At 41.8% G+C, this 44,282-nt stretch carries 37 protein-coding genes; 11 read left to right on the forward strand and 26 right to left on the reverse strand.

The genetic code is table 11. The features are described 5' to 3' along the window. Positions 1-263 precede the first annotated feature (263 nt). The 3 genes from Q0064_RS14520 to Q0064_RS14530 are packed head-to-tail and all read right to left on the reverse strand — an operon-like array spanning position 264 to position 5,155. Positions 264-1,664 (reverse strand): DUF5689 domain-containing protein, encoded by a 1,401-nt coding sequence (locus Q0064_RS14520; protein ID WP_298148942.1) that lies wholly within the window; start codon positions 1,662-1,664, stop codon positions 264-266. An 11-nt stretch (positions 1,665-1,675) separates the two neighbouring features. After that, the gene (locus Q0064_RS14525) at positions 1,676-2,287 is read right to left on the reverse strand and encodes a choice-of-anchor J domain-containing protein (protein WP_298148944.1); all 612 of its coding nucleotides are present in this window, start codon (positions 2,285-2,287) and stop codon (positions 1,676-1,678) included. A gap of 12 nt (positions 2,288-2,299) precedes the next feature. After that, entirely contained in the window at positions 2,300-5,155 is a 2,856-nt protein-coding gene (locus Q0064_RS14530) for a carboxypeptidase-like regulatory domain-containing protein (RefSeq protein ID WP_298148946.1), read from the reverse strand. 133 nt (positions 5,156-5,288) lie between these two features. Between Q0064_RS14530 and Q0064_RS14535 the strand changes: the two genes are divergently transcribed. Genes Q0064_RS14535 through Q0064_RS14545 form a run of 3 tightly spaced genes read left to right on the forward strand, consistent with a single transcriptional unit; the run spans position 5,289 to position 7,276 of the window. Continuing rightward, complete coding sequence (locus Q0064_RS14535) at positions 5,289-6,389, forward strand: endonuclease/exonuclease/phosphatase family protein (RefSeq protein WP_298148948.1); 1,101 nt, start codon at positions 5,289-5,291, stop codon at positions 6,387-6,389. Then, positions 6,389-6,745 (forward strand): hypothetical protein, encoded by a 357-nt coding sequence (locus Q0064_RS14540; RefSeq protein ID WP_298148950.1) that lies wholly within the window; start codon positions 6,389-6,391, stop codon positions 6,743-6,745. Before Q0064_RS14535 ends, Q0064_RS14540 begins: the two co-directional genes overlap by 1 nt. Then, positions 6,746-7,276: a 3-hydroxyanthranilate 3,4-dioxygenase gene (locus Q0064_RS14545; protein ID WP_298148952.1), complete on the forward strand. Its 531-nt coding sequence runs from the start codon at positions 6,746-6,748 to the stop codon at positions 7,274-7,276. It abuts the gene before it with no gap. Positions 7,277-7,322: 46 nt separating this feature from the next. On the opposite strand, the gene recJ is transcribed toward Q0064_RS14545, so the two are convergent. The 3 genes from recJ to Q0064_RS14560 all read right to left on the reverse strand — a co-directional run bounded on the left by recJ (position 7,323) and on the right by Q0064_RS14560 (position 10,782). Then, the gene (gene recJ / locus Q0064_RS14550; RefSeq protein ID WP_298148954.1) at positions 7,323-9,014 is read right to left on the reverse strand and encodes a single-stranded-DNA-specific exonuclease RecJ; all 1,692 of its coding nucleotides are present in this window, start codon (positions 9,012-9,014) and stop codon (positions 7,323-7,325) included. Positions 9,015-9,127: 113 nt separating this feature from the next. Beyond that, a complete protein-coding gene (gene rsmI, locus Q0064_RS14555) occupies positions 9,128-9,808 on the reverse strand; it encodes a 16S rRNA (cytidine(1402)-2'-O)-methyltransferase (RefSeq protein ID WP_298148955.1) in 681 nt (226 codons plus the stop codon). A gap of 2 nt (positions 9,809-9,810) precedes the next feature. Next, entirely contained in the window at positions 9,811-10,782 is a 972-nt protein-coding gene (locus Q0064_RS14560; RefSeq protein WP_298148957.1) for a hypothetical protein, read from the reverse strand. A gap of 184 nt (positions 10,783-10,966) precedes the next feature. On the opposite strand from Q0064_RS14560, the gene Q0064_RS14565 reads away from it, so the two are divergent. The 6 genes from Q0064_RS14565 (at position 10,967) to Q0064_RS14590 (ending at position 18,341) form a co-directional block, all read left to right on the forward strand. Beyond that, positions 10,967-11,584, forward strand: coding sequence for a thymidine kinase (locus Q0064_RS14565; protein ID WP_298148958.1), 618 nt, complete (start codon positions 10,967-10,969; stop codon positions 11,582-11,584). Continuing rightward, positions 11,584-14,007, forward strand: coding sequence for a bifunctional UDP-N-acetylmuramoyl-tripeptide:D-alanyl-D-alanine ligase/alanine racemase (locus Q0064_RS14570; RefSeq protein ID WP_298148960.1), 2,424 nt, complete (start codon positions 11,584-11,586; stop codon positions 14,005-14,007). The genes Q0064_RS14565 and Q0064_RS14570 overlap by 1 nt, the downstream gene beginning before the upstream one ends. Before the next feature lie 45 nt (positions 14,008-14,052). Further along, positions 14,053-14,436 (forward strand): large conductance mechanosensitive channel protein MscL, encoded by a 384-nt coding sequence (gene mscL / locus Q0064_RS14575; protein WP_298148962.1) that lies wholly within the window; start codon positions 14,053-14,055, stop codon positions 14,434-14,436. Between the two features lie 169 nt (positions 14,437-14,605). After that, positions 14,606-15,598, forward strand: a complete 993-nt coding sequence (locus Q0064_RS14580) for an aspartate-semialdehyde dehydrogenase (protein WP_298148964.1) — start codon at positions 14,606-14,608, stop codon at positions 15,596-15,598. A gap of 105 nt (positions 15,599-15,703) precedes the next feature. Continuing rightward, positions 15,704-16,063, forward strand: a complete 360-nt coding sequence (locus Q0064_RS14585) for a DoxX protein (protein ID WP_298148965.1) — start codon at positions 15,704-15,706, stop codon at positions 16,061-16,063. 169 nt (positions 16,064-16,232) lie between these two features. Beyond that, complete coding sequence (locus Q0064_RS14590) at positions 16,233-18,341, forward strand: prolyl oligopeptidase family serine peptidase (protein WP_298148967.1); 2,109 nt, start codon at positions 16,233-16,235, stop codon at positions 18,339-18,341. A 52-nt stretch (positions 18,342-18,393) separates the two neighbouring features. Here the strand turns inward: Q0064_RS14590 and Q0064_RS14595 are convergent, their stop codons facing one another. Further along, positions 18,394-19,059, reverse strand: coding sequence for a queuosine precursor transporter (locus Q0064_RS14595; protein ID WP_298148968.1), 666 nt, complete (start codon positions 19,057-19,059; stop codon positions 18,394-18,396). Positions 19,060-19,376: 317 nt separating this feature from the next. Here Q0064_RS14595 and Q0064_RS14600 point away from each other — a divergent pair, with 317 nt between their 5' ends. After that, a complete protein-coding gene (locus Q0064_RS14600) occupies positions 19,377-20,555 on the forward strand; it encodes an acyl-CoA dehydrogenase family protein (RefSeq protein WP_094486725.1) in 1,179 nt (392 codons plus the stop codon). 278 nt (positions 20,556-20,833) lie between these two features. Here Q0064_RS14600 and Q0064_RS14605 read toward each other — a convergent pair whose 3' ends face one another. From Q0064_RS14605 to Q0064_RS14695, 19 genes are all read right to left on the reverse strand, one after another. Further along, positions 20,834-21,166 (reverse strand): 2Fe-2S iron-sulfur cluster-binding protein, encoded by a 333-nt coding sequence (locus tag Q0064_RS14605; protein WP_298148970.1) that lies wholly within the window; start codon positions 21,164-21,166, stop codon positions 20,834-20,836. A 12-nt stretch (positions 21,167-21,178) separates the two neighbouring features. Next, complete coding sequence (locus Q0064_RS14610) at positions 21,179-22,231, reverse strand: NAD(P)/FAD-dependent oxidoreductase (RefSeq protein ID WP_298148972.1); 1,053 nt, start codon at positions 22,229-22,231, stop codon at positions 21,179-21,181. A gap of 184 nt (positions 22,232-22,415) precedes the next feature. After that, positions 22,416-22,670: a NifU family protein gene (locus Q0064_RS14615; protein ID WP_094486721.1), complete on the reverse strand. Its 255-nt coding sequence runs from the start codon at positions 22,668-22,670 to the stop codon at positions 22,416-22,418. An 11-nt stretch (positions 22,671-22,681) separates the two neighbouring features. Further along, positions 22,682-23,824 (reverse strand): Mrp/NBP35 family ATP-binding protein, encoded by a 1,143-nt coding sequence (locus Q0064_RS14620; RefSeq protein WP_298148976.1) that lies wholly within the window; start codon positions 23,822-23,824, stop codon positions 22,682-22,684. Between the two features lie 52 nt (positions 23,825-23,876). Beyond that, positions 23,877-24,122 carry a hypothetical protein gene (locus tag Q0064_RS14625; protein ID WP_298148978.1) on the reverse strand — a complete coding sequence of 82 codons (246 nt, stop codon included), beginning with the start codon at positions 24,120-24,122 and terminating at the stop codon, positions 23,877-23,879. Next, the gene (locus Q0064_RS14630; RefSeq protein ID WP_298148979.1) at positions 24,112-24,696 is read right to left on the reverse strand and encodes a DUF420 domain-containing protein; all 585 of its coding nucleotides are present in this window, start codon (positions 24,694-24,696) and stop codon (positions 24,112-24,114) included. The genes Q0064_RS14625 and Q0064_RS14630 overlap by 11 nt, the downstream gene beginning before the upstream one ends. A gap of 1 nt (position 24,697) precedes the next feature. Beyond that, a complete protein-coding gene (locus tag Q0064_RS14635) occupies positions 24,698-25,372 on the reverse strand; it encodes an SCO family protein (protein WP_298148981.1) in 675 nt (224 codons plus the stop codon). Further along, positions 25,372-26,010 carry a hypothetical protein gene (locus Q0064_RS14640; RefSeq protein ID WP_298148983.1) on the reverse strand — a complete coding sequence of 213 codons (639 nt, stop codon included), beginning with the start codon at positions 26,008-26,010 and terminating at the stop codon, positions 25,372-25,374. The genes Q0064_RS14635 and Q0064_RS14640 overlap by 1 nt, the downstream gene beginning before the upstream one ends. 77 nt (positions 26,011-26,087) lie before the next feature. Beyond that, positions 26,088-26,438, reverse strand: a complete 351-nt coding sequence (locus Q0064_RS14645) for a cytochrome C oxidase subunit IV family protein (RefSeq protein ID WP_094486715.1) — start codon at positions 26,436-26,438, stop codon at positions 26,088-26,090. Positions 26,439-26,450: 12 nt separating this feature from the next. Then, positions 26,451-27,482, reverse strand: a complete 1,032-nt coding sequence (locus tag Q0064_RS14650) for a cytochrome c oxidase subunit 3 (RefSeq protein WP_298148987.1) — start codon at positions 27,480-27,482, stop codon at positions 26,451-26,453. A gap of 43 nt (positions 27,483-27,525) precedes the next feature. Continuing rightward, a complete protein-coding gene (locus Q0064_RS14655) occupies positions 27,526-28,104 on the reverse strand; it encodes a cytochrome c oxidase subunit 3 (protein ID WP_298148989.1) in 579 nt (192 codons plus the stop codon). Further along, on the reverse strand, positions 28,104-29,027 hold the full coding sequence (gene cyoE / locus Q0064_RS14660) for a heme o synthase (protein ID WP_298148991.1): 924 nt from the start codon (positions 29,025-29,027) through the stop codon (positions 28,104-28,106). The genes Q0064_RS14655 and cyoE overlap by 1 nt, the downstream gene beginning before the upstream one ends. 258 nt (positions 29,028-29,285) lie before the next feature. Then, positions 29,286-31,385, reverse strand: coding sequence for a gliding motility protein RemB (locus Q0064_RS14665; protein WP_298148992.1), 2,100 nt, complete (start codon positions 31,383-31,385; stop codon positions 29,286-29,288). After that, a complete protein-coding gene (gene deoC, locus Q0064_RS14670; protein WP_298148994.1) occupies positions 31,385-32,134 on the reverse strand; it encodes a deoxyribose-phosphate aldolase in 750 nt (249 codons plus the stop codon). The genes Q0064_RS14665 and deoC overlap by 1 nt, the downstream gene beginning before the upstream one ends. Positions 32,135-32,201: 67 nt before the next feature. Beyond that, entirely contained in the window at positions 32,202-32,594 is a 393-nt protein-coding gene (locus tag Q0064_RS14675) for a VanZ family protein (protein WP_298148996.1), read from the reverse strand. Further along, positions 32,584-32,964, reverse strand: coding sequence for a glycine cleavage system protein GcvH (gene gcvH, locus Q0064_RS14680; RefSeq protein ID WP_298148997.1), 381 nt, complete (start codon positions 32,962-32,964; stop codon positions 32,584-32,586). Before gcvH ends, Q0064_RS14675 begins: the two co-directional genes overlap by 11 nt. A 48-nt stretch (positions 32,965-33,012) precedes the next feature. After that, the gene (gene sprA, locus Q0064_RS14685; protein WP_298149005.1) at positions 33,013-40,230 is read right to left on the reverse strand and encodes a cell surface protein SprA; all 7,218 of its coding nucleotides are present in this window, start codon (positions 40,228-40,230) and stop codon (positions 33,013-33,015) included. Positions 40,231-40,290: 60 nt separating this feature from the next. Further along, the gene (gene ruvA / locus Q0064_RS14690) at positions 40,291-40,875 is read right to left on the reverse strand and encodes a Holliday junction branch migration protein RuvA (RefSeq protein ID WP_298148999.1); all 585 of its coding nucleotides are present in this window, start codon (positions 40,873-40,875) and stop codon (positions 40,291-40,293) included. Between the two features lie 158 nt (positions 40,876-41,033). After that, positions 41,034-43,316, reverse strand: a complete 2,283-nt coding sequence (locus tag Q0064_RS14695; RefSeq protein WP_298149001.1) for an NADP-dependent malic enzyme — start codon at positions 43,314-43,316, stop codon at positions 41,034-41,036. A 356-nt stretch (positions 43,317-43,672) separates the two neighbouring features. On the opposite strand from Q0064_RS14695, the gene Q0064_RS14700 reads away from it, so the two are divergent. Then, on the forward strand, positions 43,673-44,125 hold the full coding sequence (locus Q0064_RS14700) for a 6-carboxytetrahydropterin synthase (RefSeq protein WP_298149003.1): 453 nt from the start codon (positions 43,673-43,675) through the stop codon (positions 44,123-44,125). The last annotated feature ends 157 nt before the right edge of the window (positions 44,126-44,282 follow it).

Here is a 44,282-nt window from a genome sequence, read left to right on the forward strand (position 1 = left end):
GGGTGAACTTAACCCTGGCGAGTTGCTCCTCAGCAGAGCTCGATTCCGTTTCAGTTCAAAACAAATTTCAAATCAAAAAACTATATTTACAAACTGTCGAAAAAGCCGACCACTTTCATGTCATATAACTTTGTTCTTTTCTACCGTCGTATTCGGTCACGAGAAGTGTTCCCAAATAGCTATATCACGTTTATCTCTGAAGTAACATGCAAAAAAGCCACTCTATTGAAAGAGTGGCTTTTAAAATGAAATAAATAAATATCTTAGTTAATAACGATATTATCTATCTGCATGGTTGTTGTAAGACCTGCTAAACCACTGCCTACATATTCGAAAACAAAGTAACCGTTTCCTGTAAGTGAGGCGGGTATTGCGTAGCTACCGCTGTTGGTAAAATTGGCTGGATAGCCACTTGTCAAACCGGCAGAAATAGTAAAGCTCGAAGTAATATCAACCAAGTTACTATTATTCACAATCGTGCCAGGAGTATAATTTTCAGCCGTTATATAATAAACTTTTAACACAGCGCCGTTCGTAAAACCTGCTTTAGACTGGAAAGAGAATGTGTTTGCTGTACCAAAATTAACCGGCACGTAAAATAGAGTTCTATTATCCTCTGGCGTTCCTCCAAAAGAAGACATTTGGATGTACTTGTTTCCTCCAAAAGTTCGAACTTCCCAGTATCTTGATCCTGCAAAAGGATCGTTAACATAGGCAGGAAAGGAACGGTTAGCTGGCGAAGTAGTTGTGTACGACTCGAAATTTTCGTTTAAGGTGTTCACAAAATTCAATTGACTTCCAACTAGTGTTGGCGCTAAATCAACTGCAAGTCGTGGTTGGTCTAACATAATATCGCGTGTAGTGCGAGCTAGAAATTGATAGTCACTACCGAATTTTGTTAAAATACCACGAACTTTTCCGCTGTTTTGAGTGGCAATATCGCCCGCAAAAGAGGCAAAACTTGATGTTCTGAAAATGATTCTATTGTTATTACGATCTTGTAAAAGATGATTAGTTGCGCCACCTAAGTCGTTTGCGGCTTCATAGAGAGATCTTCCAACAACTTCATCAACAAATTGCACGCCGTCAAGCTCGATCAATGTATTTAAGTTCGCATCGTTTAATGCTTGAGGAATTGTTAATGTGCGTACTAGTTCGCTTTCTGGCGCTGTAGTACACGATTTCACAACTACTTTCCCCACATTAAACATTGAAATTCTTCCTACCGCAAAATCTCCAGAGTCTAATTGGAACGCACTTCCGATACGCATAGATCCATTATAAATGTCGGTGTATTGGTCTTTCATTTTGATGTACACTTTCATACCCACCGGATAATTAGTGAAAGCACCAACGATATCTACGGGCACGCTAAATGCTACCGGCTGCTGTCCTACCGCTGGTTTAGTTTGCAGCGAAATACTTTTGTAGAAATTTCCACCTTCATCACTTGAAACTACGTAGGCTTCAATAACATCGTCTCCCGTGTAAGGGAAAGCTGGATCAACTACTGGAGGCACTTGATTAATAATTTCCTGAACAGTTTTAGTAACTGTCAAAACGTTGTCGGCACAATCAGCAGAAGGCTCGGCAAAATCGTCATTAACGCAGCTACTTACTGTAGCAGCAAACAAACCAAGTGTTATATATTTTAGTAATTTCATTTTCGTAATTATTAATTGTTGTAGTACACTCTAAACGAATCTATTTGGTATGATCCGTCCAAAGCACTGTTTGAACCGGAACCGGTGTATTTAAATGCAATTCGTACTTTCCCAGTAATGTCGTTTAAACTGATTTCCCCTGAATCTTGAAATTCAAAGAAGGTAGCGTCTGGAGTTGGTAAATTCGCTACGATAGGCGTCCAAGTAGCAGCAGCGACATTGGTACCGTCGTAATTCGTTGAGTAAAACACTTCCAATTTATTTTGCGAAGACGACACATAACTTTGTGAGCTTTGAAATCTTAAAATCTCACCTTCTTGCTTATCTAAATCAATCTCTGGGCTAATTAACCAACCAATAGTACTCGCATCAGTCGATTGGAATGGGCTAAATTCCGCGTAGCCATTCCCTTGATAAATTTGTTGTTTCCACAAAACAGTTCCAGCTGTTGCCACATTTTGCCAACCATCAATAGTTAATAACGTATTATCTGCTGAGTGCAAAAAGTCTTCAAAAGCAACCACCGGAGTGATATCTGGAATTGAAGTATCGTCTTCTTGTGTACAAGCGCCTGCCAGAATGCTTAATCCAGCGAATGCTAAAAATTTAAATGCTGTTTTCATATCTGAGACTACTTAAAAATTAATGTATAAATTTATGAAATACGTTCTTCCAAAGCCATAAAAATAACGGTTTCCGAATGCTGGGGTACCGCTAAGCACGTCTTGATTTAATAAACGGAAATTTGAGTTTCTCGGTTGCTCAAATCCACCTGTTTTATACGTTACATCAAACACGTTGTTTACAGATGCAAAAAACCCGAAAGTGTTGCCTTTAATTCTCCAAGATTTACCTCCTGTAAGATTAACTAAAGTATAAGGATCGAATTTTTCCTGCTTTAACAATTCTCGTGTGCGCTCTGGTGTAGCTTCTGGAAATGGTAAATTAAACGGATCTTGGAAGTTTGTAACGAAATCATTCGTTCTCAATAAAGGTGCAATATCAATGTACGTATCTGCTAAGTAGTTCACATTCGCACCAATCCACCAAAATTTCGGATCGCGGTATTCTAAGCCAAAGCTATAGGCCTGTTGTGGCATACCAGGCTGGCGGTAATTCTTCAATAAAGCTTGACCTCTAGACGATACCGGAGTAAGAATATCGGCATTTTCAGCTGCGGTGGAATCACTATTTAAGAAAAGATTCGGATTGCTATCGAAAATGTATTCGCCGTAAGATGCTGCAAGTGTTGCTTTTAACGTTGATGTAATTTGGTATTCCGAACCGAATTCAACCCCCATATTTCTTCTTGCCACACCGGTCATTGTTTGAGCAACGAATGCCGATTCTGCACCATCCTCTCCTCCTTCATCCAATACAGCATCAGCGAAGAAGAACGTGTTAGTAGTAGCATTTCTTACTCGAGTAAGGAACCCGGTAAGTTTAAGTTTGAATGTTGGTGTTCTTAGGATATAACTCAAATCCATACTTGAAACATTCTCACTTTGAATGTTATCAACTACGTTATTATTTAAACGAGTATTGAAAAAGGTGTTTCTCATTGTTGGTGCCTTAGTTAGGTGCGCACCATTGAAGTTAATGAAGTTTCTTCCCGTTAATTTCCAAGTGAATCCTCCTTTGAATGCAAAGTTTTCAAAATCAACATTTTCGCTTTTTCCAAAAGAATTGTTTGGATAAATTCCGTTTCTGTAAAGTCCTTCTCTTTGGTAGTTCGTTGCTGTAAACGATTGTGCCAAATAGAAATCTATTTTTCTATAATTGAATCGGAATTGTGTGAATGCGTCTAGTGTGTTTGCACGCAGAATGTAGTTGTAACCGTAACGATCTCCCACACCTACATTGCGGTTCGGATTGTTCAAATCGGGTTGCGCTGCATCTCCCGTAAAGAAAAAGTCGTAATCTGCAAAGTATGTTCCTCCTAAAAGGTCAAGTACATTTTGGAAATTTTCTGAATGTAGTGTTCTGTATGAAACACCAGCGTTCATTGCAATGTTATCGGATAATTGCGAACTCAAAATCGAATTGGCTACCCATAATTTATCGTCGGTACGATCTTCGTAAAGAATATAATTACTTCTTCCGTCTACACTGTTGCGGTTTGCGCGATAAATGGCATCCCAATTGATTTGACGGTTATTTAAAAACGTTTGTCGAGCTTGGTCGGCTAAAGCAACATTAGCTGGGTCATCTCCTTGGAAATCAGTGTAATCATCTAGGTTCCAAAGAGAAGTATAGTAGCTCGGTAAGTTTCTGTAATAGGTTGGTTCCCATAAAAATCCGATGCTGTTTCCATTGGCATCTATACCTGTAGCTTGTTCTGCGGCATCGATACGGCTGTTGCCAATCTTACCAAACTGATGCATTACGTTTGTAGTCAGTTTGTTTTTATCATTAATTTTCCAATAATGGCTCAACATAAAAACAGGTTCTTCTACCTCGCGAACGCGGCTGTTTCTGCGCTCGCCTTCCTGATATCCCCACCAAGAGTTGTATTTCACACCTGCTAAATCGGTAACTTCTTGAGTGTTTGCCGAGTTTCTACCACGCTTATTTTGCGCATATATCGCTGTAAAGTTCAAGCTGTGATTCTCACCAATTTTCTTTTCTACTGAAGCAAATAATGAGTTTGCATCGTAATCCGTGCCTTCAAAGTAACCTTGAGTTGCCCAACGACGACCTGCAGAAACAACATAAGCCCAGCCATCTTTATTCATCCCCGAAGCATGCGTACCCATAATGCGGTATGAGTAGTTGGTATTTGTTCCAGCGAAAGATACACGAGATCCTGGACGATAAATCGACGCACGCGTATTGATCTCCTGTGTTCCTAAAATTCCTCCAAAGTTATAATCCGACGGAGCCGTACCAAAGGTAAACTCTTGGTTACGTGTTGCATCGTTTAATCCACCCCAGTTACCCCATTGTGGGCGACCATCGAGGATTTTATTCATCACAACACCATTAATCATAGTTGTTCCGTACTCGTTATCAAGACCACGTATTCTAAAACGCGCCTGACCCCAGTTGAAAGCTGCTGCTTGCTGGTAAACGTCGCGAGTAGCTTGTAAAAGCCCTGCCGTGTTTTCTGAACCAGAGTTGTCGTCGCCCAAATCGTTTTCTACAATAGTGATTAAAGCTAATTGCTGTTCCTCAGTTTGGTCTTCTGCTAAAACAATTGTTCCCAAATCAAGGGTTTGCCCTTCTTCAATTTTAACATTCAGCAGTTGTCGATTAAATCCGGCACTTACAACGCTAACAATCTGATTGCCCGTTGGCGCCTTTTCAATCGTAAACTGACCTAATTCGTTAGTAAATGTTGTTAAAGCAGAGTTTTCAACGCTAACAACTACGCCTTGTAAAGGCTGTTTGGTTTTAGAATCAACTACAAGTCCGGTTACCTTAGATTCGGTCTGTGCCCAACCTACCAAAACCTGTAAAACAAGTAGTGTACTGATTACGAGTCTCTTCATATAAATATAAAAGTTAATAAAATGTCAAGATTAATTTTTTCTTAACGGGTGCAAAAGTATAGCATTAATTAATATTATCTACTTTTGTGACCGACTTTAAATCGATTCTTCATATTAATTTAATATTCTACTTATGCGAATTTCTAAATGGAATGCCATAATTGTTCTTTTTTTTGCAATTCAGGCCTCGTTTTCACAGGCTAAAAAGTATTATGTGCATACCGTTGCGTTTTACAACTTCGAAAATTTATTCGACACCATCAACAATCCAAATAATGATGAAGAATGGTTGCCTAACGGTGCTCAGAACTGGACATCCAAGAAATATAAGAAAAAATTAACAAATCTGTCGCGTGTTTTGTCTGAAATCGGAACTTCAGATCAGCAAAAAGAAATGCCGGTACTTATTGGTGGTGTGGAAATTGAAAATCGCGGAGTACTCGAAGATTTAGTGAAACAACCGAAACTGCTGCCGGGTAATTACGGTATCGTTCATTACGATTCGCCAGATAAACGCGGAATCGATGTGGCGTTGCTCTACCAAAAAAAGCATTTTAAGCCTACCAGCTACAAGAATATTCCACTCCTAATTTACAGAAACAACCAAAAAGTTAAGGAAAAGAAAGAGGACGAAGAAGTTTCTGACGATAAAATTGAAGTAGCTACCGACGACCGCGTGTACACCCGAGACATTTTATTAGTTACGGGCTTACTCGATGGCGAAGAAATTCACGTTTTAGTAAATCACTGGCCGTCGCGTTCGGGAGGTGAGAAAAAAAGTAGTCCGTTTAGAGAAGCAGCTGGAAAATTGAATCGCAAAATCATGGATTCGCTCTTTAAAATTAACCCAAAAGCGAAAATAATTACCATGGGCGATTACAACGACGGCTCGTACAACAAATCAATTAAGCTTGGAATTGGCGCTAAATTGAAGAAAGATGAAGTAAAAGAAGGCGACATCTACAACCCATTCGAACAAATGGCTAAAGAAGGACACGCAACACTCTTTTACCGAGATAGTGGCGATATTTTCGACCAGATTATGGTTTCGGAAGGACTAGTAAAAGGCGATTACAGTACCTTTAAATATTGGAAAGCAGGAATTTTTAATAAATCGTATCTCATCCAAACCGACGGTCAGTACAAAGGATATCCGCTGCGCCATTCTGCAAACGAAATCGGTTATAGCGACCACTTTCCCGTTTACATTTACCTGATTAAAGAAGGAAAATAATGAAAAAGCTTCTTGTTCTTTTGGCTTTCTTCGCTTTCGCGGAAACCTTCGCGCAGGACACAATTTCTACGAAAGTAATTACCAATTTTATCGGCAAAGACAAATTCGTAAAAGGAAAAGTGGTTGGCGTTCGTAAATCGACCGAAACGAATTTGATTACTCTCAATATCGACGCAGCATTTCCGAACAATATTTTTAGTGTAGTCGTTAGTGAGAAAATGCTTACTCGATTAAAAATTGATTACAACAAACTGAAAGACAAAAATGTCGTCGTAAAAGGAGTCATTGTTAACGGAAAGGAATCCGGCGGTTTGCCTTCTATAATCAATCCACAAAAGTTCGCAATCGTCAAATAGATGGAAGAACCATTTAACCTCTTTCAGTGGATTTCCGAAAACAAAGAGCTCCTAAAACCACCCGTTGGCAACAAACAACTTTTTGTAGAATCGGGCGATTACATCATCATGATTGTAGGTGGTCCGAACGCTCGAAAAGATTTCCACTATAACGAAACCGAAGAGTTCTTCTTTCAGCTGGAAGGCACAGTTGAATTAAAAATTCAAACAGAAAACGGTTTAGAAATTAAAAAACTTGGTCCGGGAGATGTGTATTTACATCCTGCGAAAACGCCACATTCGCCCGTTCGTTCGGCTAATTCGGTAGGTTTGGTTATCGAGAGAAAACGCGACAATCAAGGTTTTACCGATGGTTTGCTTTGGTATTGCGAAAATTGCAATCACAAACTTCACGAAGTTTATTTTGAGCTGAAGAATATCGAAACCGATTTCCTTCCGCATTTCAAAGCATTTTATGCCAACGAAGAATTAAGAACCTGTTCAGTATGTGGCACAAAGATGGATACCGATCCAAGATTCGTTAGCAACTAATTCAATACAAATCCTTCGATTACTGTAACCCGATTGCAGCGATGAGTTAAACCGATTTTCGAAAGTCAATCACAATTAATTGAAGCTTTCTAACGTCGCGAAATTCGTTATAGTTAATCGTGTAAACAACATCAACACTACCCGAAGCCTCGTCAACTCTAGAGCCTTGCTTAAAAGCTATCGCCGTAATTTTTCGCTGATCGTCGAGTTCCAATTCAAAACTCAAATGCGATTTATCTTTGCCAACTGTTCGCGCCGAGGCAGCAATTCGTACATTTTTGCTTAAAAATACAGGTTTCATGTGTGCGGGTCCAAAAGGCCCAAGCCTGCTGTAATTAGCTACCAGGTTATCCGACACACGTTGGATGTCGATTTCCATGTCGATTTCGATTTCAGGCTCGAGCGTTTCCGGCGCACGCAATTCCCGAACTACTGCATTAAAGGCTTTTTTAAATTCGGTATAGTTTTCAGGTAAAATCGTCATTCCTGCGGCAAAAGTATGTCCGCCAAATTGTACCAAGTGATGCTGGCAGGCTTCTAAAGCTTGGTACAAATCAAATCCAGCAACCGATCTTCCCGACGCGGCGTAAACTCCGTTACTTTTAGTGAAAACCAAAGTGGGTCGGTAATGCGTTTCAATTAGCCGCGAAGCTACGATCCCGATTACGCCCTTGTTCCAATGTGCGTTGAAAACGACTGTAGCCGGTGCCTCTTCCTCTTTGTTTTTACGAATCTGTTCCAAAGCTTCTAGCGTCGTTTTTTGATCAAATTCACGTCGCGTCTCATTGTACGATTCTATCGCATCGGCAAAAGATTGCGCTACTTGTTCGTCGGTTTCAATCATCAATTCTACCGCGTCACGTCCGAGATTAATACGTCCCGCTGCATTGATTCGTGGCGCAAACACAAAAACCAAATCTTCCAAATCGAGAACTTTCTTTTTCGATTTCTGCTTCAAAGCTTTTAATCCAACGCGGCAATCTCGATTAATCAACTCCAAGCCAAAATGCGCCAGAATCCGATTTTCGCCCGTCAACGGAACTATGTCTGCCGCTATGGCAATAGCTACAAAATCGAGCAAACTCCAAACAAAATCAGTGTCGTTTTCAAGTTTGCGTTCTACGGCCTGAACCAGCTTAAACCCAACGCCACAGCCGCAGAGCTCTTTGTACGGATACGCGCAATCGGCTCGCTTCGGATCCAAAACGGCTACTGCGTCAGGAATAATGGCACCGGGTAAATGATGATCGCAAATGATAAAATCAATTCCAAGTGTTTTTGCATACGCCACCAGCTCAACCGATTTAATTCCGCAATCTAGCGCAATGATCAAAGTAAAGTCGTTGTCGGCGGCAAAGTCGATTCCGCGTTTCGAAACGCCATAACCTTCGGTGTATCGATCGGGTATGTAATGAGATACCGAAGTTGTTTTTGTAGCTAAATAGGTGTACATCAACGAAACGGCCGTAGTTCCATCTACATCGTAATCACCAAAAACCAAAATGCGTTCGTTTTGATTAAGTGCTTGTAAAACACGATTCACGGCAACGTTCATGTCGCGCATTAAATACGGATCGTGAAGCGCACTTAAATCCGGATTGCAAAAATCGCGAGCAGCCTCAAAATCGCGAATATTTCGTTGCAAAAACAAGCTGGCCAAGATTTCGCTTTTTATTCCGGCATCTTGAAGGGCTTGTATTTCGTGAAGTTCGGGTAGTGGTTTTAATTTCCAGCGCATAAGTTTTCTGTATGGAATAGAGCTAACGAATGTAAATGCTTTTTCGGATATGGAATTACGGCTTTTCCGTAAAAAAGATAAATTTCAGTTGAAAAAAGTTCCCTGAATTAAAATTATTTCCGCAGCTTTCCAGCGATGCACACCACGAATTCTCCTTTTATCGCTTTCGCAGAAAAATGAGCGATCAATTCAATTGCGGTTCCGCGAACGTTTTCCTCGTGTAACTTCGAAAGTTCCCGACTACAACTAACTTGTCGATCTTCACCAAAATACGTTTTTATTTCCTCTAAAGTCTTTAACAATTTATGAGGAGAAACATACAAAACCACCGTTCGTACTTCTTCGGCGAGTTCAAGTAAACGCGTTTGCCGCCCTTTTTTTTCGGGGAGAAATCCTTCGAAAACGAAGCGATCTGATGGAAAGCCGCTGTTCACCAACGCAGGAACAAAAGCCGTTGCACCCGGCAAGGTTTCGACTGGTATGCCGTTCTCCACGCATGCACGAACCAATAAAAATCCGGGATCTGAAATTGCCGGAGTTCCCGCATCACTAATTAAAGCAAGTACATTTCCGTTTTGCAGTTTTTGAATTAAACCATTTACGGTTTGATGCTCGTTGTGCATGTGATAACTCGACATAGGCGAGGAAATCTCGAAGTGTTTGAGTAATTTCCCGCTATTTCGGGTGTCTTCCGCCAAAATTAAATCGGCTGCTTTTAGCACCTCAATAGCTCGGTAGGTCATGTCGCCCAGATTTCCAATCGGCGTTGGAACAACAAATAATTTACCCGTCATTATTACGAAAAGCGTCTTTTTATAATGTCTAAAAATCGCTCTACATATTCATCCTTTCCATTCCAATTATTGTAATCAGGACGCACCATTTCGTCAATAAATTCAGTGGCTTCTTCGTAAGAATTAAATGTGCTGAGCTGAGAAACAACACGATTCATGTCTTCTGCGCTTCCGCCGAAAAGATTGCGCTCAAATCCGATTCGGTCGTTTAGGCCAAACTGAAAACTGCGCAACCCATTTTCGGGCTGCGTTTCAAAAGAAACCGACTTAGTTTCCTCCACTTCGGTTGCTGTAGTGAAAGTCGGTTCAAACGATAAGTCAACCGCAGGAGTTTTTACTTCTTCAATGGGCAAATCAAAAGGCGTTTCAATGTTTTCAACTACATTCTCAGCTTCAATCCGTGTTTCAAGAATAATTTCTTCTTCTTCAGATTCCTCTATAACTTCTGCGGAAGCGGGCTCTTCACTTTGAGTTTCCTCAATTACAGGAACGGCATCTGAAACTTTGTCGAAAATAGGTTCGGTATAATCGCTACCCAATAAATCGGCGAAACTAATTTGTTTTGGTGCTTCACTGCGCGTTTCAAATGCGGGAACAGCTATAGGTTCGGGGGTTGGTTCCGGTTCGGGAATTTCTTCGACAACAGGCGCAGCCGTTACTTCTTCGACCAAGGAAATTTCAGAAACTTCCTCAACCACAGCATCAGAAATCGGGGTTTCTTTTTCTTCTGCGACAGCGGTTTCCAAAACAGTAGCTGCTGGCTTTTTGTAATGTTCGACAACTAAATCTTGAATCTCAGCCTTGCCAATGGTAGGCATGACGGAGCCAAATTGCGTTTCTACAAAAAGCAAAACACTTAATTTCTCGTACAAGTTTTTAGCTTCTTCATGCAAAACCCGAAGATCTGAGCTGTCTTTTAGTTTCAAAACACGGTGCGCAATGCTAATTAATTCGCCTTCTACTTTCTTTTTCATAAACACGAAGCGGTTGTAAATTTTCTTTTCTATTGATAAACAGTTGTTCTGCGAAGCCGAGATTCTACATTCACGTATAGAAAATTTGGCTACATTTGAAACGCTGAGCTGGGGTTAAAAATGATCGCACAACGGCTACAAAGTAATAAAATCTAATCAGTTTCAACTTCACAATTGCCGAAAAATGTTTCTTGAAAATACCGTTAATCACAAAGAGCAGTTTGGATGGATAGAAGTTATTTGCGGCTCCATGTTTTCGGGAAAAACGGAAGAGCTCATCCGACGACTCAAACGCGCGCAATTTGCCAAGCAAAAAGTTGAAATTTTTAAACCTGCAATCGACACACGCTACCACGATGAAATGGTGGTTTCGCACGATGCTAATGAAATTCGTTCCACTCCGGTTCCTGCTGCAGCTAATATTCGCTTGTTGGCACAAGGTTGCGATGTGGTTGGCATCGATGAGGCACAATTCTTTGATGATGAAATTATTACTGTTTGTAACGATTTGGCAAACAGCGGTATTCGCGTTATTGTTGCCGGTTTGGATATGGATTTTAAAGGAAATCCGTTTGGGCCCATGCCTGCCTTGATGGCCACCGCCGAGTACGTCACGAAAGTGCACGCCGTTTGTACCCGAACCGGAAATTTGGCTCACTACAGTTTCCGTAAAACCGATAACGACAAACTTGTTTTGCTCGGCGAAACCGAAGAATACGAACCCTTATCGCGTGCGGCTTACTACAACGCCATTCGCGAACAAGCCGAGAACAAGAGCGAACCTTCAAACGAATTATCGTAATGTTTTCGTGGAAAGAAATTTGTTCGTTACTGAATAAAACCGTAACACCAACGGACGATTTTCTCTTTACACATATTTCCACCGATTCGCGATCGGGTAACAACAATGAAAAAACAGTTTTCTTCGCTTTAAGCGGACCAAATTTTAACGGCGCCGATTTTATTGAAAAAGCCGTCGAACAAGGCGTTCGCTACTTTGTTAGCGAACAAGATTATCGCGGAAATGTATCCGGTATTCAGGTACTGCTCGTTCCTAATGTTTTGCAAGCCCTTCAAAAACTCGCCGCTTCGCACCGCGCAAAATTTGCCTTACCCGTAATTGCCATAACCGGCAGTAACGGCAAAACGGTAGTAAAAGAATGGCTGTACTACTTGCTTTCGCCGGATTATTATATTGCTAAAAGTCCGAAAAGTTATAATTCTCAAGTGGGCGTGGCGCTGTCTGTACTAACACTTGAACAACAACACAACTTAGGGATTTTTGAAGCAGGAATTTCGACCACCAACGAAATGCAGGCACTTGCCGACATGCTACAACCCGAAATAGCGGTTTTAACCAATATTTATTCGGCTCATGACGCGGGTTTCGAGAATCGGGCGCAGAAATTTTCAGAAAAAGCAAAACTCTACACGTCGGCTCGTTTGGTGATTGGTGAATACGAAACATTTGAGCAATTTACCACAATCGATCAGCATTTTTACGCGTGGAGTTTCTCGAATAAATCGGCTCGTGTTTTTATTCAGAAAGAAGTGCTCGAACACACAACAAGGCTTGAAATACAGACTAATTCAAAAACTTTTTCTTTAAGCTTGCCGTTTACCGACGGCGCTTCGATACAAAATGCAGCACATTGCATTACAACCATGCTGGCGCTGGAAATTGATTTTCAAACCATCGCAAATCGAATTAGTTCGTTGCCTCAAATCAACATGCGTTTGTCGATTAAAAACGGCGTGCGCAACTTACAAATCATAGACGATTCGTATAGTGCCGACTTACAATCGCTGCAAATAGCACTCGACTTTTTGAAAAATCAGTCTTCTGCACTGAAAAAGATACTGGTTTTGTCTGATTTTGCGGAATCGGATGCCCACACGCTAACAAAAATCGAGCAATTGCTGCATCAATATGATTTAGCCGAGATAGTCACTGTGGGGGAATGGTCTCGCGAAATTAAAGGCACAGCATTGCGGAAGCACTTTGAAACTACAGCCGATTTTTTACAAGACGAAACACTTCGCAGCTGGTCGAATGCTTCGGTTTTAATAAAAGGTGCTCGGAAATTTGAATTCGAGAAAATTCTAAAAATTCTCGAACAGCAAAAGCACGAAACCGTACTGGAAATTAACTTGAGTGCCTTAACGCATAATCTAAATCACTATAAATCGAAGCTGAAACCTGGCGTGAAACTCATGGTCATGGTAAAAGCTTTTGGCTACGGAAACGGCGGAGAAGAAATTGCGCGATTACTCGAATTTAACAAAGTTGATTATTTAGGAGTAGCGTTTGCCGACGAAGGGGTAAAACTCCGACAAGCGGGAATTACGGTTCCGATTATGGTTTTGAATCCAGAGTCGACAGCTTTCGATGAGATTATTCAATATCAATTGGAACCTGAAATTTACAGTTTTCGTGCCTTGAACGCTTTCGCGGAAGCAACACGAAAAGTTGGCACAACGGCATATCCGGTTCACGTAAAAATCGATACAGGCATGCACCGACTGGGTTTCGCTCCAGATTCTGTGGCCGATTTAGCGCAAGAACTTACAAACGTACCCGAGGTGGAAGTGAGATCGGTTTTATCGCACTTGGCCGCTAGCGACGATTTAAACGAACGTTCGTTTACGGAACAGCAAATCGAACGATTTTTAAAGGCAACTGAAGTTCTACAAAAGCAATTGTCGAAAAAGTTCTACAGACATATTTTAAACACGTCTGGACTCATAAATTATCCCGAAGCGCAATTTGAAATGGTACGTTTGGGAATCGGTTTATATGGATTGGCTTCTAGTGACGAAGAACAAAATCAGCTCGAAACAGTTGGAACACTAAAGTCGATAATCTCGCAAATTCATGAACTTCAAGCGGGCGAAACGGTAGGATATAATCGGCGATTCAAAGCAAAAGAAAAAACATCAATTGCAACAATACCAATAGGTTACGCGGATGGAATTCCCAGGTTTTGGGGCAACGAAAATGGTTATGTGATCATTCACGAACAGCCGGCACCGATAGTAGGTTCGGTTTGTATGGACATGCTGATGGTAGATGTTAGCGCAATTGCATGTCGCGAAGGCGACGCGGTAATCATCTTCGGAAAGCGTCCTACTGTTCAAGAAATTGCAAAAGCGGGAAGTACGATCAGCTACGAAATTCTAACTGGCATATCCCAGCGCGTGAAAAGAATTTTTTTCCGCGAATAAGGTTTTTAGTACTTTCACAATTATTAACCAAAAAAACCACAAAAAATGGGAATGATTTCTGAATTTAAAGCCTTTGCTATGCGAGGCAATGTCGTTGACCTGGCTATCGGGGTTATCATTGGAGCGGCATTTAGCAAAATTGTCACTTCTTTCATTGACGACGTGCTAACACCATTGCTTTTAAAACCTGCTCTCGAAGCAGCGAATTTGAGTAAACTCGAAGAGTTAACTATTTTCGGAACCGTAAAATACGGACTGTTTCTATCGGCTGTAATCAACTTTTTGATCGTGGCGTTTGTGTTGTTTCTTGTAATTAAAGGAATTAATGCGGCTCGTAAGAAAGAAGCTGAAGCGCCTGCAGCTCCGCCAGCACCAAGTAACGAAGAAAAGTTACTTATGGAAATTCGCGACGCACTAAAAAACAAATAAGAACTTTTTTACGTGCTCAGATTTTCTTGTAGGAATTGAAATTCATACCGCTCACTATATATTCTAACTTAAGCCATCCCACAAGGATGGTTTTTCTTTATTGTATCATAAAATTCTAGTTCGAATCGGAGTGTATTCGCTAATTTTGCGAAGCTTAAAAATTAACAAAATGAAAGTTGCAGTTGTTGGTGCCACCGGAATGGTTGGCGAAATCATGTTACAAGTTCTTGAAGAACGTAATTTTCCAGTTACCGAGCTAATACCGGTTGCTTCTGAGAAATCGGTTGGAAAGAAAATTTCGTTTAAAGGTCAGGAATATACCGTTGTTTCTCTCGAAACTGCTGTTGCCATGAAACCACAAATAGCACTTTTTTCAGCCGGTGGCGGAACCTCGCTCGAATGGGCGCCAAAGTTCGCAGAAGCGGGTACGACAGTAATCGACAATTCGTCGGCTTGGCGAATGGATCCGACCAAAAAGCTTGTTGTTCCTGAAATCAACGCACAAGTGCTAACCGCTGCCGATAAAATTATTGCCAATCCGAATTGTTCTACCATTCAAATGGTTATGGCTTTAGCGCCGTTGCACAAAAAGTACCAAGTTAAGCGAATCGTTGTGTCTACCTATCAGTCGATTACCGGAACGGGTGTTAAAGCTGTGAAACAACTCGAAAATGAATTCGCGGGAATAAGCGGTGAAATGGCTTACAAATACCAAATTCACAAAAATGCAATTCCGCAATGCGACGTCTTTGAAGATAACGGCTACACGAAAGAAGAAATGAAACTCGTTCGCGAAACACAGAAAATATTGAACGATAACAGTATTGCCGTAACTGCAACGGCCGTTCGCGTGCCTGTGGTAGGAGGTCATTCGGAGGCGGTGAACGTAGCGTTCGAAAATGATTTTGAATTGGCCGACGTTCGAAAAATGCTTGAAGAAACTCCGGGCGTAACTTTAGTCGATAATATTCAAGAATTTGAATATCCGATGCCGCTGTTTGCACAACATAAAGACGATGTTTTTGTAGGGCGTATTCGCCGCGATGAAAGCCAGCCAAACACATTAAATCTGTGGATTGTTGCCGACAACTTGCGCAAAGGAGCAGCTACAAACACGATTCAAATAGCCGAATATTTGGTAGCTAATAAAATCGGGTTTTAAGAATCCGACACTTATTTGTGAATTGAATTCGTAAATATTTAGTAATTTAGGAAACTATTAACCATTTTCCTATTACGTTAAGTTAAACGCTAAAATGTTTACGCTATGAATTCACAGTTTACCAAAATCGTTCGTATTTTTTTAGGCATCGTGTTGTTGTTCAGTGGAGCCAATAAATTTTTTGAGTTTTTGCCCAATCCCGAAGCCGACTTTCTGGATTCATTTGGCGAAGTTTCTTATCTGCTAACCTTTGTCGGCGCACTTGAAATCGTAATTGCAGGTTTCCTATTAGCAAAAAAGTGGGTTGCCTTCAGCCTAATTTTACTTGCGCCCATTTCAATCAACATTTTGTTGTTTCACTTGTACGTGCACCCAAGCACTATTGCTCCGGCGGTAGTTATTGGTTTGTTTAATGCGATTTTAATCTATAAGCATTGGCCACAATACCGTCCGCTATTTATGTAGTTAGTGGCATTCTATTTACTAGTGAAGCCATTTTTAATAGAATGGTCTGACGAACAATTTTCGGTCACGGCATTCTTCATTTTGGTTGAGCTGCGTGCTGAAAGTGATTTTTAATCTCATTCGAGTAAATACGTTTTCTTTACTAACTTGCCACTAAATTTTAAATCGTATGAAATTAGTGGCAATTTCTGTATTCTTGGGCCTTTCGTTCGCCTCGCTTGCGCAGAACAGAAGCGAATATCAATATCCTAACACACGCAGAGGATCGGAATCGGACGTGTATTTTGATTTAAAAGTCGATGATCCCTATCGATGGCTTGAAGACGATCGTTCGGCCGAAACCGCAGCTTGGGTAATCGCGCAAAACAAAACTACTGCCAAATATCTGGAGCGTGTTTCCTTTAGAGACGAAATCAGAAACGCGCTGGAAAAGAAAATGAACTACGAGAAAGTTTCGGCTCCTTTCGTTCGTGGAAACTACACCTACTATTATAAAAACAACGGATTGCAAAATCAATCGGTACTTTTTCAAATCGACAAAAACGGAAATGAAAAAGTTTTCCTCGATCCAAATACTTTCGCAAAAGACGGAACCACGTCCCTCGGAGATGTGTCTTTTTCTCCAGAAGGAAGCCTAGTAGCCTATTCTATTTCTGAAGGCGGCAGCGATTGGCGAAAAATCCGCGTTATAGATGTAGAAACAAGAAAACCAATTGGTAATGAATTAATAGACGTTAAATTTAGCGGCGTTTCTTGGTATAAAAACGAAGGCTTTTACTATTCGAGTTACGATAAACCAAAAGGAAGCGAACTTTCTGCAAAAACCGATCAACACAAGCTCTATTACCACAAACTAAAAGAACCTCAAAGTAAAGATAAATTGATTTTTGGCGAAGAAATCAAACGCCGATATGTAGGTGGTTATGTAACTGAAGATCAGCGTTATTTGTTTATTTCAGCGGCAAACTCTACTTCTGGAAATGAGTTGTATTTTATTGATATAAACAGCAAAGAGCGTACTATTGTTTCCCTTCAATCTGGCTTCGATTACGACCTCGATGTATTGGACACGGAAGGAAACTTTGCTATTGCCAGTACAAACAAAGATGCACCAACGGTTCGAGTAGTTCGAATCGATTTACAAAATCCAACGAAACCATGGAAAACAATTATCGAAGCAACCGAGAACGTACTGTCAGCATCAACCGGCGGAGGTTTTATTTTTGCGTCGTACCTAAAAGATGCCAATACCGCAGTCTTTAAATACGATTATTCGGGCAACTATATTGCAAACATAAAACTGCCTGGTTTAGGAACAGCGTCGGGGTTTTCTGCAAAAAAGAAAGAAACAACTTTGTATTATTCGTTCACAAATTACATTACACCGGGTGCAATTTATCAACTCGACATTAAAGAAGGAACATCACAGCTTTTTAAAGCTCCAAAAGTTGACTTCAATCCTGATAAATATGTTTCTGAACAAGTTTTCTATTTAGGCAAGGACGGAGAAAAAATTCCAATGACCATAACTTACCGCAAAGGATTAGTTAAAGACGGAAGCAATCCAACGATTTTATATGGTTACGGTGGTTTTAATATTAGCCTAACACCGCAATTTTCGCCAACCGTTGCTGTATGGCTCGAAATGGGAGGCATTTACGCAGTAGCCAATATTCGTGGCGGCGGCGAGTACGGTAAAAGATGGCACGACGGTGGCCGACAGTTCAAGAAACAAAACGTATTCGACGATTTTATTGCCGCAGCCGAGTACCTATCTAAAGAAAAATATACTTCCCCACAGCGATTGGCCTTGCGTGGTGGTTCTAACGGCGGATTACTCGTGGGTGCAGTAATGACACAGCGCCCAGATGTTGCCAAAGTCGCTATTCCAGCAGTTGGCGTACTCGACATGTTGCGTTATCACACCTTCACAGCGGGCGCCGGATGGGCGTACGATTACGGTACTGTTGCCGATAGCAAAGAAATGGCGTCCTATCTTTTCAAGTATTCGCCTGTACACAACGTACGTGCTGGCGTGCAATATCCTGCAACTATGATTCTAACCGGCGATCACGACGATCGCGTTGTGCCTGCACATAGTTTTAAATTTGCAGCCGAGTTGCAATCAAAGCAATCAGGGCAAAATCCAACCTTAATTCGTATTGCAACAAACGCAGGTCACGGAGCAGGAACACCACTTGCCAAAGTAATCGACGAAACAACCGATGTCTACGCATTTATTTTGTACAATTTTGGCTATCGCGGTATGCCACAGTAGGGAAATAGAAAGAACACGAATAACAAAACGCTACTCGATTGAGTAGCGTTTTTTATTGCGAAAGCCGCACCGGATCGTTCTTCAAATAATTACTTATCGCGTAGTGTCCGAGGTAAATCAGTGGTGTTAGCAAAATGGCCAACGAAAGTTTAAAGGTATAGCCTGTAAGCGCTGAGCTTATAAACGTATCAAAGTCGATTTTCCCAGGCAAGTAAAACGCGATTCCTAAAACTACAAACGAATCAATTAATTGGGAAATGACCGTCGAACCCGTACTGCGCAACCAAATTTTCGATCCGCCGGTTTTCGATTTTACGAAATTGAAAATCGTTACGTCTATGAGTTGCGACAATAAAAATGCAGCAATACTTCCCACAATAATCCACATACTTTGGCCAAATACCGCGGTAAAAGCCTCATCCGAAACCGGCGAAATTCCTTTGGCGGCCGGCACGCTGATGGCAACAAACAACAAGATAAAGGCATAAACAATTAAACCCGCCGTGATAAACGATAGCTTTTGAACACCTTGCTTGCCAAAATACTCATTGATTAAATCAGTAGTTAAAAAAACAATCGGCCAAGGAATAATTCCAATACTCATAACAAACGGCCCGATTTCAATAAGCTTCCCGCCAATCAATTCGGCCACAACGGCATTAGTTATGAAAATTCCGCACAGTATTACAAAAACTAAATCCTTTCTGGTTTTAAACATAAATGGGCTTTGTGTAAAGATATAATTAATTTAACAACCCTCCTTTTACGCAAGAAGGTTAGAGGTAAAGTCCTGTCAATCAGCGATAAATTAAAAAATCGAATACCTGTAAAAATCTAGCAACAAAGATTTTAAATCGAATTAAAGCGCGTTTTTTAAAAGATCAAAACCTCCTTAAATCCTATTTTTTTCGCCTTTAAAAAAACGAGAATGCGAATTTACATCTCTTCTGCTTAAACCATTCTAAAACAATTGTTATATCCTTACGAAATCGAGATAGTTTAGCTAAATTTGCAGCCGAATTATAATTCACTTCTATGAAACCAGATTTATTCCAAGCACCGGATTATTATTTGTTAGATGATTTATTGACCGAAGAACACAAACTCGTGCGCGATGCCGCTCGTGCTTGGGTTAAACGCGAAGTTTCGCCCATCATCGAAGATTATGCACAAAGAGCCGAATTCCCAAAGCAAATCATTAAAGGTCTTGCCGAAATCGGCGGCTTCGGTCCGTATATCCCAGAAGAATATGGCGGCGCTGGTTTGGATCAGATTTCATACGGACTCATCATGCAGGAAATCGAACGCGGCGATTCAGGCGTACGTTCTACCTCTTCCGTGCAATCGTCGCTCGTCATGTATCCGATCTGGAAGTACGGAAACGAAGAACAACGCCAAAAATACCTTCCAAAATTAGCTAGTGGCGAAATGATGGGCTGTTTCGGATTAACCGAACCCGATTTTGGTTCGAATCCAGGCGGTATGGTCACCAATTTCAAAGATATGGGCGATCATTACCTGCTAAACGGCGCAAAACTATGGATCTCTAACGCTCCGTTTGCCGACATCGCTGTTGTTTGGGCTAAAAACGAAGAAGGTCGTATTCACGGCTTAATCGTAGAGCGCGGTATGGAAGGCTTCTCAACGCCAGAAACACACAACAAATGGTCGTTACGAGCTTCGGCTACGGGCGAGCTCATTTTTGCAGATGTAAAAGTTCCAAAAGAGAATTTATTGCCAAATAAAAGTGGCTTGGGCGCACCACTAGGATGTCTCGACTCAGCGCGCTACGGAATTGCTTGGGGTGCTATCGGCGCCGCTATGGATTGCTACGACACGGCCTTACGTTATGCTAAAGAACGTGTTCAGTTCGACAAACCTATCGCGGCCACGCAATTGCAACAAAAGAAATTAGCCGAAATGATTACCGAAATCACCAAAGCGCAGTTGTTAACGTGGCGTTTAGGCGTATTGCGTAACGAAGGGCGCGCTACAACAGCTCAAATTTCGATGGCAAAACGCAACAACGTCGAAATGGCGTTAAACATCGCTCGCGAAGCACGTCAAATCCTTGGCGGAATGGGAATCACCGGCGAATACAGCATCATGCGCCATATGATGAACCTCGAATCTGTGGTAACTTACGAAGGTACGCACGACATTCATTTGCTCATCACCGGAATGGACATCACAGGCCACTCGGCTTTCAAATAATAGAAATTCAAATTTCAAGTAAGAACGCGCTTTTTATAGGCGCGTTTTTTTATGGTTGTCGGTTTTATTTGGGCGTATCGGCGGGTAATTTTTCGCAACAAACGAAACGTCCTTACGCCCGCCGCCGCGCTTTCCGTTCCAAAAAAAGGCGGCGCCTGCCTATTTTTCAATATTTAAAAATCGGCTTCTTTCAGTCGCCCATTTTTAAAAACAAAATTGGGCAGGCGCCGCATTTTGTTTTCACTACAATCGCTTACGCAGAAAATATGTTTAAACAATCATTCTTCGGGCGCAAGTGCAACAGCCAAACCTTCAATCTCGGGCGTAATATGAATTTGGCAACCTAAACGGCTGTTGTCTTTTACAAAATTCGCTTCGCTGAGCATCGCTTCTTCTTCATCCGACTTTTCGGGAAGTGCAACATCGTTTAGTACATAACATTGACACGAAGCGCACATGGCCATACCGCCGCAAATACCAATAGTTCCTTCGGGAGCTAATTCGTACGCACGAACTACTTCCATCAAATTCATATTCATATCGGTCGGAACAGCAAGCGTGTGCGTAACGCCCTCGCGATCGGTAATGTGTAAGGTAATTTCGTTTTCCATGCTCGTTCGAATTTAGTCGATGGCTTTTACAACAGCTTTTTCCGCTTCTTTTCGGCTGCCGTCAAAGCCGTCGATTCCTGAAACGGTCGTGTATTTCATTACGTATTTCTTCCCCGGATTGAGTATTTGATACACACTTTGACACATTAACGTAGCTTCATGAAAACCGCACAAAATCAGTTTCAATTTGCCCGGATAGGTGTTTACATCGCCAATAGCATAAATACCTTTGATGTTGGTTTGGTAGTCGAGTGCATTGTTCACTTTTATCGCGTTCTTTTCAATTTCCAACCCCCAATTTGCTATGGGTCCGAGTTTGGGAGTGAGTCCAAACAACGGAATGAGGTAGTCACAAACAATGTTGCGTTTACTTCCGTTTTCGTCTATGGTAATCGATTCTAAGGCATCCGAACCCTGTAATTGCGCAACTTCGGCTGGCGTTATGAGTTTAATTTTACCTAAGTTTTTTAACTCTTGAACTTTCTCTACACTGTCGAGTGCACCGCGAAATTCGTTACGTCGGTGAATAAGCGTTACTTCTTCGGCAACGTTTGCAAGAAAGATACTCCAATCCAAGGCCGAATCGCCACCTCCGGCAATAACTACTTTTTTATCGCGAAATTTCTCTGGATTTTTCACGAAGTATTCGACACCTTTATTTTCGTAAAATTCGAGGTTTTCGAGTACGGGTTTGCGCGGTTCGAAACTACCCAAACCGCCAGCAATAGCAATGGCCTTGGCGTGGTGTTGGGTTCCGGCATCGGTGGTAACGATAAACGATCCGTCTTCCAACTTTTCGATGTGTTCGGCTTTTTCGCCTAGGGTAAAACCAGGTTGAAATTGCTTGATTTGCTCCATGAGGTTGGTCACCAAATCGCCCGCCAATACTTCGGGATAACCCGGAATATCGAAGATGGGTTTTTTGGGATACAACTCCGAAAGCTGCCCGCCAATCTGCGGCAAGGCATCGATGAGGTGGCATTTTATTTTAAGCAAACCGGCTTCGAACACGGCGAATAAACCTGTGGGGCCGGCTCCGATGATAAGCAAATCCGTTTGAATCATTTTTCTTTTAAGCTACGTTATTTGGTTACGTATTTCGGTAACGTATTTGGGTGAGGGATTACCTTCGGTCAGTTCGGCTGAAGCCTCGGGTGAAGCGTAAATCCTGCTACGACGCAAGAAGTAGCAGATTGCAGCGGAAAGCCCGACCGCCCGGAGGTACGGAGGGTGGGCACCCCCAAAAAAATCAAGCACTAATATTAACAACCGTTTCAATCTGCGGCGCCCACTTTTTAATTGTGGTTTCCACACCAGCTTTCAGTGTCATTTGGTTTACACTGCAATGCGTGCAAGCCCCTTCGAGCTTTACGGTTACGTGCTTGTCATCGTCAATGGAGATGAGTTTTATGTCGCCACCGTCGGAATTCAAAAAAGGTCTGATTTCCGCGAGTGCGCTTTCCACGCTGTTTTTAAGTTCTTCTGAGTTTTGTATAGCTGTCATGTTTGTGTTCTTTAAGAAGTTTTCTTAACCGCCGAGCAGCCTGCCATCGTTGTGATTTTAACGGCTTCAGTGGGTGGTAAATTTTCGTTTCTAAGAACGGTTTCTTCAACTACATTCTTAGTAATTTCTTCGTAAATGTACTCGACATGCGAGTCGGTTTGCAAAGCTGCGGGGCGACCGTAATCGCCGGCTTCGCGAATGCTTTGAATCAACGGTACTTCTCCGAGGAAACGCACGTCGAGATCGGCGGCTAAATTGCGCGCACCATCTTGTCCAAAGATATAGTATTTATTTTCAGGCAGTTCTGCTGGCGTAAAGTATGCCATGTTCTCAATAATTCCAAGAACGGGTACTTTAATGGCATCCGACAGGAACATGGAAACACCTTTTTTGGCATCGGCAAGCGCCACGGCCTGTGGTGTACTTACGACCACGGCACCTGTGATTGGCAGCGCTTGTAAAATGGAAAGGTGAATATCGCCGGTTCCCGGAGGCAAATCGATTAATAAGAAATCGAGTTCGCCCCAATTGGCATCAAAAATCATTTGGTTTAAGGCTTTGGAAGCCATTGGTCCGCGCCAAATAACGGCTTGCGAGGGCGAGGTAAAGAAACCAATCGACAATAATTTTACGCCGTAGGCTTCAATGGGTTTCATTTTCGAACGTCCATCTACGTCTATCGAAATAGGTTTTTCATGTTCAACATCGAACATAATGGGCATGGATGGTCCGTAAATGTCGGCGTCAAGAACTCCAACACGGAATCCCATCTTTGCCAAGGTTACTGCTAAGTTTGCCGTTACGGTCGATTTTCCAACACCACCTTTTCCGCTGGCAACGGCAACGATGTTTGAAATACCCGGCAACTCGTTTCCTTTTATCGGAGCTTGTGTTGGCTTTTCGGGCTGAACTACTTTGGTATTTACTTTTACGATTAGTTCTTCACCAAAGCGTTCGGTAAGAATTTTCTTGATGTCGTCCTCGGCGCGTTTACGGATATGCAGGGCGGGCGAGGCAAGGGTTACATCGACAACCACTTCGTTGCCGAAAGTGAGCACGTTAGTTATGGCACCACTTTCTACCATGTTTTTTCCTTCTCCGGCAATGGTGATGGTTTCGAGTACGTTGAGTATTTCTTTTCTATCTAGTTTCATAAAGCGTTGAACCGCACAAAGATACTTGTGCTTAAGGATTTAAACCAATTTGTTATTGAATTTCGTGGTGCTGCATTTTTCGTTGCGCAGCACTTTTTTGTCGATTTTTATAAATGATGTATCCGATGGCTCCGACCAAAATGTAAGGAAATGCCATTAGATATACGATTCCGTCGTTAACAGCTGCTGCTTTTTCGGCGCCGTCTTCGGTTTCTAATACCGCGCGGCACATAGCGCATTGTGCCTGAGCACTTAGCGTTGACAACAACAAGGCAGCAAAAAGTAATTTAGCTCGCATAATACGGTGAAATCATGAGGTAAATAATCACTCCAGTAACGGCAACATACAACCACATTGGGAAAGTAATTTTAGCTAAAGCTTTGTGTCGTGCGAAATTATTACTGATTGCTCTCACATAAGTTAGTAGTACAAATGGGATGATAATTACAGATAAGGAAATATGGGTGAACAAAATGAAATAGTACACATAACGCACAAAACCTACGGCTTGAATTTCAGCTTCCGACAGTATTTGGTCGTGGTTGGTATCCCCAAAATTCGTGTTTTCGGCGCTACTGTGATAGGCTACATACATACCTAGAAAGGCTACGGAACACGCGATAGCCGTTTTCATAAGGCGTTCGTGTAAAGCGCGGTTTCCGTTCTTAATTGCAAAAACGGCGGTAACGAGTAGCACGGCAGTTAGTCCGTTAATTGCGGCGTAGATAGGCGGCAGAAACGAGAAAGGTTTCACGTGTATGCCAAAATCGCTGAGTTTTACACTAAATAAAACAGCAACCGCAACGGGTATAGCTATCGATAATACGGCAATCCAAATGTTGTATTTTTTCTCTGCAGAGGTATTTTCCATGTTAGTTTAGAAGCGTTTTGATGTCGGTTATTAGTTCAGTAACTGCTTTTGCGGAAAGTCCGTCGTAATAAACAATCGGGTTTCCAAAATCGTCGGTACGGCTTTTTATGTTTCCGTTTTTGTCTACGAGCGCAAAAAGCCCGGAATGTTCAAAACCGCCGGCAACCTTGTTGTTTTGACCCGCATAGAGGTTAAAACCGCGGGTAGCAACTTCGAAGGTATATGCTTTATCGGCACGAACAAAGTTCCAGTTTTCCGAAGCACCGAGCTTTTCCGCGTGCTTTTTCAATACTTCGAAGGTGTCGTTTTCCGGATCGATGCTCACCGAAACAATCTGGAAATCTTTTCTATTGGCAAACGTACTGTCGATCTGACGCATGTTTTTGTTCATTACAGGGCAAATCGTTGGACATTTAGTGAAGAAAAATTCGACGAGGTATATTTTACCTTCGAGCGATTTGTTATCTATTATTTGTTCGTTTTGGTTTTTGAAGCTAAACTCTGGTGCAGGTCCGATTTTCAAAATACTGGCCGTTTCGCGATCAATATTAGCTACGTTAAGTCGGTCGTTTTTAACAATATCGCTATTTTGGTAACGGTCGACAATCTTCGGCACGGCCCAAATCCCAAAAATGAGAATCACGAAAGCAATTCCGATGTATGATTTGTTCTTCATTAGATTTGACGTTTAGGCAAGTTCTTTTTAAGTGCCGCGCGATACTCGTAGATTAGAATTTTAAAATCGTCGAGCATTTCGTTACTCAATTCCGATGGGTAAAAGGTTGAATAACCTTCCTTGTATTCATCGTCGTCTTTTCTTCCGCGGAGGTTGCGATCTTTATCAATCAAGAACACTTTATCGGTTCCGGCATACGAATCTAACTTTTCTGTAATTCCGTACGATTCGAAATAACGTTTAATTTCTTCCTGCGAAGCAAATACCGTCTTGTAGCCGGAAAGGTTGGTGGTAGGTTTTAACGCTGTGAAAATAGCAGCAACTTCGTCTTGAGTCTCGGTAGGGCAAACGTATACGAACTGCAAATCTTTAAATTCGAAATAGCGTCGGTAGATTTTCTCATTTAGATTAAAAAAATTACCTCGATGTTTGAGTAACTGCGCGCCGGGAAAAGCAATCACAGTAATTTTCCCTGTAAGCTTTACTGGTTGTTTGGCAGTTGTTTTCCAATCGGGGAGCTCTGCTACAGCTGTTTTTAAAGTGGGTAATTTAGTAAAGCTGTTCACTCCCGATGCAAAAAACAGGTATGCTACAATGGGCAAGACAAACAGAACAAAAAGAACTATATTTTTCTTCATTTTACGCGAAGCTCAGATGGATACAAAAATAAAAAAGGTATGCCAAAGCATACCTTTTCACATGATATAATATGTTGTTAAAAATTCCATTTAATGGTCGAATCTCTGAAGATTTCAAAGATATAATTCGCTTCCACCAAAAGGATGAATAACAAATAGAGAACAAGGAAAATTACGGGTGCAACAACCGACCAGCGCAAGCTAGCTTTTTCACCTTCGATGTGCATAAACGCCCAAACGATGTAGTACGCTTTTACGATTGTTAAGATATAGAAAACCCAGTTTAGCAAATTCATGCCTAAGGCGTTGGTGTGCAATAAACTTTCTGGTTTAATGATACCCAAGATAACTTCTACGGTTGTTACCACAGATAAAAGTGCGAAAACAAACCAAATTCTTTTTGTATTTGAAACGTGCTCGTGTGCCATTTTCTAATGTTTTTAAACCAAGTAAAATACTGTAAATACGAATACCCAAACCAAATCAACGAAGTGCCAGTAAAGTCCAACTTTTTCTACCATTTCGTAAGTTCCTCTGCGCTCGTAAGTGCCCAACAATACATTAAAGAAAATAATGATATTGATAATCACACCTGAGAATACGTGGAAACCGTGGAATCCAGTGATGAAGAAGAAGAAGTCTGCAAATAGTTTGCTTCCGTATTCGTTGCGAACCAAATTAGCGCCTTCTACTACGTACTGTGCATTAGCAAGCATTTTCTCTGACTCTGCACGAGTTAAGATTTTCTTGTGTTTCGCTTTTTGTAGTCCAGGTTGTAAAGTTTTATCTGCTCTGTTTGCAGGGGTGTCATGATAGATAACTTCAGTTCGGATTAAAATATTTGGATTTGCAGCGAATCCAGCTTGAACTTCTGCTACAGAATACGTAGGAAGTTCAGCCTCTTCCAAAAACCACACTCCTTTGTTGCGTGTTAATGTTTCACGCTCTTTTGGCAACGATTGTGCCACTTCAGCCAACGATAAACGCTTTCCGGTGTTGTCGACAAACTGCAACAAACTACCGCCTTTTGTTTCTACCGCTCCGTATTCTCCCTTGATGAAGTTTTTCCACTCCCAAGCTTGAGAACCCACGAAGATTAACCCACCAATAATGGTAAGAAACATGTAGAACGTCACTTTCTTCTTATTCATTTGATGACCTGCATCAACTGCCAGTACCATAGTTACCGACGAGAAGATAAGAATAAACGTCATTAACGCTACATAGTACATCGGTGCTGTTACGCCGTGTAGAAACGGAAAGTGCGTAAACACCTCGTCTGCTAAAGGCCAAGTCTCAATAAATTTAAATCTGGAAAAACCGTAAGCTGCAAGGAATCCAGAAAAAGTTAACGCATCCGAAACGATGAAAAACCACATCATCAATTTCCCGTAACTTGCAGACATTGGCTCGTTACCGCCGCCCCAAGTTTTCTGACCCACACTACCTGGTGTAGTTACTGTCGCATCCATATAAGAGTGTTAGTTAAAAAGTTCCCAAATGTACGGTTTTTTCTTATTTGACGAAATACAAAAAGAAAAACAGATAAAGCCAAAGAAAGTCGAGAAAGTGCCAAAACATTGAACTTAACTCTATTCCCAAGTAATTGCCAGCGCTATATTTCCCACGTAGCTGATTTACAAGGGTAACCACCAACGAAAGCAAGCCTCCAGCCAAGTGCGCCAAGTGCACCATAACAAAAGCATACAGGAATTGTGAGGTTATATTACTCGTCGGACCCGTTAAAAACTGCCCGTTAGCCACCATTTCATTAAATCCTTCAAACTGCTGCGTCACAAATAAAACGCCTAAAACAAGCGTAACGACCAAAAAGACAGTAGTTTTTTGCAATTGATTCGCCGCTATGCTCTTCTTCGCAAACCAAAAAGTAAGCGAACTAACTACCATAATTATGGTACTATACACAAAATGTACCGGCAATTCTACCGGCTTCCAATCGGGCCGCGATTTACTCACTATAAATCCACTCGTTAATCCGGCAAAAACCATCACCATACTAATGATAGCAAACCACAAGAGTAGCTTTTTCGATCTGGCCGATTTTTCATCGTAAGTCAAATCTGCTTTTTCCATTATCTCAAAAATTTATCGATGACATAAACAAATTGCAATAGTGTAATATAACCCACACTTACCAGCATCAATTTCTTTGCTGTTTGCGCCGTGCGAAGTTTGTACAAATTAATAGCCGCCATAAGCATCCAGCCGCCCAGCAACAGCGTAATCACAGCTGCCGGAATACTTAGATACAACTTCGAAAGCGGAGCCACATAAGGTAAAACTGCCGGTAATAAACTCGCAACAATCAACCAAATGGTGTATAATATCGTTTGTGTGGCGGTCGACTGGTCTCGTTTTCCACTCGGCAACATAAAACAGCCCGCCTTCTCGTAATCGTCATATAAAAACCAGCCAATTGCCCAAAAGTGAGGAAATTGCCAGAAAAATTGAATTAAAAACAAGGTTCCTGCTTCAATGCCAAAATGCCCGGTCGCGGCAACCCATCCCAACATAAACGGAATAGCACCCGGAAAAGCTCCCACAAAAACCGAAAGCGGAGTAATGGTTTTTAAAGGCGTATACGCACAGGTGTACAAGAAAATTGAAATCGCACCAAACATGGCCGTTTGCTCGTTAATCGAATACAAGATCACCAGCCCAAGTAGCGTCATCAGCGTGGCCACAATAAACGCTTTGGTAACCGACATGCGGCCAGACGGGATTGGTCTGTTCTTTGTCCGTTCCATCAACGCATCCAAATCTTTTTCAATAATTTGGTTAAACGCATTACTGGCTCCAACCATGCAGTAGCCGCCAATAGCCAACAAAATTAAGGTGTAAAAGGTCTGTAAATTAACGGTTTCAATTCCTAATAAGAATCCGGCAACACTCGAAAAAACAACACTTACAGCCAAACCGGCTTTGGTAATTTCTTTAAAATCGAAGAAAAGCGCTTTAACTGTAAAAATGTTTTGTTTCTCTGCCTGTGTTTGCATGATGGCTATCTAGACCGCTACGGGTGCGCAAAGATAAGTCAGCATTTTCAATTTAACCGAATAACAATTCGAAATAGTTCGTTAATAAGGGGTTCTATTTTTTGGGCGCACCGGCAAAACAACTCCCGAAAGTACTTCCTTACGGTTTTGCCGTCCTGCTTTCGCTCATAGTCCTCGCATCGTAGCTCGTGTCCTCGCCACGTGCTGCGGGCTAATCCGCTCAATCAGTTGCGCAACAGCCGTCCGTACGATAAAAGTCTAATAATCGAAATACATATTAAATAAGTCGGCACGAATTCCTAACGAAAACCAAGTAGTTTGCAAAGATTTTACCGTAAGCGTCTCCGTTTCCGGACTAAAGTTGCGTACCATCAAATGTGCAAATGCTTTCAAATTTGTTACCGGATTTACAATATAACCAACCTGTAATTCACCGATAAACAAATCGGTTTTGTTTCCTTGTCCAACCAGTACATTGGAATCAAATGGACGGTCGGTGTTGTAATTCTTATACGGATCGCCGCCGTAGTTAAAATTGTCGGTGTCGGTTTCAAAATCCAAACCACGAATACCGAAATTGAGTTTCGCTTCGCCAAAATAACGGCCTTTTTGGTAACGCCCAATAAGCACTAATTCTTCTAAATTCGCACCCCATTGGTGCCCCAAAGCTTGATTGTTATGTCCGTAGTTTGTTAACGGATCGCTGTGTTGATACACATACGGACGCAATCGGTTGTACTCAGCTTGTAAATTCAAACCTTTAATTTTAAACGCATCGAAATACTTCACGCCTAATTGATAACCGTATTTATTGCGCCAACTTTTATTCTGTTCCTGAATATCGCCCAAAGCAAATTCGTCTAAAATAAATTGCCCGTAACCCGTAACTGCATTGTTGAATTTGTATTTGGCCGTTAAGCCCAAAACGGCATTTCCGCTGCGTGCAGACGAGGTAAACTCCACCGAACGGTAAAAAATTATCGGATTTATAAAATTCGAATCAAATCCGCGCCCGTTCGAATTCGTCCAAACAACCGATTCAAAGAATCCCAAATTGAGGCGGTTTGATACGTTCCAACTCAAATAATGGTTGGCCATGTACTTACTGGCGTAGGTGCGTTCTTGGGTAACTTCTGGCCGCACATCTTTCAGAAACAAATACGTATTGGTGTACTTTATTTTCCAAAAGCGCGTATTCACTTTGATGAACGGATAGGGTGAGGCGCCGTCGGACAGTAATAACGATCGGTAACCATCGCCTAAGAAATTTCTGCCGTAACCCAATTGCAAGTCGATAAAATCCGAGGGAGTAACGGTAATAATCGCCTCAGCCGAAGGAAAGTCGTATGAGTCGGTTTTAAAACGTTTGGCAATGCCAACGCCGGGAATAATTGCCGGATCTCCTCCGGAAGGCGCGATCGATTCTGCGTAAGCGTTGTAAAAACCTGCAAACCGACCCTGACTCTCATAGATCGATGTGGTAAAAACAATCGCTTTCCCCAAACCACCTTGAAGCTGCACGCCACGGGTATTTTGAAAAGTCGAATTGTTGTCGAAATCGTTTGTTCGGCCCATGCGTAAATCCACAAACGGATTGAGTGTAAACCAATAATCTTTACCTTGAAACTCAAAGAAATTTTCGTTCCAGAATTTGCGTCCCCACCAACCTTTGCGATCTTTTTTCATCGCTACCGTAGCCGCCTGAATGTCGAAATACTTGGAAACTTCTGCGTAAGTGTACGGCTTCGAACCCGTGTGATTGTTGGTGCCCATTTGGTTTAACGATTTGTCGAACCAACTGTAATAAAAGTGTGAGAACGGAATATTTAGTTTGCTGGTAAACTGCGGATTGTTAAAAGGTAGCGACTTAATACTGTCGAGTTCGTTCGATTTTTTTTGCAGGTCCAGTCGAAACGAACGGTCAATTCCTTCCTTTGTTTCCTCTGGGGTAACTTCATTTAACGGAATGCGAATTTTATAGGTAAATTTTTGATATGCCGGTTTTCCGTTGTTAACGCCCGGTTTTAGCGTGGGCAACATTCCTATCACTCGTTTAGCTTCTTGAATGAGTTCGGGATAAACGGCGTCGGCAAAAAGAAATTGCGCTTTTCCTTCGGTATCTACAGCAAACAATACGGTAACAGTTCCTCGGTATCCGGAGGTTTTAATGGCCTCTGGAATTTGAAAATTATCGCTTACAAAAGTTTGCAAGGTTTGATTGAAACAATTTTTTTGTTCGGCTAGCTCTAAGTTCTCACAAGATGGAAACAACGGAACGCGATCGCGATCTTGCGCAGTTACAAATTGAAAACTCAAGCAAAATATGGTAATAAAAACAATCGAGTAATACTTTCTCATCAGTAATCAGAAGTAATTTTTTCTTGGTTAACCAACTGCAAAGCAGCGGAAGTTCCTATGCGTTTAACACCCATTTTAATGTATTGCTGTGCTTGTTCAAAAGTACGAATTCCGCCGGAGGCTTTCACCGGAAGTGGAAATCCGTTTTCTAATAAAATGGCTACCGTTTCTCGAGTTGCACCAGTGCTAGCAGTCGCGACCGCTTGATAAAATCCTGTCGATGTTTTCAGAAAAATTCGGTGCAAATCGTTTTCATGATAGCGATCCACGCAGTACTGTTTGATCTTTGAAACTACTTTTATCAGCGTAGCAGGATCGATAGCTGCGGTCTCTAATATAATCTTACTCGTCTTTCCTGCTACATGCACCAAGTCGATTACTTGAAAAATATCTGAATAAAAAGCAGCCGTTTCGCCTTCGTGTAGTAAATGGTAATTGCATACCACATCAACTTCTTCCGCGCCAAGCGAAAATGCTTCGCGACAAGCATTCAATTTATCTTGCGTACTGCTATTGCCAAGTGGAAAATCGATAACAGTCGCGAAAATCGGGCGGTTCGTATCTTTAGAAAAGTACTTTATGGTGGTTGTAAGTTCGTTTGTATACACCACAACGGCTTTTACGCTCGCTTGTTTAGATTCTTCTAGAAATGTAGTAAACGCAGATCGGTAGGCAACTTCATCGGAAAAGTCGCTCGGTCTTTTAAGAAAAGTCGCATCCAAAAACGATGCGAATTGAGTTTCGTTCATGTGTACAGAAGCGTTTTCGCGTGTCGTTGCTAAAGGTACTAAATCATTTTTTGAGATCGGTCTTTGCTTAAGAGGCGGTTTGCTTTCGTTGTTTTAAGCGCCGAAGTATGTTATAACAAAGAATAAAAGCAATTGTTCCGAAGCTGTTTCCCACAACATCACGCCAGTCGCCTTGTCTGCCTACAGTGCAATAGTGTTGTAAAAACTCAATAATAACGCCGTAGCTAAACGATAATAGTGCAGCGTTTATTAAATGACTACCCTTAGATTTTTCCGGTTTCCATTCTGCGAAAGCGAAAAACCAAAGCGCAGTAAATATGAAATGAAAAGTGAAGTGCGATAGTTTGTCGAAATCGTCAATACCAACAGTTGGCAGTCCGCTAATGTCGGTTAAACAGAGATACAAAACTATGGCACTCCACAATAAAGCGGGTACACTTTTTATGATTTTAGGCGCCAATCAATGCTTTATAATCGGTGTCGCTGAGTAGTGTTTCAAAGTCGGCCGGATTCTCAACTTTAATTTTAATCATCCAACCATCGCCGTACGGATCGGTATTAACGAGTTCTGGATCCGATTCCAGTTTGTCATTAAATGCAATAATTTCTCCAGAAATAGGAAGGAACAAATCCGAAACTGTTTTTACAGCTTCCACAGTTCCGAAAACTTCGTCTTTAGCCAAAGTTTGGTCGAGGGTTTCAACTTCTACGTAAACAATATCACCGAGTTCTTTTTGAGCAAAGTCGGTAATTCCTACAGTAACGATGTCGCCATCAATACTTGCCCATTCGTGATCTTTCGTGTAACGTAAATTAGAAGGTATGTTCATGAGGTGTTGTTTTAATTTCTACAAAAGTATCAAATCTGCGGATGTTTTCTAATTTCCGAAGTTATATCTGAGTGTAAATCCGGAACGAATGTTTGTAATAGGGAACGCAGTAGAGATAACTGCTTTCGAAAACGAGTGATCGTAGAAGAAAATCGCAGTGAAATTTTTGCTAAACGAATAGTCGGCGGTTAATTTTAGGTTCCAAAGATTTTGCCCGCCACCGAGTTGGTTGTTGTCGTAATCGAGATAGCGAACGATTGTTTTGTTATTTCTCAAGGTGAAATCGGCACGTAAATTTATATCGGATTTGATTACACCTGTCGGGTTGTTCGCCAAAGCCGAGTTAAAAATCACGTCTTTGATACGATAACCAAGTCCGATGATGTATTCCAAACCTTGTACTTCGGTTAGCAAATTGTTGTCGAAACTTAACGAAAGCGCTCGATCTTTCTTCATTTCAGCTGTAATTTTCATGGAATTTTGCATTTCCATATCAATTTTTATCAGCGGATTGAACTGCTCTACGAGGTTAATGTTTGAAATAATTGTCTTTGAGAAGAAATTTCCTCCAGCATCTAAACCGTTCGGGTTGTTATCGTATTCGAAGTTAGAACGGAAGGCGTTAATGGTGTACGAAGCGCGGTAACCATGCTGCAAGCTAAATCGTTTAAAGCGATCTTTAAAGAATTGGTAACGCATTAAACCGCTGTATTTGATGTTCCAGTTAGGAATAGGGAAATCTCTAAACGGACTTAACGACACGTCTCTAGCGTCTTGTCCGACATAAGCAGCCATGAAAGCCGGTAAGAGTACTTGTTGGCTATTTTTTCCGTATCCGTTTGGATAACCTTCTGCATCCACATCCGTTGGGTCGAGTCCGCGTTGTGCTGCTAAACGTTGTGCGATTACTAAACGGTTTTCTCTAAATTCATCGAATGCTGCCGAGCTTGTTTCGTCGCTTTTCGAAAAAGCTGTGCGAATAAGGTTTGTAGAAATCGAGAAATTTCCGAAATCATAAGGAGCGCGCGGGTTGTAATTGCCGTCGGTGACGTCGAATTGTTCACTTTCGTTATTCACGTAGGTGCGGTTTGCTACTAAATCAATTTTAAAGTCTGGGAATAAATCGATGTTAGCGGTAGCATCTATTGTTTTTGACAGTACTTGCGAGTAATTTCCGTTAAAATCTGGGTAATTGGTTAACCATCCGTTTTTAGCCGCTTCGTAGCGAACATCGGCTTGACTTCCAAATACGAAACCTAAGCTTGGTTTGCTACTTCCGAAAAATCCTAAACCAGGCAAGTAGCCGGGTAATATCGTACCTGCTGTTTCGGTGTAGTTTACTTGCACATTTTTAACGCTTGTAAGTACCCCTATTAGTCCGGTCATGAAAACTCCACGCTCATTTTGAACGGTTGTTTTTTGTGCCACAACTTTCTCTCCGGGTTTTGGCGCTGCTGCAGGTTTAGTGGGCTGCTTGGCTTTTTTACCAGTAAGACCAATGTAACGGTAAAACAAGTCCATGTTTAGTGTCGTATTTAAACGATGCGCACTATTGTTCTGAATGGTGTTCCCTAAATTGTATGTAATGCCGTTTACGTCGGTGAAAGCTTGCAGCGCTTCAGATGCACGTTGCCATTGGTAATCTCCGGTATAGGTGTACGACGATTTCAAAAAGCTTAGGAATGGCAATTTGCTTAGCGGCAATTCGTAATTCACGGTCAACTGACGGTTGTGTGTATTGGCTTCACCCACGTTCAAGAAATCTTGCCAGATGGAGAAGTTTTCAATAGGTGTACCGTCGGCTTGAAGGAAGTTCTGAACCAAATTACTGTTCGAAGCCTGATAGTTAACTTTAAGATTTTTAGTGATGTTGTAGTTGAAGCCGTACTGGTAATTGAACAAGAAATTTCTTCGGAAAAGCGGATCTAAGCCAATTCCTTGCACATCTACTTGTCTAAACTGCTGTCGGTTGTATTGTCGAAGAACTGTTGAACTGAAGTTAATGTTTGTCGGCAAGTAGTTGAAGTTAAAGTCGCTCAATAACTTCCAATAACTGCTTTTCGACATGAATTTAGTTTTCTTGAAGGGTTCAACGGGTTTAGATTGGAAACTATACGCATAATCTGCGGTAGTTCGAACTTGTTGATCAAGGAAATCTTCAATCTCGTAATCGTGTCGTTTCGTTTCGTTAAATGAATAACCAAGCGTCAGGTTTTCAACATCGTAAATACGTTGTTTTTGTTCGGGTGCACGTTCTTTCTTAACTCCAATAAAGTTAATGCTCTTAGTTTTCGTGTACTCGATGGCACGTTGACGAATATTTTCGCGTTCTGCTTGATCGGCTGTTGCATCGATCAACTGGTCTAGTTTAATATCCTGATTAAACGGATCGTATTCTGGTGTAATTATTTCTTCACCAACGCCGTAGTTAAACGGAATGTTTACGCCCCAGTTTTTCGGAAGTAGTTTTCCTACATTGATATTGGTAACAATGTTGTATTGTTTAATGTCTTCTCGACTGCGTTCATTCGGGCCGTCTTCAAGCGAGCCAAACCCTATGGTCGACATACGTCCGGTTGCAGATATGGTAGCAAAATCGGCTAGATTTCCATCCAAACTGGCAACAGCAGCCATACCTCCTTGATTATCCATTTCGGCTAAACGCAATTCGTTAAACCAAACTTCACCAACAATTTCGTTACCGGCCACAGCAACTACTTCGGGGTTGTTTTTTACTCCAACCATCAAGGTACGTACCAAACCGAAATTAGGATTTCCTTTTACACTGATACGTAATTCATTAATTTTCCCTGCCAGAGAAGGGTCTAGCTCCGATTCTGTTCGCGTATATACGCCATCCACTGCACCACTCGGATCTTGTAACGCTAAAACTTTAAGTTTTGTCAATAAACTTAAATTTAAGTCCACTTCGTTTTCTTCCGGCCAAACTAATTCGGCAGCTAAGTTTCCGCTCGGATTTTCTGGTACCGAAACTTTTAGTGGCAATTCAACTTGATAGTAGTTTTGCGTAAAGTCGTTACCAAATCGAATAAAACCAATCATTTTTCGATCAGGAAGTGCCTTATAATCGGGCGATTCGATTGGCAAAGCTTCAGCATGCAAGAACATTTTCAGTTTTTTGAACTGTCGCATATCTACGCTAACGTTCTTGAATACTGCCCGAGAATCGTTTTCTTCCAATCCATTGCCATAAACACGCAACGCTAACGATTGCTCATTCTGACGCACTACAGTGTTGTTGTTAAACAGCTGTTCTCTGCTTACACCTGGAGGAGTTACGTAGTTGATTGGTTTTTTATCTCCATTTTCCTGAACGTTAACGGCTTGAACATCGAAATTTGTTTGGTCGTTGTCGGGGTTATCATCTAAAGGATCTAAAGTTGCGGTGTAGCGTCGCCATTCACCTCGTACAAGGTCCAGAGTTGCTAATCGTATAGTTACATCTTCGGTAAATCCTGTGAGGAACATTCGCATAAAACGAATGGCTCTGAAGTCTTCTATCGGTCCAACTTTAATGGTATTCGCACCTTGATCAATAGGAATTTTGAATTGAATCCATCGTACGGGAATTGTACCCGATTGTGTTCCTTGTGGGATGCGTCCTACAGTAATTCGTTCATCGGTTATATATCCTTCTCCGACAGGCATATTAGGACGAATATCGACTGCATATTGAAAATATGCATCGATGGTGTTCATAGTATTGTCGCGGTTTATGTCCTCAACATCAGGAATCGTCGTATTTCCTCGGTTGGTGTCCGACACAGATACAGGCGAGTTACCGTCTATTCCATTATAATTTTTATAGCGTTCAAGAACGTCTCCGTCGGCACTTAAGTAGAATTGGTAATTATCGGCAGCTGCGTCGCCGGTGTTTGCAAAACTGGGATAACGCACGTTTTCGTCTTTGTCTTCAAGTCCGTCATATCCTACATCTTGAACAGCGCGGTTCGCTTCATTGGTATCGAATGCGTAAATTAAAGATTGTGAAGCTGGTAAGCGTCCCCACGCCGACGGAATGGTGTTTTGAGTACTGCCGCTCTCTGGCAGTCCATTTTCGTACTGTTTTCTGCCATCGCGAAGAACGTCTTCAGAAATTTCACCTAAATTGAAAAACAACTTTCCAGTATTAAGTGGATTTTCACTGTCGAAATCGGGTGGTGCTCCGCTGCCGCGATAGTAAGGGTCCATCATCCAAAACTGAATGTACTCGACATTGCTTTGTTCAAAATTGGTTGAAGTAATGGCGCGGGTGATACCCCCGAAATTTTGCTCCGGATTAGGAAGTGTATTAGAGCCGTTTGCAGCTGGATTGTAGTTGTAGGGTCCGCGTTCAGTTGGATAATATGTTAAATCCAACGTATTAATTACCGTTTGCTGACCATCAGCTACATCAACTTCTGGAAAAACTTCGTCGATATAAACGCGGCGTGTTTTATTAAGAGATAAATCGGCATCTGTTAAGCCTCCGGGACGTTGGCTTGTGAAAAATATCGGGTCGATAGTATACCAAGAAAGCTTAGCGCGCTTATAACCATACTCTAAATTGTCACTTAATTCTCCGTTGAAATCGAACGGATTATTTGGATCCGTACTGTTTTGTGGAACGCTGGAAAGTGACCATGCGAGCGGTCCCTTCATGTCGATTGTGGTTTGCGAGCCTTCGAAATCGTCGACATATAAAGTTGCCTGTCCTTCAAATTGATCGGCTTTTGGCGTATCTGGTTTTAAATATGCAAATTCTCCACGGAACGATATATTCGAAGGCGCATCGGTATCCATGTTTGGCAATTTGTTTACCAAGCGCGTTAAGAAAGGTACTTCAGTGGCATAGTTTACGTTTGCTCCGTAGATGGAATTGTTAACCGATTCTTGTCCGTAATTGGATTTTTGTGTGAACGGACGTTCGGTCATTTTTAAGAAAGTAGCTCCAACAAGGAATTTATCGCTGAATTTGTGTTCAACGTTAATTCCCATAAATCGGCGCGTTTGCTGCCCAAATACGGAATTGTTTTCAACGGAGATTTGTATCGGCGTGTTCGCTGCCGCTAAAGACGGATCTAAAATCTGAACTCGCCCTAATTGATAATTCACCGAATAATCTATCCCTTCTTGCAAGACACGACCACCTGCTGTTACGACAACAGAGCCTCTCGGTACGTTGTAGGCGCCAATGGCAATACCGTCGCCAGCAGTCGATTTATATCGGCCACGTAGTTCGTACTTGTTTTTGTCACTATCCTGTAGCGCTCTTGCTTGAGTGCTTCGATACATGGTTCTGAAAACGTACTTTGCCTGATTGCTGTTATAGGTAGCAGGATCGTTATAATTTTCAGCTCCTGTGGCACTAGAAAGTTTATTGAATAAAAATTCTCCAAAAGGCTCTACCGTTGTAAAAATGATTCGTCCATTTTGTGTATCAACAGTCAATCCTGGTATAAAGTCGAAAAATCCGTCACCTCCAACCTGTGGGTCATTCGTTACGTTCAGTCGATCAACATTAAATACTTTAAGTAAAGGAGTGCGTTCTACATCTTCGGGTAGCGGTAAGGTTCCTGCGGCTGTGATATAGTTTAATGGTGAAGGATCCGAATACAAGATGTTGAAGCGGAAATCTTCTTGCTCTAATTGACCTCCTGGCGCAATTTGATAGATGTTTTTCATCATCAAATTCCATACAGGAGCGGTTAATCGTTGCCCATTTTGCAACTCGTTTTCCACATTAGTGAGGTTGCTTTTCAGCATCTTTAAAACCAAACTTTGAGTAGAAACTACTTGTGTTTCTGGATTCTGCCCGTCGACAACCGTTGATTCTACACCGCCGTTTGCGAATTCTCCAACCTGAAAAACTTCTCCACCGCTGGTAAATTCATACGCTACAGCTAAGACTTCGTCGTTGTTCAATCGCTGTTGTAAGGAAATATAACCCAACTGCGGATGAAAGGTGTATTCGTTTGAAGTCAATTTTCGTGCATTTTCCAGCTTTGCATAATCCTGACCTTCAGCAACTACAACGCCTGGAATGTTAAAAGCTTGATTCGGACTTGTGGTGCTTATTTCCCGAATGGCATCTGTAAGATAACCGCCAGATCCGATTAAAGCCGGATCGAAACGGTTGTTGTTGTTGTCTGGTGGGGTGTTTGGTGCAGCGGTGAAAAATCCAGCGGGAAGCGGATCGAGATAAACGACTTCATTATCTTGCAGACCGCTTAATTGCGCTTCACCTAAATCTTGAAGCGCAACGATGTTTCGCAAGTTGTTCTCGGTTGAACTTACTCGGTTTTGTCGATTGGTCACCCAAACTTCGATACGCGTAATTTGAATACGTGTATCTAAAACCGGATAATTTCGCATCGCAGCATCATAGCGATTTCTAAAATACTGAGACAAGAAGAAGTGTCGATCGTTATCGTAATCTAAAGCAAACAAATCGAAGTCTTGCAAGGTTCCTCCGCCTTGAGCGGTGACTTGCCTCGTTTGCGATTTTTGTTCAGAGAAAACTCCCGTAACTGTCGTTCTACCAAATTGCAATTGTGCTTTAACACCAAATAAGCTTTGAGCTCCTTTGATCAGCGAAGTATTTAGCGGCAGGTTTACGTTACCTACTTCGATTTTCTGTAAAATATCGTCTTCGGTTGGTGTGTACTCGAGCTTGATTAAGTTCTGAAACGCGAAAGTGGATTGCGTATCGTAATTTGCATTCACGTTAAGACGGGTACCTACTTTACCATTAAGGGCCATGCTTATGCGTTGCTGAAAATCAAAAGCAGTCGCTTGCCTATTTCTAGGTGAGAAAGCGGGATTATCTTGTCGTGTAAAACGCACACCTATATCCATTTCTACCGAACCCGTAGGCTTTACGTCGATGGTATTACTTCCAAAAATTGTTTCAAAAAAACTTGAATTGACGTAGTAAGTTGGCAGCAAATTTTTCTTTTCATCTTCGCTACCCGGACGATCTTCTAATGCTTTTCCTTTCTCTTGAAAGTACTTTTTCATAGACTCTTTCAAAACGCGATCTTCGTATTCTTTGGGAGTTAACACCAAAGGCAACGTAACATCAAAACCGCTTACAGTATTTGTGTACACATACCGATCAGTTTTTGGATCGTAAGTATACAATTCTACTACACTCGGTGGTCGTCCTAAATCTATTTTACCGGAATTGTATCCTACAGTGTCGCGCACTTGCTGATCTTCCTCCTCGTCAACCTGCGCTAGAGTAGTTTGAGTAGAGAAAAATATTGCCAGTAAAAGCAATAGTTTATATAGGTATTCTGATTTTTTCAGAAATTTCTTTTCCAACTAAGATAATATTTTTAAAGCCTGTTTGATATAAGTCTCCACATTTGCCTCGGGCTGTTCAAAAACAATCTTTTCGAGTGCCTTTTCTGCCAACTTTTTGTTAAAGCCCAAAACTTCCAAAGCTGATAACGCTTCATCTCGTTTTGTATTGTTTTGCGAAACGGAAACTTCGTCGATATCGTATAATTTTAACACCTTATCGCGCAAATCAATGATTACACGTTGAGCTGTTTTCACCCCAATTCCTTTTATGCGCTGAATCGTAGCCACATCGCCCGAGCCTATAGCTTCGATAATTCGTTTCGGCTCGATCGACGAAAGCATCGTTCGTGCAATTCCGGCACCAATTCCGTTGACCGATATCAACATTTTGAAAATCTCGCGTTCCGATTTTTCGAAAAAACCAAACAAAGTATGCGCATCTTCCTTTATCTGAAGATGTGTATAAAGCTTAATGTACTCGGAATCTTGAATCAAGGAATAGGTGTGAAGCGATATATTAACCTGATAACCAACACCATTACAGTCGATAACCACTTCGGTTGGCAGCTTTTCAATCAGTTTCCCTTGTATTTGAGCAATCATGGTGTCAGAGTCAGCGCCCAAATGTAGCAAAAATCTTAAAAAAGGCTTAAAATCGAAGGTCGAATTGCGTATTTAACCGACACACAATGCCATTTTATACAAGCAACAGCAAATAAGGAACTTTTCAGACTTGTTATCTGAGCGAAGAAATCCAGAAATTAGCGCTTTTTGCGTTTTTCTTTTTCCTGCGCATCCACTACAGCAACAGCAGCCATATTTACCATTTCCTCAACGCTGGCACCCAACTGAAAAATGTGTACCGGCTTGTCCATCCCTAAAATTATTGGACCCACCGAATCAACATCGTACAACTCTTTTAATAGCTTGTAAGTGATGTTAGCCGACTCCAAATTCGGGAAAATCAAGGTATTTACTTTCTTTCCAGCGAGCTTTGAAAACGGAAACTTCTTTTCTAACATTTCCGAATTCAAAGCAAAGTCTGTTTGAATTTCGCCATCAATAAGCAAATCCGGATAGTAATTATGCAGATACGCCACGGCCTCGCGAACTTTAGCAGCGCTTCCGTGAGCCGAAGAACCAAAATTCGAAAACGAAATCATCGCTATAACCGGCTCCATACCAAACATGCGAACAGTACGAGCCGTCATCAAAGCAATTTTCGCCAAATCGTCGGCACTTGGGTTCGGATTAATTGCCGTATCCGACAAAAACATCGGCCCGCGATTAGTCATCATCATATTCGCAGTAGCAATTAACGAAATACCAGGCGCCTTGTCAATCAGTTGCATCATCGGCTTGATAACCGACGGATAGCTGCGCGAATAACCAGTTACTAAAGCATCGGCATCGCCTTCATTCACCATCATCGCCGCAAAGTAATTGCGCTCCCGCATCCATTTTTGCGCATCGAGTAATTGTATGCCTCTACGTTGGCGCGACTTCCAATAAATATCTGCATAACGTAAACGGCGCACATCTTCTTCCTTTGTTTTCGGATCGTAAATCGGCACATCGGCATCAAATCCAATTTCCGATTTCAATTCCAAAATAACTTCTTTGTTACCAAGCAATATGGGATGTCCGATCTTCTCTTCGTAAACAATCTGTGCCGCTTTCAAAACGTCCAAATGATCGGCTTCCGCAAAAACAATACGTTTCGGATCCATTTTTGCGCGGTTCATCAACAAACGAACCATCTTATTGTCGCTACCCAAACGCTCTAAAAGCTCGTCTTCGTAGCGTTGCCAATCGGTAATCGGATGTGTTGCCACGCCCGATTCCATCGCCGCACGCGCTACTGCCGGAGCTACTTTTGCAATCAATCGCGGATCAAACGGCTTCGGAATGATGTAATCTCTTCCGAAATTTAGCTTCGTTTCGCCATAAGCAATGTTCACCTGTTCCGGAACGGGTTCTTTCGCTAAGGCTGCTAACGCACGTACTGCCGCCATTTTCATAGCCTCGTTTATCTTAGTCGCTCGAACGTCTAAAGCGCCACGAAATATGTATGGAAATCCTAAAACATTATTCACTTGATTCGGATTGTCGCTTCGCCCCGTTGCCATAATAATGTCTTCACGGGTTGCAATCGCCAAATCATAGTCGATTTCAGGAACCGGATTCGCCATCGCAAATACAATCGGATCCGCAGCCATGCTCAATAACATTTCTGGCGTAAGCAAATTCCCGGCTGATAAACCCAAGAATACGTCGGCATCAACCATCGCGTCTTTCAAAGTAGTTCCTGGAGTCGCCGAAGCGTATCTTTTTTGCAAATCCGATAAATCAGTACGTGCCGAACTTAAAACGCCGTCTTTGTCGAACATAATGATGTTTTCAGGATTCACGCCCAACAACACATATAAATTTGCACATGCCAAGGCAGCAGAACCAGCACCGGAAACCACCAATTTGATTTCCGAAATGTTTTTATCTGCAAATTCCAAAGCATTCAAAAGTGCTGCCGACGAGATGATGGCCGTTCCGTGCTGGTCGTCGTGCATCACCGGAATGTTGAGTTCTTCCACCAAGCGGCGTTCAATTTCAAACGACTCCGGTGCTTTGATGTCCTCCAAATTAATACCGCCAAATGTGGGTGCTATGTTTTTAACGGTATTGATAAACTCGTCGATATTTTTTGTGTCGATTTCAATATCAAATACGTCGATGTCCGCAAAAATTTTAAATAACAAGGCTTTGCCTTCCATAACGGGTTTAGAGGCTTGCGGACCGATATCGCCCAATCCCAAAACCGCAGTACCGTTTGTAATTACGGCAACTAAATTGCCTTTCGCAGTGTATTTATATACATTGTCTATATCTTTTGCAATCTCCAAACACGGCTCCGCAACGCCCGGCGAATAGGCTAAAGAAAGATCGCGTTGTGTAGCGTATTTTTTGGTGGGTACCACTGCAATTTTGCCCGGTTTTGGTTTTGCATGATATAATAGAGCGGCTCGACGTTTGCTGTAATCAGACATAAGAAAACGATATAGTTCAGCGCAAAGGTAAGGGCTCAAACGAAACATCAAAGTTAAAAGGATTGATTTTTAAAAAATGTTCGTATTTCCTTTCTTTTTATTTGGGCGCCCCGCTCCCCAGCCTTTCCCAAGCAGCGGCCCGGCTATTCGTTACAAGTCCTCAACACCCGTTTTGCTCCGCTACAATAGGTGTTTCCGGGCTTTCCACTGCTATCCGTGGCGCGGGCATCCGTTTCCACCAAAGTGCGCAAAAATAAAATGTCTTGTTCTCCAAAACAGCATCGCAAAACCTTTGTGAGTTCACGTGAAATTGTCGACTGTAGATTAACTACTTTTGCAAAATCAGATTTCCATTCATGTCAAAAATTAGAATTACCAAACAATTTAACTTCGAAACCGGTCATGCGCTATATGGTTACGACGGAAAATGCAAGAACGTGCACGGGCACAGCTACAAACTTTCGGTAACCGTGATCGGAGTTCCCATTGCCGATCCAAATAACGTGAAGTTTGGCATGGTCATCGATTTTTCGGATTTAAAACGCATCGTAAAAGAAGAAATCGTCGATCAGTTCGATCATGCAACCGTTTTCAATAAAAATACACCACACGTTGAACTTGCGGCGGAATTAATTCAACGGCAACACCACGTTTTGTTGGTCGATTATCAACCCACGAGTGAAAATATGGTGATCGATTTTGCGGCTCGTATTAAAGCGCGATTGCCCCAAAACATTGAACTGCATTCGTTAAAATTGCAAGAAACCGGCACTTCTTTCGCCGAATGGCACGCTGCCGATCAAGCATAAAAAAACCGACTAATCGTCGGTTTTTTTATTCGGTCAAATTCCCCTTACTTCTTCACGATCAGGAATTCGCTACGTCTGTTTATGGCGTATTGTTCTTCGGTGCAGTTTTCTTTGCAATCGATTTTGGGTTCGCTTTCTCCGAATCCTTTTCCGGCGA

The sequence above is a fragment of the Flavobacterium sp. genome (assembly GCF_027490375.1).
Classification (GTDB): domain Bacteria; phylum Bacteroidota; class Bacteroidia; order Flavobacteriales; family Flavobacteriaceae; genus Flavobacterium.

What these genes read in the sequence shown, in the direction of transcription:
- Q0064_RS14585 (WP_298148965.1), top strand. Translation starts at nt 15,704, where the DNA reads ATGAATTCACAGTTTACCAAAATCGTTCGTATTTTTTTAGGCATCGTG.
- Q0064_RS14535 (WP_298148948.1), top strand. Translation starts at nt 5,289, where the DNA reads ATGCGAATTTCTAAATGGAATGCCATAATTGTTCTTTTTTTTGCAATT.
- deoC (WP_298148994.1), bottom strand. Translation starts at nt 32,134, where the DNA reads ATGAACGAAACTCAATTCGCATCGTTTTTGGATGCGACTTTTCTTAAA.
- Q0064_RS14665 (WP_298148992.1), bottom strand. Translation starts at nt 31,385, where the DNA reads ATGAGAAAGTATTACTCGATTGTTTTTATTACCATATTTTGCTTGAGT.
- Q0064_RS14605 (WP_298148970.1), bottom strand. Translation starts at nt 21,166, where the DNA reads ATGGAAAACGAAATTACCTTACACATTACCGATCGCGAGGGCGTTACG.
- Q0064_RS14640 (WP_298148983.1), bottom strand. Translation starts at nt 26,010, where the DNA reads ATGAAGAAAAATATAGTTCTTTTTGTTCTGTTTGTCTTGCCCATTGTA.
- Q0064_RS14635 (WP_298148981.1), bottom strand. Translation starts at nt 25,372, where the DNA reads ATGAAGAACAAATCATACATCGGAATTGCTTTCGTGATTCTCATTTTT.
- Q0064_RS14655 (WP_298148989.1), bottom strand. Translation starts at nt 28,104, where the DNA reads ATGGAAAAAGCAGATTTGACTTACGATGAAAAATCGGCCAGATCGAAA.
- Q0064_RS14545 (WP_298148952.1), top strand. Translation starts at nt 6,746, where the DNA reads ATGGAAGAACCATTTAACCTCTTTCAGTGGATTTCCGAAAACAAAGAG.
- Q0064_RS14600 (WP_094486725.1), top strand. Translation starts at nt 19,377, where the DNA reads ATGAAACCAGATTTATTCCAAGCACCGGATTATTATTTGTTAGATGAT.
- Q0064_RS14590 (WP_298148967.1), top strand. Translation starts at nt 16,233, where the DNA reads ATGAAATTAGTGGCAATTTCTGTATTCTTGGGCCTTTCGTTCGCCTCG.
- Q0064_RS14620 (WP_298148976.1), bottom strand. Translation starts at nt 23,824, where the DNA reads ATGAAACTAGATAGAAAAGAAATACTCAACGTACTCGAAACCATCACC.
- rsmI (WP_298148955.1), bottom strand. Translation starts at nt 9,808, where the DNA reads ATGACGGGTAAATTATTTGTTGTTCCAACGCCGATTGGAAATCTGGGC.
- gcvH (WP_298148997.1), bottom strand. Translation starts at nt 32,964, where the DNA reads ATGAACATACCTTCTAATTTACGTTACACGAAAGATCACGAATGGGCA.
- mscL (WP_298148962.1), top strand. Translation starts at nt 14,053, where the DNA reads ATGGGAATGATTTCTGAATTTAAAGCCTTTGCTATGCGAGGCAATGTC.
- Q0064_RS14595 (WP_298148968.1), bottom strand. Translation starts at nt 19,059, where the DNA reads ATGTTTAAAACCAGAAAGGATTTAGTTTTTGTAATACTGTGCGGAATT.
- Q0064_RS14610 (WP_298148972.1), bottom strand. Translation starts at nt 22,231, where the DNA reads ATGATTCAAACGGATTTGCTTATCATCGGAGCCGGCCCCACAGGTTTA.
- Q0064_RS14530 (WP_298148946.1), bottom strand. Translation starts at nt 5,155, where the DNA reads ATGAAGAGACTCGTAATCAGTACACTACTTGTTTTACAGGTTTTGGTA.
- Q0064_RS14645 (WP_094486715.1), bottom strand. Translation starts at nt 26,438, where the DNA reads ATGGCACACGAGCACGTTTCAAATACAAAAAGAATTTGGTTTGTTTTC.
- Q0064_RS14525 (WP_298148944.1), bottom strand. Translation starts at nt 2,287, where the DNA reads ATGAAAACAGCATTTAAATTTTTAGCATTCGCTGGATTAAGCATTCTG.
- cyoE (WP_298148991.1), bottom strand. Translation starts at nt 29,027, where the DNA reads ATGCAAACACAGGCAGAGAAACAAAACATTTTTACAGTTAAAGCGCTT.
- Q0064_RS14615 (WP_094486721.1), bottom strand. Translation starts at nt 22,670, where the DNA reads ATGACAGCTATACAAAACTCAGAAGAACTTAAAAACAGCGTGGAAAGC.
- Q0064_RS14625 (WP_298148978.1), bottom strand. Translation starts at nt 24,122, where the DNA reads ATGCGAGCTAAATTACTTTTTGCTGCCTTGTTGTTGTCAACGCTAAGT.
- Q0064_RS14630 (WP_298148979.1), bottom strand. Translation starts at nt 24,696, where the DNA reads ATGGAAAATACCTCTGCAGAGAAAAAATACAACATTTGGATTGCCGTA.
- recJ (WP_298148954.1), bottom strand. Translation starts at nt 9,014, where the DNA reads ATGCGCTGGAAATTAAAACCACTACCCGAACTTCACGAAATACAAGCC.
- Q0064_RS14570 (WP_298148960.1), top strand. Translation starts at nt 11,584, where the DNA reads ATGTTTTCGTGGAAAGAAATTTGTTCGTTACTGAATAAAACCGTAACA.
- Q0064_RS14695 (WP_298149001.1), bottom strand. Translation starts at nt 43,316, where the DNA reads ATGTCTGATTACAGCAAACGTCGAGCCGCTCTATTATATCATGCAAAA.
- Q0064_RS14650 (WP_298148987.1), bottom strand. Translation starts at nt 27,482, where the DNA reads ATGGATGCGACAGTAACTACACCAGGTAGTGTGGGTCAGAAAACTTGG.
- Q0064_RS14520 (WP_298148942.1), bottom strand. Translation starts at nt 1,664, where the DNA reads ATGAAATTACTAAAATATATAACACTTGGTTTGTTTGCTGCTACAGTA.
- Q0064_RS14560 (WP_298148957.1), bottom strand. Translation starts at nt 10,782, where the DNA reads ATGAAAAAGAAAGTAGAAGGCGAATTAATTAGCATTGCGCACCGTGTT.
- Q0064_RS14580 (WP_298148964.1), top strand. Translation starts at nt 14,606, where the DNA reads ATGAAAGTTGCAGTTGTTGGTGCCACCGGAATGGTTGGCGAAATCATG.
- Q0064_RS14540 (WP_298148950.1), top strand. Translation starts at nt 6,389, where the DNA reads ATGAAAAAGCTTCTTGTTCTTTTGGCTTTCTTCGCTTTCGCGGAAACC.
- Q0064_RS14565 (WP_298148958.1), top strand. Translation starts at nt 10,967, where the DNA reads ATGTTTCTTGAAAATACCGTTAATCACAAAGAGCAGTTTGGATGGATA.
- Q0064_RS14700 (WP_298149003.1), top strand. Translation starts at nt 43,673, where the DNA reads ATGTCAAAAATTAGAATTACCAAACAATTTAACTTCGAAACCGGTCAT.
- ruvA (WP_298148999.1), bottom strand. Translation starts at nt 40,875, where the DNA reads ATGATTGCTCAAATACAAGGGAAACTGATTGAAAAGCTGCCAACCGAA.